Source organism: Desulfitispora alkaliphila (assembly GCF_050433185.1).
Classification (GTDB): domain Bacteria; phylum Bacillota; class Desulfitisporia; order Desulfitisporales; family Desulfitisporaceae; genus Desulfitispora; species Desulfitispora alkaliphila.
Window position 1 is genome coordinate 1 of record NZ_JBNPXS010000003.1, and the last position, 57,671, is coordinate 57,671.

62 protein-coding genes (1 of these 62 running past the window's edge) are annotated in these 57,671 nt (G+C 38.8%); 7 read left to right on the forward strand and 55 right to left on the reverse strand.

The features are described 5' to 3' along the window. Positions 1–907: 907 nt before the first annotated feature. From GGQ84_RS01605 to GGQ84_RS01695, 19 genes are all read right to left on the reverse strand, one after another. Entirely contained in the window at positions 908–1,618 is a 711-nt protein-coding gene (locus tag GGQ84_RS01605) for a copper amine oxidase N-terminal domain-containing protein (protein WP_429158244.1), read from the reverse strand. A gap of 28 nt (positions 1,619–1,646) precedes the next feature. Next, a complete protein-coding gene (rsiV, locus tag GGQ84_RS01610; protein ID WP_429158247.1) occupies positions 1,647–2,546 on the reverse strand; it encodes an anti-sigma-V factor RsiV in 900 nt (299 codons plus the stop codon). A gap of 2 nt (positions 2,547–2,548) precedes the next feature. Further along, entirely contained in the window at positions 2,549–3,052 is a 504-nt protein-coding gene (gene sigV / locus GGQ84_RS01615) for an RNA polymerase sigma factor SigV (protein WP_429158250.1), read from the reverse strand. Positions 3,053–3,179: 127 nt separating this feature from the next. Beyond that, a complete protein-coding gene (locus GGQ84_RS01620; RefSeq protein ID WP_429158253.1) occupies positions 3,180–4,061 on the reverse strand; it encodes a polysaccharide deacetylase family protein in 882 nt (293 codons plus the stop codon). Between the two features lie 770 nt (positions 4,062–4,831). Continuing rightward, positions 4,832–6,145 carry a diguanylate cyclase domain-containing protein gene (locus tag GGQ84_RS01625; RefSeq protein WP_429158256.1) on the reverse strand — a complete coding sequence of 438 codons (1,314 nt, stop codon included), beginning with the start codon at positions 6,143–6,145 and terminating at the stop codon, positions 4,832–4,834. Between the two features lie 208 nt (positions 6,146–6,353). Then, on the reverse strand, positions 6,354–7,532 hold the full coding sequence (gene rbr, locus GGQ84_RS01630; protein ID WP_429158259.1) for a rubrerythrin: 1,179 nt from the start codon (positions 7,530–7,532) through the stop codon (positions 6,354–6,356). Then, positions 7,519–8,181, reverse strand: a complete 663-nt coding sequence (locus tag GGQ84_RS01635) for a rubredoxin-like domain-containing protein (RefSeq protein ID WP_429158262.1) — start codon at positions 8,179–8,181, stop codon at positions 7,519–7,521. Before GGQ84_RS01635 ends, rbr begins: the two co-directional genes overlap by 14 nt. An 80-nt stretch (positions 8,182–8,261) precedes the next feature. Continuing rightward, the gene (locus tag GGQ84_RS01640) at positions 8,262–9,194 is read right to left on the reverse strand and encodes a TIGR01777 family oxidoreductase (protein ID WP_429158265.1); all 933 of its coding nucleotides are present in this window, start codon (positions 9,192–9,194) and stop codon (positions 8,262–8,264) included. Positions 9,195–9,382: 188 nt separating this feature from the next. Beyond that, positions 9,383–10,207 (reverse strand): hypothetical protein, encoded by an 825-nt coding sequence (locus GGQ84_RS01645; protein ID WP_429158267.1) that lies wholly within the window; start codon positions 10,205–10,207, stop codon positions 9,383–9,385. Between the two features lie 95 nt (positions 10,208–10,302). Beyond that, positions 10,303–10,764, reverse strand: a complete 462-nt coding sequence (locus GGQ84_RS01650) for a hypothetical protein (RefSeq protein WP_429158269.1) — start codon at positions 10,762–10,764, stop codon at positions 10,303–10,305. Between the two features lie 344 nt (positions 10,765–11,108). Continuing rightward, positions 11,109–11,456, reverse strand: coding sequence for a HepT-like ribonuclease domain-containing protein (locus GGQ84_RS01655; RefSeq protein ID WP_429158272.1), 348 nt, complete (start codon positions 11,454–11,456; stop codon positions 11,109–11,111). After that, positions 11,443–11,754 (reverse strand): nucleotidyltransferase family protein, encoded by a 312-nt coding sequence (locus tag GGQ84_RS01660; RefSeq protein ID WP_429158275.1) that lies wholly within the window; start codon positions 11,752–11,754, stop codon positions 11,443–11,445. The genes GGQ84_RS01655 and GGQ84_RS01660 overlap by 14 nt, the downstream gene beginning before the upstream one ends. Positions 11,755–11,809: 55 nt before the next feature. Next, positions 11,810–11,968, reverse strand: a complete 159-nt coding sequence (locus GGQ84_RS01665) for a hypothetical protein (protein WP_429158278.1) — start codon at positions 11,966–11,968, stop codon at positions 11,810–11,812. Between the two features lie 343 nt (positions 11,969–12,311). Beyond that, a complete protein-coding gene (groL, locus tag GGQ84_RS01670; RefSeq protein WP_429158281.1) occupies positions 12,312–13,946 on the reverse strand; it encodes a chaperonin GroEL in 1,635 nt (544 codons plus the stop codon). 61 nt (positions 13,947–14,007) lie between these two features. After that, a complete protein-coding gene (groES, locus tag GGQ84_RS01675) occupies positions 14,008–14,292 on the reverse strand; it encodes a co-chaperone GroES (protein ID WP_429158284.1) in 285 nt (94 codons plus the stop codon). 206 nt (positions 14,293–14,498) lie between these two features. After that, positions 14,499–14,990, reverse strand: a complete 492-nt coding sequence (mog, locus tag GGQ84_RS01680; protein ID WP_429158287.1) for a molybdopterin adenylyltransferase — start codon at positions 14,988–14,990, stop codon at positions 14,499–14,501. 3 nt (positions 14,991–14,993) lie between these two features. After that, positions 14,994–16,913 carry a molybdopterin biosynthesis protein gene (locus GGQ84_RS01685; RefSeq protein WP_429158290.1) on the reverse strand — a complete coding sequence of 640 codons (1,920 nt, stop codon included), beginning with the start codon at positions 16,911–16,913 and terminating at the stop codon, positions 14,994–14,996. A gap of 15 nt (positions 16,914–16,928) precedes the next feature. Continuing rightward, the gene (locus tag GGQ84_RS01690; RefSeq protein WP_429158293.1) at positions 16,929–18,173 is read right to left on the reverse strand and encodes a molybdopterin molybdotransferase MoeA; all 1,245 of its coding nucleotides are present in this window, start codon (positions 18,171–18,173) and stop codon (positions 16,929–16,931) included. Next, on the reverse strand, positions 18,173–18,352 hold the full coding sequence (locus GGQ84_RS01695) for a hypothetical protein (protein ID WP_429158296.1): 180 nt from the start codon (positions 18,350–18,352) through the stop codon (positions 18,173–18,175). The genes GGQ84_RS01690 and GGQ84_RS01695 overlap by 1 nt, the downstream gene beginning before the upstream one ends. A 155-nt stretch (positions 18,353–18,507) precedes the next feature. Here GGQ84_RS01695 and GGQ84_RS01700 point away from each other — a divergent pair, with 155 nt between their 5' ends. Then, positions 18,508–19,266, forward strand: a complete 759-nt coding sequence (locus tag GGQ84_RS01700) for a patatin-like phospholipase family protein (protein WP_429158299.1) — start codon at positions 18,508–18,510, stop codon at positions 19,264–19,266. A gap of 27 nt (positions 19,267–19,293) precedes the next feature. Here GGQ84_RS01700 and GGQ84_RS01705 read toward each other — a convergent pair whose 3' ends face one another. The 24 genes from GGQ84_RS01705 to GGQ84_RS01820 all read right to left on the reverse strand — a co-directional run bounded on the left by GGQ84_RS01705 (position 19,294) and on the right by GGQ84_RS01820 (position 42,738). Then, entirely contained in the window at positions 19,294–19,500 is a 207-nt protein-coding gene (locus GGQ84_RS01705; protein ID WP_429158301.1) for a hypothetical protein, read from the reverse strand. Positions 19,501–19,710: 210 nt separating this feature from the next. Then, positions 19,711–22,425 (reverse strand): formate dehydrogenase subunit alpha, encoded by a 2,715-nt coding sequence (gene fdhF / locus GGQ84_RS01710; RefSeq protein WP_429158304.1) that lies wholly within the window; start codon positions 22,423–22,425, stop codon positions 19,711–19,713. 26 nt (positions 22,426–22,451) lie between these two features. Beyond that, complete coding sequence (nuoF, locus tag GGQ84_RS01715; protein WP_429158306.1) at positions 22,452–24,236, reverse strand: NADH-quinone oxidoreductase subunit NuoF; 1,785 nt, start codon at positions 24,234–24,236, stop codon at positions 22,452–22,454. An 18-nt stretch (positions 24,237–24,254) separates the two neighbouring features. Then, positions 24,255–24,746 (reverse strand): NADH-quinone oxidoreductase subunit NuoE, encoded by a 492-nt coding sequence (gene nuoE / locus GGQ84_RS01720; RefSeq protein ID WP_429158308.1) that lies wholly within the window; start codon positions 24,744–24,746, stop codon positions 24,255–24,257. A 28-nt stretch (positions 24,747–24,774) separates the two neighbouring features. After that, positions 24,775–25,338 (reverse strand): 5-formyltetrahydrofolate cyclo-ligase, encoded by a 564-nt coding sequence (locus GGQ84_RS01725; protein WP_429158310.1) that lies wholly within the window; start codon positions 25,336–25,338, stop codon positions 24,775–24,777. A 126-nt stretch (positions 25,339–25,464) separates the two neighbouring features. After that, entirely contained in the window at positions 25,465–26,475 is a 1,011-nt protein-coding gene (gene tsaD / locus GGQ84_RS01730; protein ID WP_429158313.1) for a tRNA (adenosine(37)-N6)-threonylcarbamoyltransferase complex transferase subunit TsaD, read from the reverse strand. Between the two features lie 31 nt (positions 26,476–26,506). Then, a complete protein-coding gene (rimI, locus tag GGQ84_RS01735) occupies positions 26,507–26,953 on the reverse strand; it encodes a ribosomal protein S18-alanine N-acetyltransferase (protein ID WP_429158316.1) in 447 nt (148 codons plus the stop codon). Positions 26,954–26,992: 39 nt separating this feature from the next. Next, positions 26,993–27,700, reverse strand: coding sequence for a tRNA (adenosine(37)-N6)-threonylcarbamoyltransferase complex dimerization subunit type 1 TsaB (tsaB, locus tag GGQ84_RS01740; protein WP_429158318.1), 708 nt, complete (start codon positions 27,698–27,700; stop codon positions 26,993–26,995). After that, on the reverse strand, positions 27,681–28,166 hold the full coding sequence (gene tsaE, locus GGQ84_RS01745; RefSeq protein ID WP_429158321.1) for a tRNA (adenosine(37)-N6)-threonylcarbamoyltransferase complex ATPase subunit type 1 TsaE: 486 nt from the start codon (positions 28,164–28,166) through the stop codon (positions 27,681–27,683). The genes tsaB and tsaE overlap by 20 nt, the downstream gene beginning before the upstream one ends. Positions 28,167–28,195: 29 nt before the next feature. Then, positions 28,196–28,384, reverse strand: coding sequence for a PspC domain-containing protein (locus GGQ84_RS01750; protein WP_429158324.1), 189 nt, complete (start codon positions 28,382–28,384; stop codon positions 28,196–28,198). A 105-nt stretch (positions 28,385–28,489) separates the two neighbouring features. Continuing rightward, positions 28,490–28,891 carry a response regulator gene (locus GGQ84_RS01755; RefSeq protein ID WP_429158327.1) on the reverse strand — a complete coding sequence of 134 codons (402 nt, stop codon included), beginning with the start codon at positions 28,889–28,891 and terminating at the stop codon, positions 28,490–28,492. Between the two features lie 101 nt (positions 28,892–28,992). Continuing rightward, positions 28,993–30,144 carry an amidohydrolase gene (locus tag GGQ84_RS01760; RefSeq protein WP_429158329.1) on the reverse strand — a complete coding sequence of 384 codons (1,152 nt, stop codon included), beginning with the start codon at positions 30,142–30,144 and terminating at the stop codon, positions 28,993–28,995. A 1-nt stretch (position 30,145) separates the two neighbouring features. Continuing rightward, positions 30,146–30,970, reverse strand: a complete 825-nt coding sequence (locus GGQ84_RS01765; protein WP_429158640.1) for a Nif3-like dinuclear metal center hexameric protein — start codon at positions 30,968–30,970, stop codon at positions 30,146–30,148. After that, on the reverse strand, positions 30,970–33,126 hold the full coding sequence (locus GGQ84_RS01770; protein WP_429158332.1) for a Tex family protein: 2,157 nt from the start codon (positions 33,124–33,126) through the stop codon (positions 30,970–30,972). The genes GGQ84_RS01765 and GGQ84_RS01770 overlap by 1 nt, the downstream gene beginning before the upstream one ends. A 46-nt stretch (positions 33,127–33,172) precedes the next feature. Further along, positions 33,173–33,523, reverse strand: a complete 351-nt coding sequence (locus tag GGQ84_RS01775) for a type II toxin-antitoxin system PemK/MazF family toxin (RefSeq protein ID WP_429158642.1) — start codon at positions 33,521–33,523, stop codon at positions 33,173–33,175. Continuing rightward, positions 33,513–33,797: a CopG family ribbon-helix-helix protein gene (locus GGQ84_RS01780; protein WP_429158335.1), complete on the reverse strand. Its 285-nt coding sequence runs from the start codon at positions 33,795–33,797 to the stop codon at positions 33,513–33,515. The genes GGQ84_RS01775 and GGQ84_RS01780 overlap by 11 nt, the downstream gene beginning before the upstream one ends. Positions 33,798–33,881: 84 nt before the next feature. Continuing rightward, positions 33,882–34,994 (reverse strand): alanine racemase, encoded by a 1,113-nt coding sequence (gene alr, locus GGQ84_RS01785; protein ID WP_429158338.1) that lies wholly within the window; start codon positions 34,992–34,994, stop codon positions 33,882–33,884. Positions 34,995–34,997: 3 nt separating this feature from the next. After that, positions 34,998–36,551 (reverse strand): NAD(P)H-hydrate dehydratase, encoded by a 1,554-nt coding sequence (locus GGQ84_RS01790; RefSeq protein ID WP_429158341.1) that lies wholly within the window; start codon positions 36,549–36,551, stop codon positions 34,998–35,000. After that, positions 36,552–36,932, reverse strand: a complete 381-nt coding sequence (locus GGQ84_RS01795) for a holo-ACP synthase (RefSeq protein ID WP_429158344.1) — start codon at positions 36,930–36,932, stop codon at positions 36,552–36,554. 51 nt (positions 36,933–36,983) lie between these two features. Beyond that, a complete protein-coding gene (locus GGQ84_RS01800) occupies positions 36,984–37,478 on the reverse strand; it encodes a chemotaxis protein CheW (protein ID WP_429158347.1) in 495 nt (164 codons plus the stop codon). Positions 37,479–37,560: 82 nt separating this feature from the next. After that, positions 37,561–38,319 carry a LytR/AlgR family response regulator transcription factor gene (locus tag GGQ84_RS01805; RefSeq protein ID WP_429158350.1) on the reverse strand — a complete coding sequence of 253 codons (759 nt, stop codon included), beginning with the start codon at positions 38,317–38,319 and terminating at the stop codon, positions 37,561–37,563. Further along, on the reverse strand, positions 38,309–39,619 hold the full coding sequence (locus tag GGQ84_RS01810; RefSeq protein ID WP_429158353.1) for a histidine kinase: 1,311 nt from the start codon (positions 39,617–39,619) through the stop codon (positions 38,309–38,311). Before GGQ84_RS01810 ends, GGQ84_RS01805 begins: the two co-directional genes overlap by 11 nt. Positions 39,620–39,623: 4 nt before the next feature. Next, a complete protein-coding gene (locus tag GGQ84_RS01815) occupies positions 39,624–41,474 on the reverse strand; it encodes a hybrid sensor histidine kinase/response regulator (RefSeq protein WP_429158356.1) in 1,851 nt (616 codons plus the stop codon). Positions 41,475–41,568: 94 nt separating this feature from the next. After that, positions 41,569–42,738, reverse strand: coding sequence for an MFS transporter (locus GGQ84_RS01820; protein WP_429158358.1), 1,170 nt, complete (start codon positions 42,736–42,738; stop codon positions 41,569–41,571). Positions 42,739–42,891: 153 nt separating this feature from the next. On the opposite strand from GGQ84_RS01820, the gene GGQ84_RS01825 reads away from it, so the two are divergent. Continuing rightward, on the forward strand, positions 42,892–43,674 hold the full coding sequence (locus tag GGQ84_RS01825; RefSeq protein WP_429158361.1) for an enoyl-CoA hydratase/isomerase family protein: 783 nt from the start codon (positions 42,892–42,894) through the stop codon (positions 43,672–43,674). Between the two features lie 104 nt (positions 43,675–43,778). Here the strand turns inward: GGQ84_RS01825 and GGQ84_RS01830 are convergent, their stop codons facing one another. The 4 genes from GGQ84_RS01830 to GGQ84_RS01845 are packed head-to-tail and all read right to left on the reverse strand — an operon-like array spanning position 43,779 to position 46,242. Beyond that, the gene (locus GGQ84_RS01830; protein ID WP_429158364.1) at positions 43,779–44,138 is read right to left on the reverse strand and encodes a DUF134 domain-containing protein; all 360 of its coding nucleotides are present in this window, start codon (positions 44,136–44,138) and stop codon (positions 43,779–43,781) included. A gap of 38 nt (positions 44,139–44,176) precedes the next feature. Continuing rightward, positions 44,177–45,043: an ATP-binding protein gene (locus GGQ84_RS01835; protein WP_429158367.1), complete on the reverse strand. Its 867-nt coding sequence runs from the start codon at positions 45,041–45,043 to the stop codon at positions 44,177–44,179. Further along, entirely contained in the window at positions 45,040–45,867 is an 828-nt protein-coding gene (locus GGQ84_RS01840) for a P-loop NTPase (protein WP_429158369.1), read from the reverse strand. Before GGQ84_RS01840 ends, GGQ84_RS01835 begins: the two co-directional genes overlap by 4 nt. Continuing rightward, positions 45,868–46,242: a NifB/NifX family molybdenum-iron cluster-binding protein gene (locus GGQ84_RS01845; protein WP_429158371.1), complete on the reverse strand. Its 375-nt coding sequence runs from the start codon at positions 46,240–46,242 to the stop codon at positions 45,868–45,870. Between the two features lie 158 nt (positions 46,243–46,400). Between GGQ84_RS01845 and dsrJ the strand changes: the two genes are divergently transcribed. Beyond that, a complete protein-coding gene (dsrJ, locus tag GGQ84_RS01850) occupies positions 46,401–46,784 on the forward strand; it encodes a sulfate reduction electron transfer complex DsrMKJOP subunit DsrJ (RefSeq protein ID WP_429158373.1) in 384 nt (127 codons plus the stop codon). 12 nt (positions 46,785–46,796) lie between these two features. Here dsrJ and GGQ84_RS01855 read toward each other — a convergent pair whose 3' ends face one another. From GGQ84_RS01855 to GGQ84_RS01875, 5 genes are all read right to left on the reverse strand, one after another. Next, a complete protein-coding gene (locus GGQ84_RS01855) occupies positions 46,797–48,068 on the reverse strand; it encodes a PP2C family protein-serine/threonine phosphatase (RefSeq protein ID WP_429158375.1) in 1,272 nt (423 codons plus the stop codon). Next, entirely contained in the window at positions 48,068–48,742 is a 675-nt protein-coding gene (locus tag GGQ84_RS01860) for a cobalamin B12-binding domain-containing protein (RefSeq protein WP_429158378.1), read from the reverse strand. Before GGQ84_RS01860 ends, GGQ84_RS01855 begins: the two co-directional genes overlap by 1 nt. A gap of 92 nt (positions 48,743–48,834) precedes the next feature. Then, on the reverse strand, positions 48,835–49,101 hold the full coding sequence (locus GGQ84_RS01865; protein ID WP_429158380.1) for a rhodanese-like domain-containing protein: 267 nt from the start codon (positions 49,099–49,101) through the stop codon (positions 48,835–48,837). Between the two features lie 37 nt (positions 49,102–49,138). Further along, entirely contained in the window at positions 49,139–49,927 is a 789-nt protein-coding gene (locus GGQ84_RS01870; protein WP_429158383.1) for an ABC transporter permease, read from the reverse strand. Beyond that, a complete protein-coding gene (locus GGQ84_RS01875) occupies positions 49,924–50,553 on the reverse strand; it encodes an ABC transporter ATP-binding protein (protein WP_429158385.1) in 630 nt (209 codons plus the stop codon). Before GGQ84_RS01875 ends, GGQ84_RS01870 begins: the two co-directional genes overlap by 4 nt. Before the next feature lie 129 nt (positions 50,554–50,682). On the opposite strand from GGQ84_RS01875, the gene GGQ84_RS01880 reads away from it, so the two are divergent. Both GGQ84_RS01880 and GGQ84_RS01885 read left to right on the forward strand, forming a co-directional pair. Next, positions 50,683–50,970: a DUF2325 domain-containing protein gene (locus GGQ84_RS01880; RefSeq protein WP_429158387.1), complete on the forward strand. Its 288-nt coding sequence runs from the start codon at positions 50,683–50,685 to the stop codon at positions 50,968–50,970. Between the two features lie 237 nt (positions 50,971–51,207). Further along, positions 51,208–51,888, forward strand: coding sequence for a DUF2225 domain-containing protein (locus GGQ84_RS01885; protein WP_429158390.1), 681 nt, complete (start codon positions 51,208–51,210; stop codon positions 51,886–51,888). Position 51,889: 1 nt separating this feature from the next. Here GGQ84_RS01885 and GGQ84_RS01890 read toward each other — a convergent pair whose 3' ends face one another. Continuing rightward, complete coding sequence (locus GGQ84_RS01890; protein ID WP_429158392.1) at positions 51,890–52,741, reverse strand: radical SAM/SPASM domain-containing protein; 852 nt, start codon at positions 52,739–52,741, stop codon at positions 51,890–51,892. A 33-nt stretch (positions 52,742–52,774) separates the two neighbouring features. Then, the gene (locus GGQ84_RS01895; protein ID WP_429158395.1) at positions 52,775–53,242 is read right to left on the reverse strand and encodes a hypothetical protein; all 468 of its coding nucleotides are present in this window, start codon (positions 53,240–53,242) and stop codon (positions 52,775–52,777) included. A 191-nt stretch (positions 53,243–53,433) separates the two neighbouring features. Here GGQ84_RS01895 and GGQ84_RS01900 point away from each other — a divergent pair, with 191 nt between their 5' ends. After that, the gene (locus GGQ84_RS01900) at positions 53,434–54,444 is read left to right on the forward strand and encodes a diguanylate cyclase domain-containing protein (RefSeq protein ID WP_429158398.1); all 1,011 of its coding nucleotides are present in this window, start codon (positions 53,434–53,436) and stop codon (positions 54,442–54,444) included. 116 nt (positions 54,445–54,560) lie between these two features. Continuing rightward, positions 54,561–56,009: a catalase gene (locus GGQ84_RS01905; RefSeq protein ID WP_429158400.1), complete on the forward strand. Its 1,449-nt coding sequence runs from the start codon at positions 54,561–54,563 to the stop codon at positions 56,007–56,009. A 40-nt stretch (positions 56,010–56,049) separates the two neighbouring features. Here the strand turns inward: GGQ84_RS01905 and ade are convergent, their stop codons facing one another. Then, on the reverse strand, positions 56,050–57,671 hold the 3' portion of the coding sequence (ade, locus tag GGQ84_RS01910; RefSeq protein ID WP_429158403.1) for an adenine deaminase. Its footprint extends 181 nt past the window's final position; 1,622 of the gene's 1,803 nt are visible here — the last part of the coding sequence; the start codon falls outside the window, past its right edge — the gene reads right to left on this strand; it ends in the stop codon at positions 56,050–56,052.

The following is a 57,671-nucleotide window of genomic DNA, read 5'->3' on the forward strand; positions in this document are numbered from 1 at the left end:
GGCTCGGGACTGCTGTTTCTCTTTGTCCCAATACGAAACAGATTCATAGACGTATGTAATGCCGGTTCTCTTATCTGTCTGACGAATAATTGCAGACATGTTTACTCCCTCCTCGTTATGTTTATTATAACACATAACGAGAAAAAAGGAAAGAAAAATGGCCATTAAATCCTTAATTTATCGGCCTTTAGAGCATTTTCATCGTTACAGCTTTCCGGGAATGTAGGATGCATGCCTGGTATCTATATTTACTATTTTTGTCTTTAAATCCCTACCTATATATGCAGTAAACTACGTCTATTTACTCTAGGAGATTACTGGAGTCTTGAAAATGCAAGTTACCAGCAAGTTAAATTCATAAGTAAATTAGGCTATTTGGGTTTTTCAGAGCTCTAGTTTGCTATTTTTGTTTACTTGCAAGTTACCGGCAAGTTAAAACTATTTATGCCCAATAAGGTAAATACTTCATGTATCTCGGTGCTGTCTCATCATTAAACGGCAGTGCCCCGCACTGAAAAATCCTGTTGCTAATTAAGGAATGAGGAAGTGCAGTCTAGCCGCAGGAGTTGCTCGCTTGCCTGAAGGCTAGTCTGCACCAGGAAAGACCTAGCAGCTCTTTGGCAGCTGGAGGGCTAAAGGGAAAGCTTAGCCAGGCTGCCAAGGTGCTGCGGATGAGGATGACCCGGGAGAAGGACCACAAATGGCCACTATATCGCTCTAGTTATTCTGCTAGGCTTAGCAGCGATTTAGTGGCCGGCTGAGTTGGTTATAAAATAAAGTCAGGCATGGATAGTTGTTTTCTATGCATGCCTGACAACTAAATTACTCTATTTTTAGCTTTAAGTCCCTATCTATAAGTATGAAATAGGTAATGTCTATTTGCCCCACTATGAAGCAACTAAAGTTATTATTTCATTATTTTCGCATTATCTATAACAATTTGTGATTCAAAAATGTATGCATTATTCATATTTACTACTTTTCTAAAAAAGTTCAAAGGGACATATGTTTTCCCGTCCTTTAGTTCAGGTGCAGTCCCTAATTGGATTGGAGCCATTTTCATACAGATATAATTATCTTCACCTATCTTTACAGAGATACCTTTACCAACTGTAACACTATTTAACTTTTGATTCCAATTCACCTCATAACCTATAGCTTCAGAAATTGCACGAAGTGGAACCATAATAGTACCTTGATCATTTTCATATGCATCAGGAGCTTGTATTCTTTTCTCATTAACAATAATTTCTATTTCAGAAAATTCTATCTCCAGTGCCTCTTTTTCATCTTCCGCTAGTTTATACACCGGAACACTTGCTTTTTCAAATAATACTACTATTTCTGTAGGGGTAGTTTTCGCTGGAATACTTCTTGTAGAGGCTTCATAGGTTACAACTAGTTTTCTGTTCGCTAATTCACCCTCAAAAGCTGTTCCATCTTCCAAAATGATGTCAGTCTCATCGGTAATGTTCAGTTTTAACATATTATCGGAACTTACCAAATTTGAATCAAATCTGTCAGTTTTAATATTTTGGTTTTCACCACCAGCAAAAGCTACATTACCAAAAAACATAAGCACTATAAAAATTAAACCAATTACTCTTTTACTATTCATAATAACATCTCCTATCTTTATAATTTATCTATTCTATATATTCATTGCTAACTAAAACATCTGATAGAATATCAGTTGGTATGACAAACTCTACAACACCCATATACCCTGGAGCTACTTCATACTTGTCAAATGAAATCACTAGTTTATTTTCTTCATTTATATAAAAAGATTGTTCTTTTGATATTTTCTTAAATAATTCCATCGGACCTGTATCATTTATTCCTTCAACCCAATAAATATTATTTTCATCAATTTTATTCTGTTTTATCATTTGTTTTTTAATGTTTTCACTAATGATATTAACATAAGTGTCATCTTTAAACAAGCTTGGCAATGTAATTAAAATCTCTTTTTCCTTGTCTATAGTGTCATACTTAAATGTTGTGGAAGAAGATCCTGCTGTATTTACTACATAACGCCCTATTGAAAGAATTCTATCAGTATCTGTTTTTACTTCATACCCGCTATCAATGCCTAAATGGCCTCCTCCATTTTCTTTTAAGTCTTCCATATCAATAATAAATTCATCGTATAACTTTTTACTATCCTCAATGTATTTAGCATTTAGACTATTTTGTAAATCTTCATTTTCTAATCCTTTTATTTCTGGAGTTTTTATGTCAGCATTATACCCACCCTCATCAATAATATGCTCATTAATACTCAACACCTTTACAATATTACTAACAATTGGCACACTTGACAACGTATTTGCAAAGACTGGACTAGTATTGACAGCTATTGTAAAAATCATTGTAGCAACAGCTGCTGAAGTCGCTATTGCTCCAAACATCTTATTATATTGCTTTCTCCTAGAATCCTTTTTGCCTTGCTTTAGAGCTTTTTTCACAACAAGATCTAATTCCCCAGGAATAGATGCATCCATATATTCTTTTTTTAGCTTCTCAATTTTTTTATCTTTCATAATTAATCCTCCTCGTAGTAATAATCATTCATTCTAATTCGTAACTTCTCCAATGCTTTATATAATCGCCCTTTGATTGTGTTAATGTTTTCATCTAGAATTTCAGCAACTTCTTTTATTTTAAAATCCTCAAAGTATCTTAATATGATTATGCTACGATAATTATCAGGCAACTCTTCTAGTGCTTTTTTTAGATCTATATCCTCATAATTATCAAGTAAACCAGAATCAAATGTAGCTAAAAATTCTTCATCCCCAATAATCAACCTCTTCCTTTTTCTAAGAAAATCTATTGAGGTATTTACTATAATCTTATAAAACCAAGTTTTTATAGAAGTGGGATCTTTTAAAGATCCCACTGATGAAATAGCTTTGCAGATAGATTCTTGGACAATATCTAATGCATCTTCTTTATTTTTTACATAACTATAGGCTAGCCTGTAATGCATTTCTTTGTTTTCAAGAATATACTGTTCAATTTCTTTTTCTATATCACTTCTACCCATTAGCGCTAATTTCCCCTTTCTTCCACTTTGGTGCACACCTTATTGCCTTACACTTAATAGACGGTTGTATATTTAAAAAAGTTGTATAATCTAATTTTTTTAGAAAATTGCTCTTAAATATGATGAATTAGTAGCCTTCTTCTATCTGAGATAAAGGTTTAAAACTATATCCCTCATCTTTTAGATATTGAATTATGTCTGGAAGAGCTTCAGCTGTAGTAGCTTTAGTTGCACTATCATGCATCAATATAACTAACTTCTCCTTTCCTTGAGAGGTTTTCTTAAGTGTTTCTATCAATCTATCAGTAGGGGCGCTTATTACCTCTCCATCACCAGTTATGCAATTCCAGTCTATGTAGCTATATCCAGCTTCATTTACAGCTTTTCTAAAAGGTGCTAGCTTATCTCCAAATGACCCTCCTGGAAATCTCATTACATTAAAGTGATATCTTTCCCCCAAAACTGCCTGTAAAATTTCATCACTTTTTTTAAGACTATTGATAAGACTCTCCGGACTGGAGTAAATTTCTTTGTAAATATGGCAATATGTATGATTGCCTATATCATGACCTTCCTCATAGATGCGTTTGGTTATATCACTATATTTCTTCACATTCTCTCCTATAGGAAAAAATGTTGCTTTAATTTCTTCCCTATTTAATATATCTAATATCTCCGGAGTAACCCCAGGAGCTGGCCCATCATCAAATGTCAGGTATGCTACCTTTTCCCCATTCTGTTCATAAATTTTATTTAATGTCTCCTGACTTATTATGTGACCTGAAGAAATCTCTGAATCTAGATGCTCTTTTTTAGAATCACCCATATTGTTAGGATCTGTAATTTTATTTTCTTTACCTTCCTTATCTGGAAGATAGCTTGCACTATCTTCTATAGGTGTAGTTTCTGCCTCGGTTGTTATAGACGATATTACAGCATCACCATTAACCATCGCACAAAAAACATATATTAGGCCAATTAACCATATAATTTTTTTAACCTTTTTCACAATTTTCCCTCCTGGTGCTTATACATAGTTATCTTATTTCACTCATTTTGGTTAGACGATTAACTATAACTCCATCAATATTCCATGATTAATTTAACATACAGTCCCTCCCTTCTGCTTTGCATTACATCTTATAGACGCTCATCTACCTATATAAAGTTGTATATTTTTTTATTTTCTCTAAATTTTCTTCTATGAAACTAAATATATGTATAATTCAACTGTTTGACCTCGTAATTCCCCTGCTTCAATAGTCCCCGTTTACCTCCATGGGGTGTGGGTGAGGATGACCCGAGAGGAAGGACCACAAAAATGGCCACTATATCGCTCTGGTTATTGGTGCTGAATTTAACAGCGATTTAGTGGCCGGCTGGAATTTATTATTAAAATAAAAGCAGGCATGGCTAGGTGGTTTCTATGCATGCCTGCTTCCTTATAGTTGCTATAATAATCCTACTTAAACAATCTCCCAATTCCTTTGCCTGTAGCTCTACCAACCGTTCTTCTGCCGGCTCTTTTCGCTATTTTTTTGGGGTTGCCTGATGATATTGCAGATATGTCACCGAGTAACTTTGCTAACTTATACAGGAAGCCTCTAGTTTTGCCAAAAGACATATAACATCACCTCATCATTTATTTCCCTAAGTCTAACTTTCGCTAAGAAATACTCTTTATCGCTGACAGTGTTTGCGAACTGGTAATATTTTTTTACCACAAGATGTGGTCACTGTGTGGTTTATTTGAACAGGGTTTTATTTCTACTGCTATGCTTAAGAAAATTCAATCCCACCTTTCCCATTTCTTTTTACTTTATACATTGTAGAATCTGCATTTCTTAATAATGTTTCACTGTCTCTACCATTGTCTGGGTATATTGCAATACCAATAGAAGAACTGACATAGCAAGTATGATCACCGATATGCATGACTTCTTCTAATGCTTTATGGATTTTCTTAGCAAGTGTATCTATCACTTTTCTGTTTTCTATGTTACGAAGAATAACTGTGAATTCATCCCCACCCATTCTTGCAGCTGTATCTGGTTTTCGAATGCACTTTTGTATTCTTTTCGCGACAGTGATCAAAACCTCATCTCCAGCTTCATGACCGTAATTATCATTGATATCTTTAAACCCATCTAAATCAATAAAAAGTAGTGCAAAATGGGCATTATCTCTTTCATTTTCAATAATTAGTCTTTCTAATCGTTCAAAAAATAATTTTCTATTGGGTAATCCGGTTAGCCTGTCGTAGTTAGCGTGCTTTTCCAACTCTATTTCTAATTTTTTACGTTCCGTAATATCTGTTGCTGATCCTACAATGTGAGACACTTTATTATCTTCAACAACTGGAGTTAATGCTGTTAACCAAATACGATTTCCACCAGGTAAACTTAGTTCTTCTTCATAAGTGATGCCCTTTTTGTTTACTAGACATTTTCTATAATTGTTAACAACGACATCTCCCATTTCTTTGCCAAGTAGTTCTTGCGGAGATTTATCTATTATTTGTTCAAGAAGAATACCGGTCTTGTTTTGATGAGCAAGATTGTTTCGAACATACCGGAATTCACCATTATCTAAGACTTTTATTAGAAAAATAGCATCCTGGGTATTATTAAATACTTTCTCATATTCTTTAGTTAATCTTGAAATCTTCTTTTCTGCTTCCTTTAAATCTGTAATATCAGTATGCGCTCCCAACATACGTATTGCTTTTCCATTATCATCTCTGATAGCTAACCCCCTACATCTTATCCATACTGTAGAACCACCTTTGTGTTTGTAGCGTACAATTTGATCATATGGATGATTTGGGTCTATACAGTGTTTTTCTAAGTTTTCTATGGCTAGTATCAAATCTTCTTGAAAAATAATATCTTGCCATTCACTGGCCAGATGCTTTTTTTCATCGTGATTGTACCCTAGTGTTTCCCAGAATTTAGGGCTCATCCATTCTATTTCAGGATTCTCTAAATCCCAATACCAAATGCCATCTAAAGACCCTGATTGTATAAATTCAAAAATACTTGTATCACTATTAACCATTTCATATAATTCATTTTTTAAGTAATGATCTTTCATTAGGACCAGTCCTCTTTTCTGCATTTTATTCTGCTTAATTGTAAAATTAAATTGAACTAAATAAAAAAATCCATAGTGGACCCAACTGTAATATAATTGAATCACCACAAAGCAACCAAATTACAGGATCATGCCCACTATGAATTTTACTCTAATGATATACCATCAAGTAGTAAAAACTAACACCTAAACGCTTAGGGAGAGCTTTTTAATAGTTTTCTTTTCTCACTTCAAAATAGCTCTGAGAGTACTTACAAACAGGGCAAAATTCTGGTGCCTTCTTATCAACTAAAAGGTGTCCGCAGACTCGACATTCCCAATTGGTGTCTTCGCTTTTTTCAAAGGCCTTTTGCTTTTTCACATTTTCTAATAAAGTACGATAGCGCTCTTCATGGGCTTTCTCAATAGCAGCAACTTTGCGAAATCTTTCAGCTAATTCACCAAAGCCTTCTTCTTCTGCTTCTTTGGCAAAGCGATCATACATATCAGTCCATTCATAGTTTTCGCCTTCAGCAGCCTGCAATAGATTTTCAGCTGTATTCCCTAGCTTGCCAAGTTCTTCAAACCAAATGCGGGCGTGTTCTTGTTCGTTTCGCGCTGTTAATAGGAAAATTTCAGCCAGTTGCTCATATCCTTCTCTTTGAGCAATAGCTGCGAAATATGTGTACTTGTTTCTCGCTTGGCTCTCTCCTGAGAAAGCTTCCATTAAGTTCTTTTCTGTTTTACTACCAGCATATACATTTTTGCTTGTACTTTCTTCCTCCATTTTTTCAAAAACTGAAGCTGGTTGTTTGCACCTTGGGCATTTAAAATCTTCCGTCAATTCTCCTTCGTGGATATAACCACATACTGTACAGCGATATTTAACCATCTTATTCTCCCCCTGCGATTTTGTATTATTTTTTTCAAGAAGTTCTAGCAGTCTACTAACTGCCTCTTTTGGAAAATCATCTGGTTGTTGGTTTTCAAGCATAGAGCGAAGTAGATCCTGAACATTTTGACTCTGAGGAAGCATATAACCGGATTCGCGAAGATTATCTTCAGCCATGATGCGATTAGATTTGGTGAATGCTTCAGCAAGCTGCTTTAGCACTAGATTATCAGAACTTTTCAAAATATTTTCAGAAATTTTTTCCTGCTTCACCTTGCTTTCTACCAAGGGCAGCAAAGCTCTTTTAACACTATCTGTTTTTTCTTGTTGAGGAGGATACTTATCTGGTACTAGAGATATAGCGTTAGATGGACAGGCATCCACACATGCACGGCATTCATCTAGGCACTTCGAAGCATCAATTTGTCCTGTTTCTGTGTTAGTAGCCCCAGTAGGACATACATAAAGACAAAGGCAATCCTTTGTACATAACCTTATATTTCTAACTGCGCGCATTTTCCTGCCCCCTTTGTACTTGTGTTATTTTTAGCTTGGGAACTTTGCATACTGGACATATATCTGGAGCTTCATCTCCCGTATAAATAAAACCGCACATCTCACATATGTAAAGGTTCGTATTCTCTAAAAAAGTATCTCCTTGCTGTTTATAACGGCTAAGTAGTGAATTTAATATTTTTGTCACATTTTCTCCCCATTTGAGTGACCTTAGTGCACCTCTATCCGCTTCTTGCGCAGCCACACTATTGGCACGTAAATAATTTGAACTTAAATCCTGTTGAACTAGTGCCAGTAAATCTTCTATGCTTCTTTGAGTAGGTGATTCGGTTTTGCTTTTATAGTATCCTGAAAGGGTGTTAAACAAATCCGCTTCTTCTTCCCGATATTGTTGCTTACATCCCCTTGATAGATTAGACCATAATGCGCTTAGCTCTCCAAAGGATAATTCTCGCAGCTCACCAAGGTTATCCATGCCTACAGCTAAATCCTGTTCACTATCCTGATTATCATCTTGATGCTCTACAAATTCTTGCTTAGTAGCTCCACATAAAGGGCAGACCCAGTCGCCAGGCAAATTATCCCATTTTATGCCTGTAGTTGCTTCATCATATACATAGCCGCATACAGAGCAGATATATTTTTTCATTATACAGCCCTCCTCCTATTTTGTTTTAATCCATTGTACTTCTTATATTTTCCAAGTACAATAATATGTTTTAAATTAGATTAATCTTGATGATTTTTCAGACTTACTTTTAAAGCATGTTGGATATCTGAGTATTTAAATTTAAAGCCCGCAGCCAAGAGCTTTTGCGGGATAACCCTTTGTCCAGTGACTACAACCTGAGCGCTTTCTCCCATAAGCATTTTGGCCATAAAAGCTGGAACCGGTAGCCATGATGGCCTGTTTAAGACTCTGCCTAAAGTAAGGCTTACTTCGCCCATAGTAACCGGATTAGGAGAGGTCGCATTAACTGCCCCGGAGAGGTTAGGATTTTCAACTGCTTGTACATATAAATCCACCATATCTTCTCTGTGTATCCAAGAAAAATACTGTTTTCCACCTCCGATGGGCCCCCCAACAAAATACTTAAAAGGGGGAACCATTTGCGCTAAAGCCCCACCACCCTTGTCAAGTACTATTCCTGTACGCAAGGTCACTGTCCGAGTGCCAGATGCTGTTGCTTTCATCGCTTCCTCTTCCCACCTTCTGCAAACTTGAGCTAAAAAGTCACTTCCAGGAGGTGCACTCTCATCGAGAATGCTATCATCGCTTGGACCATAATAGCCTACTGCTGAAGCACTTACTAAAACCTCAGGTCTTTTATCAGGAAGGGAGGCAATGCTATCTACCAACTGTTTAGTTATGTTAACTCTACTATCTAAAATTCTCTGTTTTTTAGGTTCGGTCCAGCGACCAGAAAAAATTGGTTCTCCAGCCATATTTATTATTCCTTCAATATCTGCCATAAGTTCTGAGGGAATTATGCTGTCTGGTGCATATGGATACTCAACAAACGAAATTTTAGATAAGTTCAGATTAGCCCTTGGCTTTTCGTTGATTCTAGTTAAGACAACCACATGATGCCCTCTTGCAACTAATTTTTTGCATACTTCACTGCCGATAAAGCCAGTTCCACCTGTAATTAGTATTTTCACTAACACATCTCCTTTAGAGTAAAGTAACAGCGTACTCTCTAGCATATTTCGGCAATTAATTCCAAAACCCTTTAAATGGTTTCGGGTCAAGCACGTCACTCAAGACAAAAGAAAAAATAGTTATCAGGGCAGGGGTAGCCGGATTTCTCCGGCTAATTAATGTATACATATTTTGCGAAATTTTATCCTTAGCTCCTATCATATATTGCTTTTACAGTAGCATCGTAAATATTAAAGCTATCATCACTTTTTTCTAAAATAAATGTTTCCCTTTTTCCTTTAGTTAGTTCTAATTCATCAGCTACCTGTAGAGTAATAAGTTCATTTCCAACTTTAAATTCAGCAAAATTGCTGTCTGCCAGTCCTATTAACTCCCCACTAAAAGTAATTTCATTCGTTTTTTTAATATCCTCTAGTATTGTTTCTCTTCCTTCCTCTTTAATGTAAGTGCTATTATAAGTATATTGTATCATAGAGTTTTTTTCTGGAAGGTCATAGCTTTTTTCAGAATCTAATTCTAATGTCGTAAATCCTTCATGTAGTCCATCGGTAATAGCAAAAACCTCTATTGAACTATCATCTATTTGCTTTTTATAAAATCCTACTGCTTCTGTAGTCATGGGAAGTGGATAACTCTTTGACCCCCCAACCAATTTCAACTCTGTAATTCCACTAAGCCAGTTACCCATTTCTCTTTTAGAAGCAATTGCCTGTGTTTCCTCCTCATGTAGATCTCTTGATAGTGGTGTCATTGGTATATATAGATTATATTCAACAATTAATTTGCTATCTGTTCTTTTTAATGATCCTATACGAACATTATATCCTTCAGGTCTATCTACCCAGGATACAACTAAAGTATCGCTGTCTTTGATTTCTGCTTTTACTACATCATCTTTTGCATGAACACTTTTCTCTTTTTCACCATCTGTATTAACATCACTACATCCTAACACCCCTAAACTAAAAATAAGTAACAGGAGTATGATTACTGTCATTTTTTTTAAAGCCATATAGATCTCCTCTCTTTAATTCTATATTTTCTTTTTTCTGCCATCAAGTAAAAAGGGTTACAATTATGAGTGCTGCTACAAAGACATTCAAAGTGTCATTCATTTTTATGTAATCCTTGGATTATTATAACTCCTGACAGAGCACTTAACATTGGTTGAATTGAACCATGAATTAATGGACCTAGTAACATATCAATGCCTACATTTCCCCTAGGAAACGGAAGAAACGTTGAGGCAAAACCAATTTGACTTGGTATAGACAAAATATATATTGGAGGTATTGAACTTATCAACAATAAAATAATTCCAGGAATGAGGAGCGAATTAAGCTTCAACTTAATTTTTCTTGTAACAAGTTTCAAAACAGTTCGCCATTTTACTAATATACCTAACATAAAAATATAAAGAACTCCTAAAAGATGCAATTTAAATATTTTTTCGTGCATTAATCTGTCTATAGCTTCTCTCAATTCTAATGAATTAGCAGAATATAGATTTAGAAGTAATATACCAATTAATCCAATAATTATATAGCTTATTAGCTCTTTAAATTTCATAATAAAAAACATTGCCCCCTTTTCTGAGTATAATTCTCATATTAACCCTTTCGACACATTTACTGATATGCCTACTATATTTTGGTATTAATTCTACACTTTTACTGTTCTCTTTGCATAAATAAAATGGGCCTACTCATTAGAGCACAGCCCACTTGCTTCGCTAAATTTTAAATTCCTTGATAATATCCTCCGGCCTGGGATCAGTACATTGGCCAATTGTAACTTGATTAACATAAATTAATGCTTTTTACATGCTTGCGTTACTTTTTTGTTACTCTTATTATAACCTTAGACAATAAGTTAGGCCTATTCTAATATTTAACTCCTTAGCATATTTAAAATTATTGACATTCTTCATATTTTATTATGTTTTTTAGCTCTGATAATAAAGGCTCAATGTCTGATGATACAGTTTTCCATACTATATTTAGGTCAATATCATAGTACCCATGAATAAGGCGGTTCCGCATTCCAATAATACCTCGCCAAGGTATCTTATTATATTTAGATTGGAATTCAGGGGATACTTTATTAGCTGCCTCACCTATTATTTCTAATAAATGCACTACAGACAAACTGAGCATCCGATTATCCTCTAAGTCTGCTCTAGTTTTGCCCTTAGTGAACTCTATAGCTTCCTCAGCTGCATCAACCATATGCTTAACCCTTACCAAATCAGGATTCAACATGCAGCACCTCCGCTTCCGCAATAACATTATTTCGGAAGTATCGACTTAAGTCATTAGCTGTTCTTAAATCAACCTTGCGACCGCCAAAATAATGAGAAAGCTCTTCTTCCATGTCACTCAGTTGGAAAAAACCAGGACTGCAGCCTTCTTCAAATTCTACTAGCAAGTCAATATCACTATTTTCTTTCAACTTCCCTTTCAAGGCAGAGCCATATAAAGATATTTTTTTTATATTATATTTTCGACAAAATGCACTCAAGTCAAGTTTTGAAATATCAATTTTATTATAGTCACCCAATAAAACTCTCTCCCTTCTTATTTATATGTTAGCCAACAATTAAACCGTCAATCTATCAAATAACCTTTGCTTCTGCCACCTTCCGGTTAAAATGAGCTTCGTTTTTAATATTGCTTCGCATCTGCTCTATCTCCCTATCTGTTTTCGCAATCTCTGCTGTGATTTCCTTTAATATCTGCCCATCTATTTTTGCAACCATAAGTTTACTTCGCACATTAAAAACTGATAATATTTTCCTAAATAATTATTTCTTCAATATATCAAAGCACTTCCCTTTAATTGTGATAGGATAAGAGAAAAAAAGACAAAATAACCGGGTTTCTCCGGTTAATTATTATATGCCATATTTTGCAATAGATATCCATAAGTTTTATGTAAATTTTATTATGCAGCGTAATGATATTTTCATACATAACTTTTAGCAGCTGCTGGTGTGGGGTTTGAGGAGATATTGGAACGCATGTGACACAAGGCAAAAAGAAAGAGGCCCCTCAAAAGTTTGTTGAACTCATGAGAGGCCCCAATCAGTAAATTGGCCAATTTACATTTTTACTTTCTTACATCATGCCTGGCATTCCGCCTGGCATTCCACCTGGCATTCCGCCACCCATTGCACCTTCTTCTTCTGGCTCGTCAGCTATTAGTGTTTCAGTTGTCAACACCATGCTAGCGATACTAGCAGCATTTTGAAGAGCTGATCTTGTTACTTTTGCTGGGTCTACGATACCAGCTTCAATCATGTTAACATAGTCTTCAGTTATTGCATTGAAGCCTACGCCTGTACCAGCGCTCTTAACCTTTTCAACTACTACTGAACCTTCAAGTCCAGCGTTGTTGGCAATAAGCTTAACCGGTTCTGTTAGCGACTTTTTAACTAGGTTGATGCCAACTTGCTGGTCTCCCTCTAGTTCCACTCCATCAAGCGCAGCAAGAACGTCGATTAGGGCTGTACCACCACCAGCAACGATACCCTCTTCTACGGCAGCTCTTGTAGCAGCTAGTGCGTCTTCAATTCTGTGCTTTCTTTCTTTCATTTCAGTTTCAGTAGCTGCACCAACACCGATTACCGCTACACCACCAGCTAATTTAGCAAGTCTTTCTTGAAGCTTTTCTCTATCGAAATCAGAAGTAGTTTCTTCAACCTGACGACGGATTGAAGCTATTCTGTTTTCAATTTCAGTAGCGTCTCCTTGACCGTCAACGATTACTGTTTCTTCTTTGCCGATCTTAATTTGTCTTGCCTGACCTAGCATGTCAAGAGTTGCAGCGTCTAGCTTAAGTCCAACCTCTTCGCTGATTACCTGACCACCTGTTAGGATAGCGATATCCTGTAGCATTGCCTTTCTTCTGTCACCAAATCCAGGTGCTTTCACTGCCACGCAGTTAAATGTTCCTCTTAGCTTGTTAACTACTAGAGTAGCTAAAGCTTCGCCTTCTACATCTTCAGCAATAATAACTAGCTTCTTGCCTGATTGTACAACTTTCTCAAGAACTGGAAGTACATCACTTACTGCTGAAATCTTTTTGTCAGTAATTAGGATGTATGCGTCATCCATTACAGCTTCCATCTTGTCTGGGTCAGTTACCATGTATGGAGAAATGTATCCTCTGTCAAACTGCATACCTTCTACTACGTCTAAAGTTGTACCAATACCTTGAGATTCTTCAACAGTGATTACACCGTCTTTACCAACCTTATCCATAGCTTCAGCGATCAAGTTACCAATTTCTTCGTCTGCAGCTGAAATTGAAGCAACTTGTGCAATAGCTTCTTTGCTCTCAATTGGCTTAGAAATACTTCTAATCTCTTCTACAGAAACCTCTACTGCCTTTTGAATACCTCTGCGTACGATCATTGGGTTAGCACCAGCAGCTACGTTTTTAAGACCTTCTCTAATCATAGCTTGAGCTAATACTGTTGCTGTCGTTGTCCCGTCACCTGCAACATCGTTAGTCTTTGTAGCAACTTCTTTAACAAGTTGAGCTCCCATGTTTTCAAAAGCGTCTTCTAGTTCTATTTCTCTAGCGATTGTTACACCATCATTAGTGATAGTAGGTGAACCAAACTTCTTATCTAACACAACGTTTCTACCTTTTGGTCCTAAGGTTACTTTTACTGCGTCAGCAAGCTTGTTTACACCTCTTTCAAGAGCGTGTCTGGCATTTTCGCCAAAAATGATATCCTTTGCCATTTAATATTCCCTCCTCAGATTATCTGTTCTAAAATATATGTAATAGTTATTTTTGAGAGTCTTACTCTACAACTGCTAAAATATCTCTCTCGTTAAGGATTAGGTATTCTTGACCACCATGCTTGACTTCTGTACCAGCAAACTTGGAGTAGATTACTTTGTCTCCTACTTTAACTTCCATTTCAATCTTCTTTCCGTCCTCTACTCTGCCAGCCCCTACCGCTACAACTTCTCCTTCTTGCGGCTTCTCCTGAGCAGTATCTGGAAGTACAATTCCACTTGCTGTTTTTGCCTCTGCCTCTAATGCTTTGATGACAACTCTGTCACCTAATGGTTTAATGTTCATGTAGATACCTCCTTTAATTTTTGTTAATTTATTGTTAGCACTCACCTAAAGTGAGTGCTAACATCTACTACTAAATATAATAGCAAATATTTCTCAAAAATCAAGTGCTTTTAAAAGATTTCCCTAAAAAAATTTTTTTATTCATATTTTTCCAGATAAATTTCAAAAAAAAAGAAAACCCTAGGTTATAGGGCTTTTCGTAAATTTTACTTCCTAGCACATTCACCAGTTTTACCCTGTAATATATCCACGCCGTGAGGAAGCGCAGGCAATATTATGTCCAAGCACTCTGCTACTGCCTTAGGACTACCTGGCAAGTTGACAATTATGGTTTTTCCCCTGAGGCCAGCTGTAGCTCTTGATAGCATGGCCTTTGGTGTGATTTTCATACTCTCATGGCGCATAGCCTCAGCTATACCCGGAGCCTTCCTATCTATCACAGCTTCCGTTGCCTCAGGAGTGACATCCCTGGGACTAAACCCTGTACCTCCCGTAGTAAACACTACATCAGCTTTCTTTTGGTCTGACATTTCACATAAAGCTACTTTAATGTCCTCTATTTCGTCAGGAACTATGGAGTAGGCTATTACTTTTCCACCGATTTTTTCTACCTTTTCCTCTATAGTGGGACCACTTTTATCCTGTCGCTGACCCACAGCTCCCTTATCACTAACTGTTAAGATTGCAATAGATAACATTTATCACACCTCCCACATAACTTTACCGCTGTCCTTCATATCATATCCACCCAGACCTACAATAGCATTCTTAAAATCATCCCTTGAAATTAGGTTTAGTAACTCTTGCACCCTTTCCTTTTGCCAAGAGTTTTCAGGTATACAGATGTCGTATCTCTCTTCAAAGATAGGAATAAAGTCCAAGTCAAAGGCCTTTGCCGCAGCTAAAATCCCCAGCCCTGCTGTAGCTGTACCATTTTCCACCGCAGCTCCTACTGCTAAATGAGTGTATTCTTCTCTTTGGTACCCATCAATATCTCCTGGAGCAATCTCTTCTTTGTTCAGCATATAGTCTAGTAGCACTCTGGTTCCAGAGCCCTTTTGTCTGTTGACAAAACTAATGCCTCTTTTGGTCAGGTCACTAATTCCCTCAATACCTAGAGGATTACCCTTTGGTACAATAATTCCCTGTTGTCTATATGCTAAATTGACCACCTTTACTTTTTGATTACCTAGCATCTTCTTAACATATGTAATATTGTACTCACCTGTTTCTGGGTCTAAAAGGTGAATACCAGCACAGTCAGCCTCACCGCGCTTAAGGGCCATTAATCCCCCTAAACTCCCCGAGTGAGATGAGCTCAAGTGATAGTTTGTCTGCTTACTTAAGAAATCCTTTAAAATATCAAGGCTGATATCGTGACTACCGTTAACAACCACAGTATTTTCAACCTGAGCTAAATCCTTTAACAGCTCAACCTGAACTGACTCACCTGCATTTAAACCCTCACTGTTATCGGGAATTACCACTACTCCATCTGCTTCTATCATAGATGAGATAACTCCCGCCCCTTTAGAGATGGGCATGGCTACCAGTTTCTCATCGATCTTGCCCAGCTTCACTCGCAGGTACTCATCACTTCCTAAGGGCGATACATATTTTCGCGACATATTGGCTTCCACTGTTTTGGCGGCAGGTTCTAGACCATTGGAAAACTTATACATGAGTGGGCGTACAAATAGTCTGCATCCTAAAGCCGCAGAAACAGGGTAGCCAGGCATACCCAATACAGGCTTACCCTGAACTACTCCTAAGATAGTTGGTTTTCCTGGTTTAATAGCTACTCCATGGGTCAAAACTTGCCCTAGCTCTTCGATTACACTAGAGGTATAGTCTTCTCTCCCTGCGGAAGAACCAGCGTTAACTATTACCAAATCTGAATCCTTAACAGCTTGAGCTACCGCTTCCTTAATTAGATTGTAATCGTCTATAACTATGGGGTGTCGCTTTGCTACCCCACCCCATTCTTCTACCATGCCACCTAGGACAAGTGTGTTGTATTCAACAATGTCCCCTGGCTTTAAGTCAGATCCTGGTGTTACTAGCTCTGTGCCTGTGGGTATTATTGTAACCACAGGCTTTTTGTATACCTTTACCTTTGTAATTCCCGCTGCTGCAATGCCGCCAATGTCGTAATAGTTAATCTCATGTCTAGCAGGCAGCACCATCTCTGTTGCCACAATGTCTTCACCGATTTGCCGGACATGCTGCCAAGGGTATACCGACTTGATTATCTCAATTTCCTTATCATTGATAAAGTGAACGTCTTCTATCATTATAACTGCATCAAAGCCTGCGGGAACTGGATCACCAGTGTCCACAATCTTTCCCTGCTCTCCCAATTGTAATATCTTTGGCTTTGTATCCTGAGCTCCATAAGTATCCCTTGCCCGAACTGCCACTCCATCCATAGCCGATGCAGGGTAATGGGGCGATGATGTTTTTGCAAAAATAGGCTCTGCCGTCACTCTCCCCCGGGCATTTTGCAAGTCAACTTCTTCGGTCAAATCCCCAAAATACTCCGCTTCATTAAGGGCTGCTAGCAATTCCTCTAAGGCCAGCTCCTTTGGTTTATTGTGTAGATAGCGTTTCTGCTTTGTCATTAGGCCACTCCTCTCTCAAAAAAGGGTCACAACAACTTCTGTTCCCACGTCTATTCCCTCTGCCATCAGTGGGATTACACACATTCCATCTGCCCTAACCATAGGACTTATAAGCCCTGATTTTCCTAATACAGGATGGGCTAACCATTGGCCACTACTGTCTAATTCTAACTTTACTCTAACATAGTCTTTTCTCCCAGGGGTAGAAGCAAGGGCTTTTGTAAGTTTTGCATTTACAGTTCTCTCTACAGGGAAATAGTCTTCACTGTAGCCTCCCTTTCTAATCAATGGCTCAACAAGTAGCTGGAAGCCAATCATAGCTGATGCAGGGTGCCCAGGCAATCCAAAGACAAGCTTACCACCCCCACATTGGGCTGCTAAGATAGGTTTTCCCGGCTTAATAGATACCCCGTGAAATAATATTCCACTCTGCTCTGCTGAAATTTCCTCTAATACCCGCCAAGTCAAATCCCTAGTTCCCACCGAAGAACCCCCTGAAATTAGCGTCAAGTGGTTGTTGGCAACAGATAACTCCACAGCCTTCTTAAGCTCACTGTAATCATCAGCTATAATTCCATAGCTATGAGCCTCGCCTCCGGCAGCCATAACAGATCCCATCAGCGTATAGGTATTAATATCCTTTACTTGACCAGGCTTAACTTGTTGCTCTGGGGGCACTACTTCATCTCCTGTAGAGATAATTCCCACCGGCATCTTTTCTTGCACCTTTATTTTATGGTGGCCAACCCCAGCTAAAAGCCCCAAATCTTGAGGACGAAGTACATGACCAACATCTATTACTAAATCCCCTTCAGCTATATCCTCACCCCTACTAATAACATTTTCTCCTGGGGCTACCGCCTTATTGATAGCTACTGTAGTATCATCAAGCATTTCTGTTTGCTCAACCATCACAACAGCATCAGCTCCTGGTGGAAGCATTCCCCCAGTGGCCACTTTAACTGACTCACCTACCTTAATTTCTTCTGAGTAGGAAGTCCCCATTTCAACCTGACCTACCACATTGAGACATGCTGGCAGGCTCTCAGATGCACCAAAAGTATCCTGGGATTTTACTGCAAAACCGTCTACGGTTGATTTATCGAAGCAAGGTACTACTTCTTTAGAATAAATATTTTCAGAAGTTTTTCTTCCCACCGCCTCTGCAACTGGTAGCTCTTCTGTGCCTGAATCATTTTTCCATACCTTTGCTATAATATCTTTGGCTTCTCCCGGTGATACCACGCGAAAAAATTCCATTAAAAGCACCCCAACTGACATTTACTTATTTTAATCCCCAGTTCATCTGCTTTTTCTCCAATCTCTCTTAAAGGGATGTTTAGCTTATCTGATATCATATGTGCTTGGGCACATGTCAATTTATTATTCACTATTACTTTTTCCAATTCTTCTTTAAGTAAGTCACTCTTTTCATTCATAGTCCATACCCCTCCTAATTATTTTACTATTTTTATATTTCTATATTTTTTTCGCTATTTCCTGCTCAGCATAACGATTTTTTAGTATTACCGTTCTATTCTGCGTTACATATATTATATACAAACGCAACATTTCATAAAAGGTGGTGTTTTATGTGAAATTAGGAGTTGCTTTTAGCGGTGGAGGCTTAAAAGGAGTCGCACACCTAGGGGTACTAGAAGCACTGGCAGATAATCGGTGGCTTTTTATACTCTGGAATATAAGACAGCGATATATAGATAGATTTTCTTCTCAATTTTTCTTTAACTATAGTCCTTTGGGCATATTAACTGGTAATCGCTTCGAAAGCTGGCTAAAAGGTACTTTTGGAGATGTACATATGAGTGAAATCACAACACCCTTAGCCATAACTGCAGTAGATATAAAAAGCGGTAAGTTAATCCTCTTTTGTTCTAAATCCATGAAGCAATTACTACCAAACCAAATTCCCTACAGTGAAATTTACAGTAATGTTGATTTGGCCACCGCTCTCCGCGCCAGCACATCTCTCCCTGCTGTGTTTGCACCAAAGAAATGGGGATCCATGGACTTAATTGATGGCGGTGTTATAAACAATTTACCCGTAAACCTGTTGCATAAATTGAACACTAAAACCATTTTAGCAGTAGACTTAAGTACTCAGGAAGGGTATGTAAACCCGGAGAATATTCTTGAAGTAGCCGCAAGCTCAATTGATTTAATGCTACAGGCTAACACTAGAAGCCTAGCATCAAAATATGCAACCATAGTACTTAAGCCACAAACGGGAAAAATCCCCTTGTGGGATTTTGCAAAGGCCGATTATCTTTATCAAGTCGGTTATGATACTACAATGGAGAATATTAAACGGATAAAAGCTTCTCTAAAAAAATAACTCTGGCAATTTGCCAGAGTTATAAACCTACACCACCATTTTAGTGGGCCACACTATAATAATCATTAATATAAATGTAACAACTGATAGCACACTTCCCGTTGCAAGAAACACAACTTTATGCCAAATCCAACTCCTTCTTTCTCTCTTTTTTTCAGTCAACATGCCACTCAGGCCAAAACCCAGCATAATCGTAAAAATCACACCTAATCCTAGTAGTAATTCCACCGTCATATTGCACCTCTCCTCAGCACATAGAATTAGGGTATCTTCAGTCTGTTCTTGTCTTAATTTAATTTTAACAATAATTATTCTAAATTTATATAGATATTTGTGACCATCATCACAGATATTATATTTAGTACTAATGTACTACCCCGAAACAGGAAGGCTTTGACTACAAAAAAAGAGATGATATGATTTAACATATCATCTCCTAAAATCCTACCCTGCTGTATCTTGCTCTACCGCTTCAGCAGATAGAATGTTTACTGCACAAACCTTTAATTCAGGTTCTTTGGCTATTGGATCTTTTGCTGTATTAGTTAGCTTGTTAATTGCCGCTTCACTAAAGTGGAAGGAAGTAAATACCATTCCAACAGGAACAACATCTGTCACCTTCACATTGATATCTATTTCCCCTCTTCTAGATATCAACTTGACTCTTTGCCCAGATACTAGCTTCAGTCTTGTCGCATCTTCTGGATTCACTTCTAGGTATTCCTCACTAAAGTGATTATTAAGTCCTTCTGCCCGCCTAGTCATAGTACTAGTGTGATAATGGAAGAGACGTCTACCTGTATTTAGCACAAATGGATATTCAGCACAAACCTGCTCAGCTGGATGCAAGTGCTCTACTGGCACAAACTTGCCCTTACCCCTGGTGAATTTCTCTTCATGCAACCGAGGTGTTCCCGGATGGGTTTGATCGGGACAAGGCCAGTGTAGTCCACCCTGCTCAAGACGCTCATAGGTAATTCCTCCATAACTAGGCGTCAGTGAGTTAATTTCACCCATGATGTCTTTTGCTGTTGCGTAGTTCATATCATAGCCCATCCTATTGGCTATTAGCTGAATAATCTCCCAGTCAGCTTTGGCTGCACCTACAGGTTCTACCGCTTTGCGCACTCGCTGAACTCGGCGCTCTGTATTTACAAAAGTTCCATCTTTTTCGGCAAAGCTAGCCGCAGGTAATACTACATCTGCGTATCTACCGGTCTCTGTTAGGAAAATATCCTGAACTACTAATAAGTCTAGTTTATCCAAGGCCTTCTCCACGTGGTTAGCGTCTGGGTCACTGAGCACTGGGTTTTCACCCATGATGTACATAGCCTTGACCTGGCCCTCTAGTGCCTTTTCAATCATTTCGCCAACAGTGAGGCCCACTGTTTCGGGCATCTGGCTTCCCCATGCCTGAGAGAACTTTTCCCTTACTGATGCATCTTCAACCTTCTGATAGCCTGTATATACATTTGGAAGCGCACCCATATCACAGGCTCCCTGAACGTTATTCTGTCCTCTAAGAGGGTTAACACCAGCGTAAGGCTTTCCTATGTGACCAGTGAGCATAGACAGATTGGCAATTGCCATTACTGTACTAGTTCCAGTTATATGTTGAGTTATACCCATGGTATAATAAATACCTGCATTCTCCACTGTGGCAAAGCTTCTGGCAACCTCACGGATTACTTCAGCATCTATTCCAGTAATCTCAGCAGCCATTTCCGGTGTATACTTTTCTACCATTTGCCTCAGTTCTTCAAAGCCTTCAGTTCGCTCCTGAACAAATTCGCTATCCCATAGCTCTTCTTTAATAATAACGTGAGCCATAGCATTTAATAGTGCTAAATCAGACCCAGAGTTCAACTGGAGGTGATAGTCCGCCTTTTCCGCCAACTCTACTCTCCTAGGGTCAACTACCACCAGCTTAGCCCCCCGCTCGCGCTTTGCCCTTAACATTCTATAAGAAATTACAGGGTGAGCTTCTGTTGTATTAGACCCTATCACTAGCATAAAATCAGTATTATCTATATCCCCAATTGGGTTTGTCATTGCTCCACTGCCAAACGTCGTCGCTAGACCAGCGACAGTAACGCCGTGTCAAAGCCGAGCACAGTGATCTAAATTGTTGGTTCCTATCACTGCCCTCATAAACTTATTCATTAGGAAATTTTCCTCGTTTGTACAGCGCGCAGAACTCAGCGCTGCTATTGCATCGGGCCCTGACTCTTCCTTAATTGCTCCTAACTTTTCTGCAACGTAGTCAACAGCCTCTTCCCATGTGGCTGGCTTCAATTCTCCCTCTTTTCTAACCAGCGGTGTTTGGAGACGGTCAGGATGATGAATAAAGTTATAGCCAAATCTGCCCTTAACACAGAGAGCGTTGCCATTAACTTCCGCCTCTGGAGTGGATTCAACTCCTATTACCTTGTGATCCTTCACCACTAACTCCAGATTACAGCCTGTTCCACAATATGGACAAGTAGTTAGCACTTTTTCAGTTTCCCAAGGCCTTCCTTGCCCCTTCATCATCTTGGGCACTAGAGCACCTACAGGGCAAACAGCTACACAGGTTCCACAGAAAACACAGTCAGTTTCCTCCATGGCCACATCTAATGCAGTGGTAACCTTTGTATTAAACCCTCTCTCAGTAAAGTCCAGGACATTCCGCTCGGGCACCTCCGCACATGCTCTAACGCACTTGCCACATAAAATACATTTCGAATTATCTCTTTCCATAAACTGGTTACTGTTGTCCAATGGGTATTCCGTCTGCTCCCCTGATACAGAGAGTTCTCTTACACCGTATTGGTAGGCATAATCTTGCAGCTTACAATTCCCCGTTCTTTCACAGGTCATGCAGTCTTGGGGATGGTTTGCTAATAGCAACTCTAAAATTACTTTGCGAGCTTCCAAAACATCTTCACTTTTAGTTTTAACTATCATACCCTCATTTACAGTAGTCACACATGATGCGGGCAGGTTTCTCATTCCCTCAATTTCCACAACACAGAGCCTACATGCTCCAGGATTGGAAAGACTGGGGTCATGACATAAGGTGGGTATATCAAAGCCAGCAGCTTTAGCTGCTTCTAGGACCGTAGTACCTTGAGGCACTGTTACATTTACTCCATCTATTGATAAAGTTATTTTACTCACGTCACTCATCCTCCTTCGAGACGTATTTATCCCTTGCTAATAGCGTTAAACTTACACTTTTCCACACATGCACCACACTTGATACAGGTTACGGGATCTATTGTATGAGGCTTTTTCACTTCTCCCGAGATAGCTTCAACTGGACACGCTTTTTTACACACTGTACAGCCTTTACAGTTGTCTTCTACAATTGAAAAGCTGAGTAGCTCCGGGCATACACCTGCTGGACACCTTTTGTGTTCAATATGGGCTTCATATTCATCGTAAAAGTAATTGAGAGTACTTAGGACTGGATTTGGTGCAGTCTGACCTAGACCGCATAAACTGGTAGATTTTATTGTTTTAGCTAAGCTTTTTAGGGTATCTATATCGGTAGGTTTGCCTTCACCTTCTGTAATCCTGTTCAATATCTCAAGCATCCGCTTTGTACCCTCTCTACAAGGAGTACATTTACCACAGGATTCCTTTTGGGTAAAGCTTAAGAAGAAACGAGCTAAGTCAACCATACAAGTATCTTGATCCATGACAACCAATCCGCCTGAACCCATCATGGCACCAGCTTCTATTAGCGAATCATAGTCGATAGATAAGTCTAATTTTTCTGGTGGCAAACATCCTCCCGATGGTCCTCCAATTTGAACTGCTTTAAATTCTTTACCATCTTTAATGCCACCGGCAATATCGAATATTATCTCCCTCATGGTTATCCCCATGGGAACTTCGGCAAGACCAGTATTATTCACCTTACCGGTTAAGGCAAATACTTTAGTGCCTTTACTCTTTTCTGTTCCTATTTTGGAATACCATTTTGCTCCTTCTCGGAAGATTACGGGGATATTAGCGAAGGTCTCCACATTATTAATGTTTGTAGGCTTATCCCATAATCCTTTCACAGCTGGAAATGGGGGTCTAACTCGGGGCATTCCTCTGTTTCCTTCGATAGAAGTCAACAGTGCCGTTTCCTCTCCGCAAACAAAGGCACCTGCTCCCGCTTTAATTTTTAGCTTGAAGCTAAAGTCTGTACCCAAAATGTTGTCTCCCAAATAGCCTCGCTCTTCAGCTTGGGCAATTGCTATTTCCAATCTATTAATAGCTAGTGGGTATTCAGCTCGCACATAGACATATCCTTCGTCTGCACCTATGGCATATCCACAAATCAACATCCCTTCAATTAATGCGTGGGGATCTCCCTCTAAGATACTTCTATCCATAAATGCTCCTGGGTCACCCTCGTCTGCATTACAAACCACGTATTTCTTATCACTTTGAGATTTATAGGTGAACTCCCATTTGAGTCCTGTGGGGAATCCCCCTCCACCCCTACCTCGTAAACCAGAAGCTTTCACTTCCTCTATAGTCTTTACTTGGCTAAAATCTTTAAGCACTTTTTCTAAGGCAGAATAACCTTTATTCTCTAGGTATTCATCAATATTTTCCGGATTCATATGACCACAATTTTTTAGGGATAAACGCATTTGCTTTTTATAGAATGGAATATCGTGAAATGTATTAAAGGCTTCTTTAGTATTGGGATCTTTAAAGAGGAGTCTCTCCACAATTTGACCTTTTTCAAGAGTGGAGTCTAGGATTTCGTCTATATCACCTTCTTCAACCCTACAATAGAATATCTCTTCGGGCTCTACAATTACAATGGGCCCCTGCTCACAGAAGCCGTGACAACCGGTTTTTATTATTTCAAACTTTTCACTCATGCCTTTAGCCTGCAGTTTTTCTGCCAGTACGTGGCTAACCGCCTTCGCTCCCGAGGAAACGCAACCTGTCCCTGAACATATCAGTATTCGACGTGTCATCTCATAACCCCCCCCCTACTACTCATATTTCTCCAGAATTTCCGGTATCTGCTCTGGTTCTAACCTGCCATGGGTATCATCTCCTACCATTATTACAGGTGCAAGCCCACAGGCTCCAATGCAGGCAACAGATTCTAGAGTATAGCGCAAGTCTTCCGTAGTGCTCCCATCTGAAATTCCCAGCTCTTTCTCAATACGCTCCAAAACTTTGGCTCCACCCCTAACATGACAGGCAGTCCCTAAGCATACGCGGATAATGTGTCTCCCTCGCGGCTTTAAGTGGAATTGAGCATAAAAAGTCACTACTCCATACACCTTACTCAAAGGAAGATTTAGATCCTCACTAATCTTGATTAACACTTCCTTTGGTAAATATCCATAAATATCCTGAGCAGCTTGTAGGACTGGTATTAAAGCCCCTCTCTGATTGCAGAACTTTCCGATAACTTCCTTTAACTTTAATTCCTTTTCTGTTTCAACTTGCTGGTCTTGTTGACAGCAATTACACATACAAATACCTCCCTCCTGTTCTTCCCCCCTACTTTGGGATAATTAACCTCTCCTCTGTGATAACCATGTCCATTGGTACATCGTGCTCAGCGGGATAAGTATCGTCTACTATCTGTAACTCAAATGCTAATGCAATACGATGTGTATCAAGCACTCTTTCAAAAAAGCGGTCATAATACCCTGCGCCGTACCCTAGTCTATTTCCCCTTTGATCAAAAGCTACCCCTGGGACAATTACCACATCAATTTCCTCTGGTTCAAGTGGACGCATAAATTCACTCTTAGGCTCTAAAATCCCCCATGTTCCTTCTGTCAACTCAGAAAGACTCTTCAGTTCCGATGGTATTATTGTTGTAGTTTCTTTCTTAGAAACAGGAATTGCTACTTTTTTTCCGTCCGTTAGCGCTCTCTGGATAACAGGTTTAGTGGTCACCTCATTTCTAAAATCCACATAGATCATAACAACTTTAGCCTGCTTGTAGCCATCTAATTCAAATAGATGATTATGAATTTTATGACTTTTGCTCAGTATTTCTTCATCCCCCACAGAATTCCTTTTTCTAATTATCTCCTTTCTTAGTTCCTTTTTCACAGCAGATCCGCTCCCCCCTTTTTTATTTAACGTTTCTTTTATATTTAACCATAAAAAGTAAAAATCCTCCTTCTGAATTATACATAAGATTCAGAAAAGGAGGTTTTTTTGCTTTTCATTCTCATCCTATAGTCTCAAGTTGGGTATGGCATTTAATTTTAAGTCAGACCAATCCTGTTTCACATATTTGTAATGAGCTGCGGTACCAATCATGGCTCCATTGTCAGTACATAGTTTCAGGGATGGATAGTAAAGGTTTATTCCCTCTTCCCTTGACTTATTCATCAACTCTTCCCTAAGGGAACTATTAGCCGCCACTCCACCAGCTAACAATAAGTTCTTCACGCCTTTTCGCTTTGAAGCTTCAATTGCTTTTTCTGTAAGCACATCTACTACTGCTTGCTGAAAACTCGCTGCCAAGTCTTCTTGTTTTATATCTTCGCCTTTCATTTTAGCTTGATTTATAATATTTAAACTAGCAGATTTCAGACCGCTAAAGCTAAAATCCAGGGTATCTTTTTCTAAGCGCACTCGAGGCAACTGAAAGGCTTGCTCATTTCCCTCTTTAGATAATTTATCAACTATGGGTCCACCAGGATACCCTAACCCCATAGCTCTAGCCACTTTATCAAAGGCCTCTCCTGCTGCATCATCTCTGGTTTGACCTATTATTTCATATTTTAAGTGCTCTGTCAGATATACTAAATGAGTATGTCCTCCTGACACTATTAAACAAACTGCAGGTAAGGATATGTCTTGGTGCTCCAAAAAGTTGGCGTATATGTGACCAACAATATGATTAACTCCGATCAATGGCTTTCCCAACCCGTAAGCATATGCCTTTGCATAGTTCACACCTACCAAGAGAGCTCCTACTAATCCAGGGCCATTGGTAACCGCTACAGCGTCAATATCCCCTTTATTTATTTTAGCTTCTAAAATAGCCTGCTCTACTAGAAAAGAGATGGCCTCAATATGCTTGCGCGAGGCAATTTCTGGGACAACTCCCCCAAAGACTTTATGAGTTTCAATCTGGGATGATATTATATTGCTGAGAATTTCCTTGCCGCCTTTTACCAGTGCAACAGAGGTCTCATCGCAGGATGTTTCCAGCGCCAGTATAATTTCTTCTTTCATTGTATCCCTCTTTCAAACTATATTTGATATTTTAAACTAATTCTTTCCACATAATAATAGCATCTTCTCCATTATCCGAATAGTATCTGTGTCTTATACCCTTAGGTTCAAAGCCCAATTTTTTATATAGAGAAAGGGCCGCACTGTTAGACGGCCTCACTTCAAGTGTCATTTTTTTTATCCCTAGAGAAATAGCCTCTCTAAAAATATTAATTAGCATAAATTGACCCACACCAGCACTCCTAGCTCCCGGGTCCACAGCTATTGTAGTTATATGCGCTTCGTCTATTACCAACCACATGCCCACATAACCTATTACCTTATCCGTTCCCCCTTCTAACCCAGCTGCTTGAACGCACACATAATAACGGGCAAAATCATTGTCTTTTAATTCTCCCTTGAATGCTTTTTCGCTCCAAGGTGTGGGAAAGGATTCTTGTTCAATAGCCAGTACTTGTTGCACATGGTCTAATTTCATTTCTTTAAATACAATATCCACTAATTCACCTACCCCCGTCTATTCTTTACTTGCCTGCTCTAATTTAACTTGAGCTTCTGATTCCCGCAAGTACATTGGGGTTAATTTATGTAGGTCGTCAACTTCCTCTTTTAAAATTAAGTTTTTCCCCAACCAAGCTATTTGCCCTCCACTAGGCATACTGTTTGGCTGTGGCGAAAAATAAATTTCTTTATGGTTCAATAAAGCTAATATCTTTTCTTTAAATTCAGGGATTGCGTCACCTAAAAAATAAATAGGCTTGTCTATAGGTTCCATCATATTAGCTAGTTCCTCTATGGAAACAGCCATATAGGAGGATGTTTTTTCAAGAGTATCTGTAGTCCCACTATAAAGACAAGTATATACCTCACCTTTTCTGGCATCTAAAATTGGACATATGACCCCATTAAAGCCCATCATCTTGTGGGCTAGTCCATCTAAAGTAGGAATGCCCACAATAGGTATTTCTAGTGTTTGAGCAAGGCCCTTTGCTATACTCATGGCTATGCGTAAACCAGTAAAAGAACCTGGTCCTGTAGATACGGCTACACCAGTTATATCTTCCTTAGCAACTCCACAGCTGCTAATTAGCTGGTCAATTAAGGGCATCAAATTTTCAGAGTGGTTACTTTCCACATGTAAATAGTTCTCACCAATGAGCTTGTCCTCACTTGATAGTCCAACGGTTGCCACCTTTGTAGCAGCATCAATTCCCAATACTAACACTTTTTTTCAACTCCCCAATTAGTTCTTCGTATTTTTCTCCAATGGCACTTATTTCAATAACTCTACTGCTACCATTATCAACTAAATCTATCTTTACTCGCAAATGTTCATCTGGTATTAGCTCTTTTACTCGCTCAGGCCACTCAATTAACGTCACTGCCTGAGAAGAATAAAAGTACTCTTCATACCCTATTTCCTCAAGCTCACTGGCATCATCGAGGCGGTATACGTCAAAATGATATAGAGCAAAGTATTTTCCCTCATACTCATTCACAATAGTAAAGGTGGGACTAGTTACTACATCCTCTACCCCCATGCCCCGTGCAAATCCCTTGGCAAAAGTGGTTTTCCCAGCGCCCAGGTCTCCAGACAATGTTATGACAAAACCTGCCTTCACTATTTTTCCCATGAATTTCGCAAGCTTTCCAGTATCTTCTTCTGTTTTCGTTTCAATTTTGTAGTTCATTTTTTCACCTCTAACCTATTATAACCACATTACCCCCTTGGAATAATTGCCCATGCCACAATGTAAAACACGGCGCCGGGAATAAATCCAGTGATAATTATTAAAAAAGCTACAATTAACCTAATCAGAGTAGGATCAACTTCAAAATATTCTGCAATACCACTACATACTCCGCCCAACATTCGATTGTAAGTTGCCCTATAAAGTTTTTTTCGCACTGAGAACCACCCCTTTAGCTAAAAGTCTCTATTGTCTAATAATAACTTTCTCCTAATATATATTTTATTCCTGCTGACAAAAAAAGAAACCCTTTTTTTAAGGGTTTAGGCTAAATTTGCACATTCATCCATATCTTTTTTATATAATTCTTCCACAAAATCTTTTATATCATTCAAATCAAAGGGTTTATAAAAGAAGCCAACGGCTCCTTTTTTTAAGGCGTAACTCTCAATTTCCTTTTCACCAAAGGCAGTCATCATTACCACTTTACTATCAGTGCTTATCTTCCTAACTTGCACCAAGGCTTCCATTCCACCCATACCTGGCATCCGCAAATCCATTAAAATCACATCAGGATAGTGTTTTTGCACCAATTCAATTGCATTGCTACCATCTGAAGCAGTATAAGTTATATAACCTTCTTCCTTAAACATAACTTCTAACATAGATCTTATTCCTACATGGTCGTCCACAATAAGTATAGACTTTTCTTTTGAAGCAGACACAAAAACACCTCCTCTTTCATATTTTCCAATTTATAGATATATTTCGACCCATAGTAGCTATTTCCTGCTTTCAACACATGAAAAAAATGTGAAGATTAGTCTTATTTTGTACTAATTTGTAGCTTTTTACCATCTTGATACACACTTAGTACTTTTGTTCTGATATCTAATGGCTCTCCAGCCGCAACAACTAGGTCAGCTTTTTTGCCAACTTCTAAGGATCCCCTTTCATCACTTATGCCAATTATTTCTGCAGGATTTATGGTAATAGCCTGCAAGGCGTCCCATTGATCCATACCAGCTTTTACAGCTAAGGCTGCACAAAGAGGCAAGTAGTTGATTGGAACTACTGGGTGATCTGTAGTCAGGGCTACTTTTATCCCATTGGAAGCCAGGATACCAGCTGTCTTAAAGCTTCTGTCCCCTAGTTCTACTTTAGCCCTGCCCATAAGCGATGGTCCTATTACAACAGGTACATTGTGCTTTTTAAGCTGTTCCACTATTTCGTGCCCTTCTGTACAGTGCTCTATGATTAAATCCACCGAAAATTCCCCAGCGATTCTTATAGCGGTCATAATATCATCTGCTCGATGAGCATGAGCTCTTAGGGGTATTTTTCGCTCTAAGACTAGCGCTAATGCCTCTAACTTCAAGTCCCTATCTACTTTTTCACCTACTCTTAGCTTTTTTAAGTATGTATCTGCCTTAACCAGGTTTTCTCGCAATATAGCAGCAGTACCCATTCTTGTAAAAGGAGTCTTTTTTTGACCTTGTCCGTAGACGTTTTTAGGATTTTCTCCAAAAGCCACCTTTAACCCTACTGGGTCAACCAAAACCATGTCATCTATTACATCACCGCTAGTCTTCATAACTAGATTTTGTCCACCAATTACATTGGCACTACCCGGTCCAGATACTACCACTGTAATTCCAGCACTGCGGGCATCAGCTAAGCTCACATCCTTAGGATTAATGGCATCAATAGCTCTTAAATGTGGGGTTGCAGGGTCAGAAACCTCATTCACATCATCCCCTTCAATCCGATATATCTCTTCTAGAATTCCCACATGGGTATGAGCATCTATCATTCCAGGCATCAGGTAATTCCCAGTCATATCCTCAACTTCTGCACCTTGGGGAACATTATCTCCCTCAATAACTGATGCTATTCTGTCCCCATCTATAACTATAGTTCCGCGAAACTCTCTTCTCCCAACTACATCTATAATAGTTCCATTAACTAGCGCTTTCATCTTATACCTCCACTATGCCGCTGGCTCTTCCCACTTCTATCCCCATTTTATTGAAGTGTTCAATAATCTGATTTAGACCTACTGAATCACTGGCCATATGCCCAGCAATGATTACGTTTCCGATATTTTGTTTTTTTACTGCTGAAATCACCTTCTCTGGCATGTGCATGGCGATAAGTGTTCCCACCCCAGCGTCAAAATAGGCTTCAGCTACCTTTTCTCCTCCACCAGTTCCTCCAGCCATTGTCACAAACACCTTACCAGCATAGCTCTTCTCGCTACCCACTCTTATCTTGGGTTCAGTAAGGGCATTGTTGTATTCGGGAATTTCCTTTAAGGCTTTCACTACATCACTCAGTTTAGCTTCAGGCTTTTTTTCTAGCCTTTGATCCAGGTGGTTTTGTACTAGCCTTTCAGCTAAAACATCTGCCGGAGAGTGAATTGCAATAAAGGGCATTTCCAGTAGCTTAGCGGCAGAGACCGCTCTATCGTAATTGGCCACGTGAAGACCTCTATCCACTTCATCAATGCGCTTAGATAATACTTTTTGTGCCTTGTTTATTGGTACGCCCGCTTCTACCATGCGCTGGATTTGACCTTCCATTACTTGGTGTAGGTTAAGCATGGGGGCTCCACCTTTGGGATGATGGGTAATCACTGCATCATAGCCTAATTGCTTAGCTATTAATATTTCTGCTGCTTCCATATCCACACCCATTAGTACCCTTTTGATGTTTTCTCCAGGCACTAGTACTCCTGAATCCTCTGGGATCTTATCCATCCCCGCAAGCTCTATAGCCTCTTGCAATAGTTGCTCAGTATTCATCAATTAACATCCTCCTCTCGCATAGACAACCCGATCCTCTCGCGTTCATAATCTATGCTAATTATTTTTACTTTAACAATATCTCCAACTGATACAATTTCCATTGGATGCTTAACAAATTTTTTGCTGGAAAGATTTGAAATGTGAACCAATCCATCCTGCTTTACTCCTATATCTACAAATGCCCCAAAGTCAACCACATTTCTAACTGTCCCTTGTAATACCATGCCCTCTTTTAAGTCCTCCATAGATACCACGTCACTGCGAAGCATTGGGCGCGGCAAATCTTCCCGAGGGTCTCTGCCCGGTCGCAACAGCGCTGCAATAATATCCCTGACAGTAGGCTCTCCTGCATCTAATTGACGTGCTATTTCTGCTGCATCTGCATTTGCTAGTTTTTCCCTGGCACTATCAGACCTATTCTTTACATCTTCTTCATTACAGTCAAGTGTTTGTAGCAGCTTCAGTGCTAAGTCATAGGACTCTGGGTGAACCGGTGTATTATCTAACCAGTTGTCTCCCTCAGGCACTCGGATAAAACCTGCACATTGGGTAAAGGCCTTATCGCCTAGACGCGGGACCTTCTTTAGCTGCTTTCTATCCTTAATTTCTCCTACTTCATTTCTCAACTCCACCAGTTTTTGTGCAACTCCAAAGCTCAATCCCGCAACATACTTTAACAGAGAGGGGGAAGCGGTATTCACATCTACTCCCACCTGGTTAACGCAATCCTCTACTACTCCACTTAAGGAATCAGAAAGCTTTTTCGGTGCTATATCGTGCTGATATTGCCCTACTCCTATGGACTTAGGATCAATCTTTACTAGCTCAGCTAATGGGTCTTGAATTCTTCTGGCAATAGATACGGCACTGCGCATGGATAAATCAAAATCGGGAAATTCCTGCCGCGCAATTTCAGAAGCTGAGTACACAGATGCCCCCGCCTCACTGATGATTATGTACTGAACATCTAAATCTTGCTCTCTAATTATTTCAGCAATCAGCGTCTCAGTTTCTCTAGAAGCAGTTCCGTTACCAATGGCTATTAGATGAACATTGTCTTCTTTAATAATGCGAGCCAATACTTCTTTACTCTGATCCCACTTTCCAGCACCCTGATGGGGATAGACAACATCGGTTTTCAGGAGTTTTCCTGTTACATCTACAACAGCTAACTTGCACCCTGTGCGATAAGCAGGGTCCACACCTAATACTGTTTTCCCCTTTATTGGTGGTTGCAAAAGGAGCTGCCTCAGGTTCTTTTTGAAAACCATTATGGCTTGTTCTTCCCCTTTACTAGTCAACTCATTTCTAATTTCTCTTTCAATTGCTGGAAGTAGCAGACGCTTATAGCCATCTAGGATACCCTCTTTGAGAAATGTAGTAAAAATACTCTTAGTATTCTTAATGAAACGCTTATGTATATTTTCTAATATCTGCTCCTCTGGAGCGTCTAGCTTTACTTTTAGTACTTCCTCCTTCTCACCCCTGTTAATGGCCAGGATTCTGTGAGGAGGTAGCTTTTCTATTTGCTCTGTGTAATTGTAATACATCTCATAGGGAGTTCTTTCGTCTGTTTCACCTCGTACAGTCATAACTCCCTTTTTCCACAACAGTCGCCTCGCAGCTGTCCTGTTATCTGGATCATCTGCTATAATTTCTGCCACGATATAGCAGGCGTTTTCAATGGCTTCCTCTGGGCTATTAACTTCTTTTTCTGGATTGACAAACTCTTTAGCTATCTCCTCAGGCTTCCCTTGGAAAACTTGCTGTCCCAAGATTATATCCGCTAATGGCTCCAGCCCCTTTTCTTTGGCAATAGTAGCCTTAGTTCTGCGCTTTTGTTTAAATGGGCGATAAAGGTCTTCAACCTGCTGCAATTTTTCAGCTTTGTTTATAGCACCTTCCAGTTCATCAGTAAGCTTCCCCTGCTCACCAATGGCTTTTATAACTTCTTTTTTCCGCTCCTCTAGGTTGCGCAAATAAACTAGTCTATCTTCTAATTGACGCAATACTACCTCATCTAGTTCCCCAGTAGCTTCTTTCCGATATCTTGCGATAAAGGGGATGGTGTTACCTTCATCTAGCAGTTTTATGACACTATTTACTTGTCCTATACCTAGATTAAGTTCTCTTGCTATTATTTTTTCTATCATGTTCTCCCTCCCTCAAAATAAAATAAAACAGGTGCATCTACACCTGTTATATTTCCACGACACCCAGACTAATTTCCAAGGCCTTGTCCACCCTCTTAATAGTCTCTTCATTTAAGGTAGTTATTTTTTCTGTCAGCCTGCTCTTATCGATTGTCCGAATCTGCTCAGTAAGTATAACAGAATCTTTTTCCAGTCCCGATTCATGGGCTTTTAATTCTATATGGGTGGGTAGCTTAGCCTTACTAATCTGCGAAGTAATAGCTGACACAATTGTTGTAGGACTATATTGGTTGCCAATATTGTTTTGAACAATTAGTACTGGTCTCAGCCCCCCCTGCTCTGACCCGACGACGGGGTTTAATTGAGCGTAAAAAACGTCTCCCCGCTTAATTAGCATCATTGCACTCCAATAACTTTTTTTCGAAGTATCGATGCACTTCATTTTCTAATTCCATGTAGTCCCCTGCTAGTGCCAGATTAATCCCTGCCATCTCTTGGTAACCTTTTTTCATTTCGTCTCTCATTTTGCGCCGTTTTTTTTCTTCAATGTATAGCTTCATAGCCTCCCTGATAAACTCACTTCGATTGCACTGTTCACTTTTAGCAATAACGTCTACTTCTTCTAACAAATTTTCAGGAAGACTAATCATAATCCTCTTTGAACTGGGCACAAAAGCACCTCCTACTCAGAGCCATATATATTACAAGTATATACTTTATTATATGCTTGTTGATAGATACTTTCAATCAAAATTTTATTCCAAGTATATCCGGGGAACCCTATTACTAACTTTGCAGATAATTTCGTAATTCACCGTACCCATTGTACTAGCCACTTCTTCCACTGGTAGTATTTCACTATTATTATGCCCAAAAAGTAAAACTTCATCACCAACTTTTACATCTTTCAGGTTAGTTACATCTATCATTGTCTGATCCATGCATATTCTTCCAACTACTGGCGCTTTGCCTCCATTCACAACGGCATAACCTGCATTGGAAAGCAACCTTGAGTAACCATGAGCATAACCGATAGGTATGGTTGCTATCAGGGAAGTGTTCTCTGCTACAAAAGTTCCTCCGTAGCTTATTTTAGTGCCAGGAGGCACTTGCTTCAGATGCACAATTCTAGTTTTTAAACTCATGGCAGGTGTTAACTTTATTCTACTTTTGTCTACACCTTCATCAGGATACAGTCCATAAATTATTAATCCTGGTCGCACCATGTTATAATAACTTTCCGGATGCTGAATAATGCCCGCACTGTTGGCAGCATGCACTTTAGGAATCTCAATTCCATCTTTTTTCAACTGAAATAGTATCTTATCAAAACGCTCTTGTTGCAATCTAGTGTATTCAGGGTCGCAGTCAGCTACCGCAAAGTGAGTAAAAATACCCTCTATTTCTAGATTGCGAAGCTTAGCAATCGCATAAATATCCTTCCAGTTACCCTCTGTAAATCCCAGCCTTCCCATGCCCGTGTCAACTTTCAGATGGATTTTAGCTTTTTTTCCGATCCTGCTTGCAAGTTCTGATAAGGACCGAGCTTGGTCTAAAGTATAAATTGTCTGAGTTACATTCATTTCAATAGCTATTTGAGCTTTGTGTATAGGTGTATGTCCCAGCACTAAAATAGGTTTAGTTATTCCTATGTTCCTCAGATCCACAGCCTCTTCTATAATGGCTACCCCCAAGTTATCTGCCCCAGCTTCAAGACAAGTCCTGCTCACCTTGTTAGCCCCATGGCCATAAGCATTTGCCTTTACAACTGCCATTATTTCCACTCCAGGGCTGATTAGCTCCCTTATTAATTGCATATTGCTTTTAATTGCTTTCAAATCAATATCTGCCCACACAGACAGTTCCATAAACTACACCTCTAGTTCTTGTAAAACTTTCGGCAGATATGAGATTATATCTCCCGCTAATAATGCCATAACCCTTTTTTCTTTAACCCCCATATCACCAGCTGCTCCGTGTAGGTAGGTTCCTAAAACGCTAGCCTCCACAGAGTCTAAGCCTTGGGCAATCAATCCTGCTATGAATCCAGTTAAAACATCACCACTGCCAGCTGTGGCCATTCCGTTATTACCTGAAATATTCAGGTACACCCTTCCATCTGCAGCAGCAACAATTGAATGATTCCCCTTTAAGACAACTGTTACACCCCACTTCGCTGCAAATTTACTTGCAACGCCTACTCGATCTTCCTCTACTTTTGCCACTGTGGTTTTTAGCAATCGAGCCATTTCACCGGGATGAGGAGTTATTACTACAGGTTCATTAATTAGGCCTAATATATCAATATTCTCAGCTAAGGCATTAATGCCATCTGCATCTAAGACTATTGGTTTTTTTAGTTGTGGCAACAAGGTCCTAACCAAAGACATTGTTTCTGAGTGACTTGATAATCCCGGTCCTAGTGCCAAAACAGAAGAACTTTCCACCATACTATTTATGGGTTCAAGGGCTTCCCTACTCAATGATTTGCTCTGGGTTTCGGGCAAAGGCTTGCTCATTACTTCAGTAAGCTTTTGTTCCACGATTGGATTCAAGCTGGCCGGAACACCTACATTCACTATTCCTGCTCCAATAGATAAGGCAGCTTGACCTGTAAGACAAGCAGCACCAGTCATTCCCTCTGATCCTCCAACTACTGCTACGTGACCAAAGGTACCTTTATGACTTCGCTCATTCCTTTTGGGGAACATAGAAATAACTTCATCTGCAGTTACTAGTTTTCGCTTTATCCCTAACTGTTCTGGAAGCCAATAGGGGATGGAAATATCTACAACTGTTAACTGGCCAAGAAAGTCAGCTGCATTATGCATAAAGAACCCAAGTTTTGGAAAACCGAATGTAATAGTATAGTCTGCTTTAATGCAGCTTCCATGCACTTTTCCCGTGCTAGACTCCACTCCCGAGGGAACGTCTACAGCTATTACTTTAGCTTCCGACCTATTTATTATATCAATTGCCTGCTCAGTTACGCCCATGGATGCTCCTTTAAAACCAGTGCCAAAAATAGCATCCACCACAAAATGGGCTTTTACTAGACCAATTTTAAGTTTATTCAAATCTTTTTCTTCAGTCAAGTAATATAGAGGTATTCCCATATTTTTTAAAATTTTAAGGTTGTTAGCGCTATCTCCCCTTATATCCTTTAGTTTACTCAATATAAAAACTTTTGTGTCAACACCTTTATTGATTAAGTGTCTGGCAACAACTAAGCCATCACCACCATTATTACCCTTTCCCACTACAACTATTACGGTTTTTTGAGTCATGCTTTCTTCAAAGTTATGAATCAAGGTTTGAACTACTTTCGCCCCAGCATTCTCCATTAATACTTGCCCAGGTATTTGATAGCGATTTATGGCTTCTTGATCAATGCGATGCATTTCTTCTCCTGTAACTAAATACACCTACTCACCCCCAAGGGCTATTGCATAAGCCACAGCATGATTTTCACTGTGGGATAGGGAAATCAATACTTTTGATACCCCTTTTTCTTGAGCAATTTCTTTTGCTTTGCCCGTTAAAGTTACATAGGGGGCTCCAGCTAAATCATTACTTATCTCTATTTCATTCCACTCTAGTCCTCTTAAGCCCGTGCCCAGTGCTTTAACAACAGCCTCTTTTGCCGCGAACCTGGCCGCTAGCGACTGGTAATTCTTTTCTGATTTACCACTACAGTACTCCAGTTCATGGTCAGTATAGATGCGCCCTCCAAATCCAGGCCAACGCTCACAGGCGCTCTTAACTCTCTCTATCTCTACAATATCTGTTCCTATCCCAATTACCAATTATATCACCTTCCTTGAAAATACTTTTCCCCATGGTGTAAGAAAACCCTGCTATTGGGCAACAGGGTTTTCTTTACTATCTGATACTTTTCGCAGTTCATCCTTTTCTCCTGAACTGAAAATTTCATCTAAATCTAATAGGATTAATAACCTATTATCCAGCTTACCTACTCCCGTTAGGTATTCAGAACCTATTCCTGCAATAAATGCCGGCGGTGGCTCAATAGCATCATCAGAAATGCGAAGCACTTCTGAAACAGCATCCACTATTATGCCAACAGTCTGTCCTACTACTTCAATTACAATAACACGAGTATCGTCGCTGTAATCTGATACCGCCATATTAAACCTCTTTTTTATGTCTATTATAGGTATTACTTTATCTCGAAGATTTATTACACCTTCAACGAAATCTGGCACATTAGGAATCTTTGTCGGTGTTGTCAGACGATTGATTTCGTGAACTTGAGTAATAGGAACTCCGAATTCCTGCGTAGTTGTCTCACTAGACTTTAATTGAAAGACTACCAGCTGTGTTTCAGCCATTTATATCCCACCTTTTGAGCTTTTTTCAGATGCTTATTTACATATTCGTTTTATACTTTTTAATTCCTTCTATTAATAGAAATCAAATGCCCAAAATTTTCTTTAGTTTCTTTCCTTGGGTCCTACTGACTGGAACCTGGCTATTATTGCTATCGCTAACTTGAAGCTTATATGTTCCATTAAATAAAGGTATTATTTCTCGAACATAGTCTAGGTTTACTAAGTAAGCACGATGAGTTCTAAAAAACTTTTCACCACTTAACCTCATTTCTAACTGCTTCAAGGTAAACTTTGTTTCGTAATCTTGATCATTGGTTTTTACTCTCACAATATCTTGTTCAGTATAAAAGTAGACTATTTCCTCTTCTGGTATCAATAGCTTCTTTTCGTTTAACTCTACAGGTATCCTTTTAATATGGTGAGAAGTGCCTTCATAATCCATATTCTCTTTAGGTATGGGCATACTTCCATTCTTGTTGAAGTGTTTTTTTATTTTTTCTACTGTCTGATAAACTCTCTTTTCCGTAAATGGCTTTAAGATATAATCCACAGCATTTACTTCAAATGCCTGTACAGCATAGTCTTCATGTGCAGTTATAAATACTATAGCAGGTGGTCTGTCCATTCTTTGTACTATCGCTCCCAGTTCTATCCCTGTCATCTCCGGCATTTGTACATCTAGAAACAATACGTGGTAGCTAAGAGCACCTATTAGTTGCTGGGCTTCCTTAGCGTTGGTCGCCTCACCAACAACCTCAATTTCAGTTACCTCTTCTAAGATATAGCGCAATTCTCTACGCGCAGGGTACTCGTCATCTACAATTAAAGCTTTATATTTCATACACTTCATCTCCCAACTGATCTGATTCCTCTACCTGCTCTTCATAGGGAATCCTAAGCATAACTGTTGTTCCTTGATTTTTCCCACTAATGATTTTTATAGAGTATTCATCCCCGTATATCCCTTTATACCTTTCATTTACGTTACTTAAACCCACTCCATTACCAGAACCGTATCCTGGCTCCAGTATTTTTTCTATTTTATCTGGTTCAATGCCAACCCCATCATCAATTACTTTTAACACTAAATGGTTTTGTTCTACATTTCCTATTATTTTCACAGTACCGTTTTCAATTTTTGGAGTAACACCGTGCTTTACAGCATTCTCAACCAATGGCTGCAGGCTCAAGACCGGTATGGGATAGCCATGTATTTCGGGGTCAATTCTCTGTAAAATTCTGAGCTTAGGTCCAAACCTAGCTTTCTCCAGTACTAAATATGTATTTACATACTCTAATTCTTCTCTTAAGGGATTAAATTGACCTTTTTTTCTAAGTGATTGTCGAAAAAATTCGGATAAGTGGATTAGTAACTTGCGAGTTTTTGTTGGATTTGTTCTGCTGAAAGTTATGATCGTATTAAGAGTGTTAAACAAAAAGTGAGGGTTAATCTGGGCGTGAAGTGCATCTAATTTGGCTACTGTCAACAATTGAGTTTGGCGATCTAATTCTGCCAGTTCTATCTGCATGCTCAAAAGCTGAGCTATTCCATGGGCTAGCTTTACTGTACTTTGGAGCATTTTTCCCTCTTTGGTCTGATAGAGCTTCAAGGAGCCAATTACTTTGTCTTTAAATTGCAGTGGTACAATAATGGCACCAGTTAGTGGACAGTCACAGTTTTCTACTGGGCAGCTGTTCCTGAGAGTGCTATTTATCGTATTGGCAATTCCTGTATTAATAACTTCCTTTGTTGCTTCTGTTAAGATTTTATCCCCGGGTTGATGCTTATCGCATCCTACACCTAAATAAGCCAAAACCTTTTCTGTGTCAGTTATAGCTACCGCCTGAACATCTCCAATTTTCTTGATAATTTCGGCAGTCTTTTTAGCTGTATCTTGATTTAGCCCTCTTCGCAGATAGGGCATAGTTTCAGTAGCAATCTGCCATGTGGGGTCTAGTAGCTGTTTCTTGGCACTGGTTTTAGGTTTTCTTGTTTGTAAGCATAATAGCGCTCCAATCATGGAGCAGCTAGTAGCTACAACTAATATATAAGTCAATATCTCTGTTATACCTAAGATCCACATTCCCAATACCTGAAACCCAATTCCGACAATTAATATTATTCCTTTAAAGGTCCCCATATCATCAGCCCCTAGACCTATTTAATACTTGCCCTAGACGTCTTATATCATATGGCTTTTTAATAAAGTACTTAAAACCGTAATCCTCATAATTAAACATAACTAAATCATTGGTGTACCCACTAGCCACTATAGCTTTGACCGATGGATTTATTACTTTTAATTTTTCTATTGTATCTTTGCCCCCCATGCCCCCTGGCACAGTTAAATCCAATAGGACAAGGTCATAGGGCATGTTCATCTCCATAGCTCGTAGATACTCAGATATGGCCTCCTCGCCCTTAGATACTGTAACCGCTTTATAACCTAGCTGCTGCAACATATCAGTAGCCATATCCCTAATAGCCTCTTCATCATCCATAACTAAAACTTTGCCTTTACCCTTATGCAAGGATAAATCCTGTTGCGTTAGTACCGCGTTCTTATTTTGCTTAACTGCTGGTAGGTAAATATCAACTATAGTACCCTGCCCTAGCTGAGAACTAACATTAATATATCCATTATGCTTTCTTATGATTGAATAGGTAACTGCAAGACCTAGACCGTTTCCATTCTCTTTTGTAGTATAATATGGGTCAAATACTTTTTGCAGCTTGTCTTCCGAAATACCACAACCCTCATCTATAACTGAAATTCTGTTGTATTCCCACCGAGGATCTTCATGTATGTATTCAGGCAAATTAGTTTTTGTGGCTTCTATCCGAATTACTCCGCCTTCTGCCATGGCATGAATTGCATTTATAATTATATTGTTAACCACTTGATTAAATTGACCTTTGTCTACTTCTGAGTAAAGCTTTTCATTGATATTAGACACAACTTTTACATTTGAACCACACAACATTAAGGTTATAGCCTCTTTAAGCAACTCCCCTATATTGTACACCTCTTTTATAGGCGCTCCCCCTTTAGAAAAGGTCAACAAATGCTGTGTCAATTCCTGAGACTGAATAGCTGCCTTTTCGATTTCAGCAATATTGATACTGGCCTTGTGGTTATTTAATTTTATTTTAGCTAAAGAGGCATTTCCCTTTATTACTGTCAGTAAATTATTAAAGTCATGTGCAATCCCTCCCGCTAGTACTCCAAGGGACTCTAATTTACTAGCTTGAAAGTACTCTTCTTCTAACCGCTTCCGTTCGGTTAAATCCGTTATTATACACTGCCACGACTTATCTCCCCGATTGCTAAAAAGCATAATTGTAGCTTCCACAAATACTTGACTGCCATCGCCCCTAACTACTATCTCTTCATCGAGTGTGAGTACATCTCGCTCACCCTTTAAATCCTCTAACCTATTGAAAAAATCCAAACTCTTGTCAGGGTGAAAGTGACTAAGTACCTTGTCGAATACTAACTCCTCAGCTTCTTCAATTCCAAATAATTGCTTTGCTGCCCTATTTGCGTATAATATTTCTTTGCGCTTAAAAATAATAGTTGCATTAGGAGACATCTCCACTACTCTGCGATAGCGCTTCTCACTGACTTTAAGCGCCTCGATCACCTCTTTTTTCTTAGTGATGTCTCTGCCCAGACTATATATTGCTTTATTCTCTCCGGGTACCGAGTTCCAAGAAAGCCACCTATAAGATCCACCCTTGTGTAGGTACCTATTCTCAAAAAATCTAGTGCCCTTACCAGTACTGGTAATGCGTTCTAACTCAGCCATTGTTTTTTCCCGATCCTCAGGGTGAATCAAGTCTAGTATATTTTTTCCGATTAATTCCTCAGGGTTATATCCCAAGACAAATCGAACTGAAGCATTTATTTTTTTCACTCTACCCTTTAGGTCTAATATGCATATTATTTCATGGGAATAATTAGATATCTTCTCCAATTCCTCTAGCGTAAACACATTCCTTCACCCACACATTTAGAATATTTTACCTAGTTATTCCATAAAACAACAAGCTATTCCTGCTCATTTTTGCAAATTTTAAAAATAATCACTATCTGAATTTATAGGATAATTGCGTAGATGCTGCAAGGTAATAAAGAGCTGGAATCAGGGCAATTAATCCCATGAGTAAAAATGATAGGGATAAACCAATCCATACGCTTACTGCACCCACTGCAAATGTGACTGTGGCCACGGATATATCAATTGTACTCTCCTGCAAAGCTAAAGCAGTAGCTCGTGCCTTTGGGTCAGCTGTTTCTACAAGCCATGAAATAAATGCCAGTAAGCCCCCAGCAAAGCCAGCACCAGCTAATGCACTACTCACAAAGAACATCAATGGCTGCATAGGCAAAACATATAGTGAAATAGTTCCCAAACCAATTAGAACAGCACAGGGCCAGGCTGCTTTTTTACTTCCCCAGCGATCGGATACGTAGCCAACTGCTAAATTAGCGGCTATGCCCGTCAAAGCAAAATAAGTAAAATATATACCCGGATTACCTATATCAGTGGTCTGGCTTACATAAATTGTACAAAACGTCATGATAACACCATAGCAGGATGCCACAATAGCAATCCCTAGATAAATGGGCCACACTTCTTTATTTTTGATAATTAATTCTAGCCTGCTTTTTCCAGTATTAATATTACTTTTATCATTTTTGACTGGAAGGCCAGGGGTTTTTACAGAGTACATTAAGCCAAATGCTAAAGCCCCTATCCCTAAGCTAGTTAAAAACCAAACCTCATAACTAGCCTGATTGATCAAAAACATGGCAACCATGGGCCCAATTAAAAGAGCTGAAGTATTTACAATTCTGTAATATCCCATGTAAGTTCCAATCTTACCCTCAGGTGCCATATCAGCCACAAGGGAGCCTCCTGAAGTAAAAAAAGAAGCCAATCCAATGGCTTGATAAATCCTAGCAATAGCAAGCCCCCAGACACTTTCAACAAAATAAAATAGTAATGGCGCAGTGGCAAAGGCAAAAACACCTATTAGCAAAGGAAGTCTGCGACCATATTTATCTGTCATTGGTCCAAAATAAAATCTCATCAAAACAGCAGCTATGAAAAAAAGTGTAGTTTGAAACCCAGAATCAAATTCAGTCCCCCCGAGCTCAATAGCATACATGGGTAGTATGGTTAAGTATGCAAAAAAAAGAGTAAAAGTACACAATGCACCTAAATAGAATCTGGTCCAATTATATTTAGTCAAAATCATCACCTCTTCAGTTGGCTTCCAAACCAATATTATCCGCAATGCTATTTAGTGTCAATAACTAAATAGCTTCTAATTTATTCGAGCAGGAAATTTATAGGAAATTAGAGAATAGATTGATTCGTATCAAAAAATAGGGAGGGGTTAGGTATGAGTTTTGTAAAACTAGAGGAGCTTGAGAGCGGGGTTGCAATTATAAGATTAGAAAATCCAAAAGCCCTAAACGCTATGGGCGAAGAAGTGTGTGATGGTATAATCAAAGCCGCTAATACTGTAAAAGAAAAAGACAATATTAGAGTGGTAATTATAACTGGCAGTGGCCCAGCATTTTCTGCTGGCGGAGACATATCATTGCTGGCAAACGTAAAGAGGCCTAGCGATGCTAAAAAAACATTCGACCATGCCTTTAATGTAGTGAAATCAATTTACGAGCTAGAAAAACCTGTTATTACTGCAGTAAACGGTGTAGCTGCTGGTGCTGCCACGTCTTTAGTAATGGCTTCCGACTTAATCTTAGCTAACCAAAAGGCTTCTATGTTCTTTAGCTTTGGGCAGATAGGTTTCTGTCCTGACAGCGCTTGCTCTTACTTTTTAGCAGAAAAAGTGGGCTATCACAAAGCTGCTGAACTCATCTTCTTCTCGCGCCACTTAAAAGCCCAAGAGTGCCTGGACTTAGGTTTCTTTAATAAAATTGTTGATGATAGCGAGAACCTCATGTCAACAGCAATTGCATGGGCAGAAGAACTAGCCCAAGGACCTTATTATTCTATAAAACTAAACAAAGGACTCCTCAGACAGACCAAGACCAATAGCTTTTACGACCAGGCAGAAGCAGAGAGCTTAAACCAGGTTCTTGCTTGGTCTTCTGAGGATTTTAGAGAAGGGGCAAAGGCATTCTTGGAGAAGCGAAAGCCTAACTTCAAGGGTAAATAATAATAAGATGTAAAGAAAATTAAGGCTTTTGCCAATCCTGTAGCGTGGCAAAGGCCTTAATTGCACTTATAAGAACGTTATGCTTTTTGATAATGTTATTTCTTTTAATCATTAAGCTTACACGATTTATCACATTTTTTCTCACACTTCTTGCATTTAGCCACAGTGTAATGTCCGCCTCCTATGGCTAAGGCCTTACCCTCTACTAGGGCTGTAGCCACTTTTTTTCTTGCTACTTCTAGAATGTTTTGAAAAGTTTGCCGCGATACACTCATTTTCTCAGCTGCTTCACTTTGGGATAACCCTTCAATATCTTTAAGCCGAATCGCCTCAAGCTCTTCAATCTTAATTTCAACATCTACGATATCCTCTACTTTTGGGCACCTACCCTTGGGACATGGGGCAAAATACAGATGATTCTCGGGAATAAATTCTACTCTTCTCCACTTCATTGGTCTGGGCAAAATAATCTACTCCTTGTACATGGATAATATATTATCTATTATACTCTATTGCCCTGCTTTTGTAACAAATTCTTTATAGTTGTCCACATTTTTCTAATGGCTTTATTCGCTTCACTTTGCTCATAATAAATTATTGGTTTTAGCTCATTGATAGATTTAAGAACAGTGTCATCATAACCTATTTTTCCCACTATGGGTATATCTCTCTCCTTGCAATAACCTTCAATTTGCCAAGTAATTTCTTTATTAATGTCGTATTTATTGATACAAACTAGAGCAGGAATAGAGAAGTGATCACATAATTGTTTTACTCTAATAAAATCATCCATTCCCGATTTAGTTGGCTCAGTAACTATAATTACAGCATTATTTCCAGTAATCGAAGCAATTACAGAACATCCTATGCCCGGTGACCCATCTACAATTGTAATTCGGGAGTCCCAGGAGAATTCTTCTGCATTTTTCCTTAGCTGTGTAACAAGTTTCCCAGAACCTTCACTGCCAACTTCCATTTCTGCTCGGGATATTAATCCATTATCAACCTCTGTTATGTAAGCCTCTGCACTTTTTTCCTTCTCTAATTTAATTGCTTCCTGGGGACACACCAAAGTACAGGCTCCACAGCCTTCGCAACTCCAAGTATCCACAACACCCTCAGCAATGGCCTCAAAGCGACAAACCAACTTGCATTCTCCACATTGATTGCAGAGATCATAATCTACTACGGCTAGCTCACTACCGATAAAATCCTGTTTGTTTATATCATTGCCTTTATAGTAAAGGTACATATTAGGAGCGTCCACATCACAATCCACCCTAATTGGGTTCTTCTCTAATTCCGCAAAGGACGCAGCAATAGTAGTTTTACCTGTTCCCCCTTTTCCACTTACTACAGCTATTTTCACAAAAGCACCTCCTCAATATTCTTATAAATATCTGAAAAAGCTTCTCTGTAATTTGGAATATCAATAAGCATCTTGCCTTCGGAGTAGCTTTTAGCTGCATTGCGATCATAGGGAATATTACCCAATATTCTGATTCCCTCCTGTTGTACGTATGCTTCTAAAGCTGGATTACTTTCATAAAAGTATTTGTTTAAAATCAGGCCAAAGGGTATTTCTAACTTTTTCACCAACTCTACTGCCATTCTAAGGTCGTGCAAGCCAAATGCTGTAGGCTCTGTCACAAGAATAGCCCTATCTGCATACTTCAATGTGGTTACCACATTACAGGATGTCCCTGGAGGACAATCTAGAAGATTAAAGCCCTTTGGCAGTGCACTTAATAATTCCCTTAGAATGGGAACGGCCATGGGCTCACCAATATTCAAAATCCCCCTCTTACACATCATATCCTCCTTAATACCTTCTTCCACATTGCCAATCACTCTCTCCTTATATTTAAGAGCGCCAGTAGAGCAAACAATATTACATGCTCCACAGTTGTGGCACAGCTTTTCAAAGGTTATGATTTTAGACTTAGACTTTGCCAAAGCGTTAAACTTGCATGTTTTCACACATATGCCACATAACTTACACTTTTCTTGATCTATTAAAGGGACCTCTACTTTTACTCGATTAGCTTTCATTTCTTTAGGTTTTAAAAAAATAAATCCATTTGGTTCTTCAACGTCGCAATCAATATAATTAGCCCGTCGCAAAAGAGCTAAGTTTGTAGTTATAGTTGTTTTACCTGTACCACCCTTACCACTCAACACTGCTATATTCATTTAATTACCTCCTTGTTTCATTCCCATATGAGGTAATCCTGCTTCAGTGATTTTCTCCAATTCTCCATTCTTAAGTTTTTCTAATAAAGTTCCACAGGAAAGTTCTTCTCCTTTATACACCCTGATGTCTGAGTTCTCAATTAACTCAAAAGCATTTGGCCCCAAACTACCTGTAATCAGCACATCAACACCTTCGTCCATTACCTGCTGAGCTGCAGCTATTCCAGCACCTTTCTCTGATTGCTGCCCACTGTTTTCCAATGCTTTTGTTGTACCACTTTCTGTATCGCAGATTAAGAAGTAACTGCATCTTCCAAACCTGGGATTCATAATACTTTCAATACTTTTTCCCTCTGTCGAGATTGCAATCTTCATTTGAATTCCTCCCTTATATGGCATATGCCATTTATTCTTGCTTTTAGTTTACCTCCAAGTAAAGTTTTTGTCAAATGCCATTTATGTTTATTAATAACATATTGAAAACTAGGGAATACTTTTGGCAAAAGCTAAAAAAAGGGAAGGATTGAAACAAAATGTCTCGCAAGATTATATTTGCCTTAGTGGCACTGGCCGTCATAATTTTAGTCCCCTTTTGGTATAACATGGGGCACCAAAATGTAAGTCCTGAAATCAGTTTAAATACACCCCAGATTCAAGCCTTAGAAGAAAAGGAGTGTATCGAGCCTACTGACTACATGAGAGCAAATCACAGCCAACTTTTAACTGAGTGGAGGGATTCTGTAGTGCGGGAGGGCAACCGTGTTTACCAAGCCAGCGATGGACAGGAGTATGAAATGTGTATGCAAACAACTTGTTTATACTGTCACTCTAATAAGAGCGAATTCTGTGATGCCTGCCACGATTATGTAGGTGCTGAACTAGGATGTTGGGAGTGCCATATTGAAATGCAAACGTAAAAAAACTTGTGCCTATTCATGGGCACAAGTTTTTTTGTGGTCTACTTGCATTAATAAAATTGTAATATCATCACTTACTTCTCTTCCACCTGTGAAATCTTCAAAATCTCTCCTTATCACTTCCATTAAATCGCTCCCAGGCGAAGACATCTCTCTCCTAAACAACTCTTTTAAGCGCTCTTCATACTGCACTCCCTTGTTAAACTGTTCTGTTAATCCGTCTGTTGCTAGGAGTAAAGTTGCAGGAGCCTCAAGGGAAACCGACCACTCTTCGAACTGGAACATATCAAATTCAATTGCTTTAGAAAGGGGGAGATTCCCACTGCTTAGCTCACAAGCTCCAGTTTTACCTGAAAACATCAACGGCGGAACCTGCATCCCCATGCTACTATAGACAAATTCATTTGTATTCTGATAGTAAACCCCTAGCAGGATACAAATGAAATAATCATCTGGAAAGTTCTCGTTCCGAGCGCGTACAGCTAGGTGTCTAAGAATGCGGCCAGGAGTTAAGAGCTCCTCTTGATCATGAGATAAAGCTAAGTAGCTATTAATTGCTTCCTTGATAAATACAGTTAGCATTGCGCTGTCAATCCCATGTCCCGATACATCTGAAATGTAAATAATATATTTATCTCCCAGGTTAATTACATTATAAAAGTCTCCACCTAAGTTCTCTGCAGGCTGATAGTGGGCTGTAAATTTAACACCATCTTTTTCTGGAAGCTGTTTTGGCAAGGAGCGCTGGTGTAAAATCCGCGCTTTCTCTAGCTCACCATTAAGTTTACTGTACAGCCTGTTGAGCTCCATGTTTTTCTTGCTTATTTCCCGCTGCATGGTAGCCAATTCATTATTTAACACATTTAGGTCATCGCAGACTTTTTTATTATAACTAGATTCGAGCATGTATTTTGAAGTTTCTTTAAATGCGGCTCTCACAGAAACTATATGTTCACTGTTTATATTCATTAAGTCCTCATAAAACTGATAGGCATCCTCCTGAGTCTCTACAAATACCAAAATATAATCACTGTCTATAATACTACCTGACAGGTATAAGGCCTTGATTCCTAAACCCAACTTAAAGTTAACTTCCCAGTTAAAGGCTGCCCGCTTTTGTTTAAGTTCTCCAATAAAGTTTGTAGCCTTTTCCAAACTCCCCTGATCTAACAGCTTAAAAAAATGCAACCCTGTTTCAATTTTTAGCACATTTTCCATCCCATTGTACACAACAGACCTTATCTGCATATTACTATCGCAGATTAACGCAACTCCTGAAACCATTACTTAGGCACCACCAATCCATTGGCTAATTCAACCGCCCCTTTTGCATCTTGCGCACAACCATCGGCTCCAGTCTGCTGCCACAAGTTTTTATTAATATAAAAGGGCAAGCCGCCAACAACAATTTTTAAGGATTTAAACTCTTCTATTGAACGCACTTTCTCAATCACAGCGGCTACTTTATCTACATGATAACTCATGGTAGCCGATAATCCTAATCTATCAGCTCTTTGCTTTTGAACAGTCTCTAATATTTTTTCAACAGGAATATTCCCACCCAAATAGTAGGTATCCCACCCGTCCATTTCTAAAAAATCTACTACCATGCGCAGGCCGATTACATGAAGTTCGTCTGCAACACTAGCAGCCACAAAGCAATAGCCATTCCTCTCCATGGAGAAAATCCTGCTATACAATTGGGCCATTATAAGCTGGGTAGCTGCACTAAAGTAGTGCTCTTGTGCAATAGTCACTTTGTTTAACTCCCACAAACGCCCTATTTCGTATTGACAGGGCTGAAAAACATTCATATATATATCTCTAATGTCAACTCCAGCTTCCACAGCATTAAGGATTAGTTTGCTGGCTAGTTCTCTATTTTCACTAAGTAATGCATCAAAATATTCAGATGCTAGTTTCCCCAGAGGGTTATTGTTATTGATATAACTTTCCATTTAAAACCACATCCCCTCTGCTAGATTGATAATTCAATATTATATTCAATAGATAGTGCTATAATTCCTTCCAAGAAACAAGAGAAACCACCTCATTGTCGAGGTGGTTTCTCAGAATCTAATTCATCAATCCTACCGTCAAGCTTACCTAAAGGAATTAGCACAGATCCACTTATGTGGCCACTATCGTATTCCCACTGCTCCCTTACATCAATTACTTGTAGCTGGGGGTTGTTATTAATTAGATCTTTTGCTTCATCGGCAGACAAATTTTGATAAGAGACACTAGCACAACCTGCTATGGCTATTGTTATTATAATTAGGATAATTAGAAACAACTTTCTAGTTCTACTTCTCATCAATCTCCCCCCTGGTATTGGTTATAATGAAATGATACTAATTCTTAAAAATATTATTATTAATTATACCACACCTATCAAAGCTTGTTTTCACTGTAAAGAAAATTGTCAGACTCACACTTAAGGTTGTTGCAGTAAAGATAGCAATCATAATTGCAATCTGATATTTTATAGCTATCAGGGGACTAAGCCCACTGAGAATTTGTCCAGTCATTAAACCGGGCAAAAAAACTATCCCCATTGTAGCCATACTGGCAATACTGGGCTTGAGTGCTGCAGTGATACTATTTTTAAAATAGGGCAACAAGGCCTCAAATTGATTAGCTCCTACAGATAATCTATACAGGTAGCGACTTTCATCCCTTTTTATAGATTGATAAAAATTACCCAAACCAACTATATTCCAGTTTAGCGAATTACCTAGGAGCATACCCCCTATGGCTATTAAATACTTAGCATCTAGCAGATTGGATAAATTAATTACAACTCCATTAAAATAAAGTAAAATAACCCCATTGGCCAATGCTAGTGCACTAAATGTTGGCACTACAAACAACTTTAAGTTCATTTTGCTTTCCCGGACTACCGAGTAGGTAGCAAATATTACCATTACCATAAACCAGAGTAAGTTGATAGGAGTACTATTCCACTCAAAAAGATACGTCAAAAATATACCCACCAAAAATAACTGGGCTGACATCCTAAAAATAGATATGAAAACTGATTTAAGTATACCTAAACGCAAATAAACGCTTATTATAATAGGTATGACTAGGAGTAAAAAGGCTAATGCCATGGAAGTTACTGAAATGTCTGGTATATTCATATCCCTTCCTCCAGATTAAATATTTTCACATTCTCGTTTTCACGCCAACCTATATCATGAGAAATAATCAGTGCAGTCAAATTAGGCTTTTCTGAAAAGTATCTAATAACTTTATTTTTTAACTCTCCATCTAAGGCAGCTGTGATTTCATCTAATAAAAAAATGCTTCGCTCAAGTAAGATAGCAATTATAATTGCTATGCGCTGCTTTTCTCCTCCTGATAAATGGGTTATATCTTTTGCCAGTATCTCTTCTTTTAACTCAAATTCTTTTGATAGTTCTAACAGCTTACTGCGGGATAAAGACAAGTGGGCATTGGCCTTTAACGAAAAAATATCTTCTATAATATCCCACACTATACCAGCACCGATGTCTACATCTTGACTAACATAAGCTATTTGTTTTCTAGCTTCCCATATATCAACGCTACTAAGAGGCTTATGGTTCAAATACACAGTTCCTTGGTCCGGCTGGACAAAACCCATTAACATCTTAAATAAGACCGACTTGCCGATCCCCGATCTGCCAGATATTAAGACCTTTTCACCCTTGCTCACCGTTAAGTTAACCCCTTTAAATAAATACTGATTATTAAATTTAACTGAAATACCTTCATATTTGATCATTTTGCAATTCTCCTTAGTTAGAAAGAAAATAATTTTTGCATTGGTATTGCTAATTGAGAATTAATATCATATAATATAGTTGTATTGTAAATGAAAATCATTATCATGACAACAGGAGGGAACTAACTTATGTGTTTTCTAGTAATTGGTGCTGATAAGTTGGGGAATATTGATAAAAACTTGTATGAAATGGGCGTAACTGAAATAGTACATATTGATGGAAGAAAAAAATCACTGTGTCGAAAGCTTACAATTCCCCTAAAAACTGATGCTATTATAGTAATGACTGACTTTGTAAATCATAATACTTCTAACCTTATAAAAAAGCAAGCAAAAGAGCGCTCCATTCCTGTCCTGTACTCAAAGCGCTCATGGTCATGTATCTTATGCAAAATCAAGTCAATTACTACTAACTAATAATAACGCAAGTCTATATGTGAACTCATTATTTCTAGCCCAGTAATCACCCCACTCAGTCCCACCACAACCTATTACTTTACCTGCTTCTTGTCATGGTGACTCTATTTTCTAATATTGATCTAATTCACCTCTATCGATATTATGTTTTTTTCGCCATATAAATGCAAATATTGATAGGAATTTTGCCGTGCCTATAGAAGTCCTCTAATGGATACTGCACAGAGGAGGTAAATTATGTCGGAGATTAAGTCACCCTTATTTCAGCGAACTGTAAACTGTCCTTCATGCAAAGGTATTTACAAGACAACTGCAGTTCTTTCCAGTAAAATTAGAAAAATTAAGACGTACAGTGACTTTTATGTAGAGTACAAAGGCGCTAATCCAAATTATTATTTAGTTCACGTCTGCCCTGTGTGTGGGTACGCATACTTTAAGAAATCAAAACAGCTATCTGCAGAACATAAAAGAATAATTAAAGAGAAAATAACTAAAAACTTTAACTCTCGCGATTTTACGGGAGCAAGAGATGCCAATGCTGCAATTGATGCCTACAAGCTAGCACTTCTATGTGGTCAACTGGTAGGAGAAGAAGATAATATAATAGCTGCTATTTTAATGCAAATTGTTTGGCTCTACAGGGAACTAGGCGATTATGAAAATGAGCTTCGTTTTATGCAGTTGACATATAATACTTATAAAAATATTTATGATAACGCTACATTCGAAGTTAACGTTCCCAGAGTTCTATACATTCTAGGCGAGTTATGCCGACAACTGAAAGATTATAAAGGAGCACTGAAGTGGTATAGTCGTATCATAGAAGATAAGAAAATTAGGGATCCCTCTATCATTAAAATGGCTAGAGAGCAATTTGCAGAAGTACGTCACTTGCAAAAAATACCCGCTAGCCGTTAGCTTATATATCTAGTTTTTCATATAGCTTTACACATCCACTGCACTCTTTTGGTGCAGTGTTTTTTTTGAAAATCTCTCTGTATTCCTGCTTTTCCTTATTAATTACAGTTAGACTGGGTTCAAATTCCATGTATTTTATCATGAACTCCTTGTACTTTTGGATTCTCTGTCGAAACTGTTCCCGAAAATCCACATAGTTCTGCTTATTCCAAATAGCATCAAGATCTTCTTCAAAAATGTTTCCAAACACCTTTTTGCGCAAACCAGAGTTGCCACCTAAACACATACAAGGGGCTACATTACCTGTAGCAGTTAAAAAGAAAATAGTAGTAGGATCTACTTCACACACTGCTTTTTCTTCTTCAAATTCAATGCGATTATTCTGCATGGATATCTCTTTATCAGAGGCCAACTTCTTTGCTTCCTCTAATACAGCTACATATTCCTGTTCTAGTTGGCCTTTAGAGTTAACTATACTAGTCAGGTTAGCCGTATCGGCTACACGGCAATTGGGGTGATTTAACTCAATTTTCTTTATACCAATTTCATGAGCTTTGATTATTGCTTTGGGTAGCTGTATAATACTTTCTTTAGTTAACGCATATGATAAGAGCAACTCAACTTCAATTTCTTTAGCCTTAATCCTCTTTGCTGCTTCTTCAATGAGAGAAGCTTCTAACAGCTCTTCACGGACATGTAATTGTATTTGCTCAATTTGAGCATAGTATGGCTCTAATTTTTTAATAATGGCCAGGTTGGCATACTGGTTGGATTCTAATTCCAAACTAATTATCCATAGCTTACTTTTCCCTCTTTTTTTTATCTTCTTGGTAAGTAAATTTAAAAAACCCATTTTTCATGTCCCTCCTAACAGGTAACCCCTATTCTACAGGTCTTCTCTTCTGGCCAACATTCTCTGAAAATACATGAATATTGGCAAGGGAATTACTATCCAACCAAGACTCTTTACAAGGGAATTTTGCGCTCTAGCAATTTGTCTCTCTCTGTGAGACATCTCTGCCCTCTCATACATCTCTCTTATTTCTTCTTCGGGTATCTTTTCTTGATCTACTTCTTCTCCGCCAACTCTTTGATTATGAACACCGTGACGCTTAAAGTCATCATAGGTTTGATGGTAAGGAGTGGGAGCAACTATATCTGCTAAAGCCATAAAGGAACCCACACTCCCCCCAATTGTCATCATTAATGTAGCAAACAATACTAGGTATATATATACGTTCTTTATCAAATCTTCACCACCTTTTTGGTTACCAGCCTTTATCCCGACTACTATAAAAACAATTAATACAATAAATGATACTAATAATATGGGAATAAATAGTGATGCAATCATTTTTCACCTCACTCAATATAATCTTCACCTATACATTTCTACGATTTAATACCATTTTCCTTTTCCCATAAAATTACTTACAAAAGTTATTCTTGTGGTTTTATTACATGGACAATAAAGTAACGGTTATATTATAATCTATAATTGACATATAATAATTTAAGCAACTTAGGGAATGAGGTTATCTTTAAATGCAAACTGATACTCAAAATAAATTTTTGCATACAATTAGAATACTGTTTTTTCTTGCCAGTATCATTACGCTTATTGTCACCTATACTTGGAAAGCAATTTATCCACATTTAGATAATAGTATTTTGCTGGGATGGATTTTTAGTATTGCATTTTTGTCAACGGCTATTTCTACATATACTAGCAGCTTCGTTAGAAAAAATGTTGTTTCCTTTGCTTATGTCCTGTTTTACCTATCAGTTTTGTCAGGTCTGTATTTTGCCTATGTTAACAACTTTGATTTTGCCTACACCCTTTTAGCTATTATAGTGTTTTTTGTTGGAACTTTAATCTATTCTACTCCTAAAAGTCTGTTTATCTATAACACTAGCCTGCTGACTATATTTTCTGGTTCACTTTATCTTAAAAGATCTGAGGCCCTTATTAGCCCAATTATATTGCTTATAATTATTGTAATCTTTTCTATTGTTTCATTCTTGATAATGAAATACAAGTACGAAGCGCAACAGGAATTAATACTTAGCAAAGAGCAAATCAAGTATATGGCTTATCACGATTATCTGACAAACATACCAAATCGCAATCTGCTAGAAGATAAGTTAGAAGCAGCACTAATATACTCGCAAAAAAACCATACTAAGTTCGGTCTTCTCTTTATAGATCTAGACAAATTTAAGGATATCAATGATAACTATGGTCACTTTGTCGGAGATCAAGTTCTAATAGAAGCAGCCAATAGATTAAAAGAAGTTACAAGAAGTGGTGATACTGTAGCGCGACTTGGCGGGGATGAATTCATTATCTTATTACCTTCTATAAAAGCAACGGATAATTTATTAGAAATAAAAGAGCGTATTAATGATTTATTTAAAGAGCCTTTCATAATCGATACTGAAAATTTTAACATCTCACCTAGTATAGGCATGAGTATTTACCCCGATGATGGAACCACCCTAGAAGAAATCATGAATACAGCTGATGAAATTATGTATCAAAAGAAAAGAACATAACGCCCTCTATATGGGAAAGACAGGGGAATCGCAAAAAATTCATATTTTAAGTAGGAATATTGGTAATAAGTACCGAATATTGGTGTAAGTACAATAAAAAGGGGGAGTAATGTTACATGAATGATAAAAAGCCTAAGTTAACTCGAACAAATGGAGCTCCTGTTGTGGATAATCAGAATGCTATGACAGCTGGCCCAAGAGGACCTATGTTATTGCAAGATGTTTGGTTTTTGGAAAAACTAGCGCACTTCGATCGAGAGGTTATTCCTGAAAGAAGAATGCATGCAAAAGGGTCCGGGGCCTATGGTACATTCACAGTAACTAATGATATCACCCAGTATACGAAAGCAAGTATCTTTTCTGAAGTAGGAAAAAAGACTGATTTATTCATGCGCTTTTCCACTGTGGCTGGCGAACGCGGTGCTGCAGATGCAGAGCGCGATATCCGCGGCTTTGCAATTAAGTTTTACACTGATGAAGGAAATTGGGACTTAGTAGGCAATAACACTCCTGTATTTTTCCTACGGGACCCACTTAAATTTCCAGACTTAAATCATGCCGTAAAAAGAGATCCTCGCACAAACATGAGAAGCGCTCAAAACAATTGGGATTTCTGGACATCACTCCCAGAAGCACTGCATCAGGTTACCATCGTCATGAGTGACCGCGGCATCCCAGCTACATATCGACATATGCACGGATTTGGTAGCCATACATTTAGCATGATTAATGCTGATAATGAGAGAGTATGGGTTAAGTTTCACTTCCGCACTGAACAGGGAATTAAAAACTTAACTGACCAAGAGGCTGAAGAACTGGTTGGCAAGGATCGTGAGAGTCACCAGAAAGACCTATACGAGAGTATAGAAAAAGGAGACTTCCCACGATGGAAACTGTATATTCAAGTGATGACTGAAGAGCAGGCAATTAATTCACCTTACAATCCTTTTGATCTGACTAAGGTCTGGTATACAAAGGACTATCCACTAATTGAAGTAGGTGTTCTAGAGCTCAATCGCAACCCAGAAAACTACTTTGCCGAAGTGGAGCAAGCTGCCTTCAATCCTGCTAACGTGGTTAGTGGAATAGGGTTCTCCCCAGATAAAATGCTACAGGGCCGCTTATTCTCCTATGGTGATGCCCAGAGATATAGGCTAGGAGTGAATCATCATTTGATCCCAGTAAACGCATCGCGCTGTCCTGTTCACAGCTACCACAGAGATGGTGCCATGAGAGTGGACGGCAATTATGGCTCTACACTGGGATATGAACCAAACAGCTATGGAGAGTGGCAAGACCAACCGGAATATAAAGAACCACCATTAGCTCTTGACGGCGCTGCCGATCATTGGAACCACAGAGAAGACGACGATTATTATACTCAACCTGGATTATTGTTTAATCTTATGAGCCAAGAGCAAAAAGAAGTGCTTTTTGCAAATACAGCTAGAAATATAGCAGATGCTTCTGATGAGGTTAAGCAAAGACATATTAAAAACTGCGCCAAAGCTGACCCTGCCTACGGAGAGGGTATAGCAAAAGCCTTGGGAATGTCAATAGAATAGTAATTAGAGTAAAACAGCGGCTCACAGCCGCTGTTTTACTCTATTTAAACAAATCTATAATTTTAAAATTAATTGTATCCACCAAACCCTTATTAGTTAACCTCAGCTCAGGTAACACTGGTAGGCTTATTAGAGCCATGGTCATAAATGGTGAAACCAGCTGACAACCTAACTCCTTCCAGGCTTTATCCACTCCATCAACCAAATCTCTCACTTCTTCTACGGGCTTTTGCGACATAAGTCCAGCTATTTCAAGGGGCAATAAGGCTAGTACTTTACCATCCTTGACGGCTACCATGCCTCCACCATGCTCTGCTAAAACATTTCCTGCATAGGCCATATCCTCATCATTTGTTCCCATTATAAGCAGGTTGTGGCTATCATGAGCTACCGTAGAAGCCACGGCTCCCTCTTTAAGTCCAAATCCTTTTACCAAACCTAAGCCATAGGTTCCATTAACTCCATGTCTCTCCATCACCATTATTTTTAGCACATCTTCATCCTTCGGCAATTGAAGCAAGCCATCTTTAACTGGCAATTCCATATTCCTATGCTTAGTGCCCACATGAGCCTCAATAATCTCCATAACATTTACTTCTGCCAAACCATTATCAATTGGTGCTTTTATTTCAAAGTGCTTTTGCTCCAGCTTCTCTTTCAAGTGAACTGATTGAGTTGCACTGCCTGGATATTCGTACCTCTCCAGCTCAACTTGAAGCTTCTTATCTTGAGCTACTACCTTTCCGTTAACCATCACTTTCTCCACATCTACTGCTGCCAAATCTTTTATGAATAAAATATCAGCGTATCTCCCTGGAGCAATACTACCCATAAACCTGTCCACTTCAAAGCATTGGGCAGTATTAATTGTCACCATTTGAATCGCCGTAATCGGGTTAACTCCCTCTTGAATAGCTCTCCTCACTACATGGTCCAAATGACCTGTATCCAATAAAGTATGAGGGTGAGTGTCATCTGATACTAGTATTGCATAGCGAGTATCAATGTTGTTTTCAGTAACTGCTTTTACAGTTTCTTTTACATCATGCCAAGCAGATCCTTCTCGCATTTTTACATACATACCTAAACGCATTCTAGCCAGTGCTTCTTCTTTAGTTGTAGCTTCATGGCAGGAGGCAATGCCTGCTGCAACATAAGCTTGAAGTCCAATTTCCAGGTCTGGTATAGAGTAATGACCTGTTATTACCTTACCGCTCTTTATTGTGGCACCTAATTCGCCGTGAACATTTTCATCACTATAAATTACTCCTGGGAAATTCATCATTTCTCCCAGCCCAATAATCTCATCCCACTCCATTGCCTCCTCTACTTCTTTGGGGCCAAAAACAGCTCCCGCATCCTCAAAACCCGGAGCCGCTGGAACACAGGATGGCATAGTAGCATAAACCCTTAAAGGAAGGTCTTTTCCTTCTTCTATCATTAATTTTACTCCATCCATGCCTAATACATTGGCAATCTCATGAGGATCCATAAATACAGTTGTGGTGCCGTTAGGCAATACAGCTTTAGCAAATTCAGTTGCAGTGACCATACTGCTTTCTATGTGCACATGTCCATCCATAAATCCCGGTGCTAGATAGTAGCCTGAGGCATCAATTATTTCTGTATTCTCGCCCCTAGCATGATCCGACTTTCCAACTA

What these genes read in the sequence shown, in the direction of transcription:
- GGQ84_RS01605 (WP_429158244.1), bottom strand. Translation starts at nt 1,618, where the DNA reads ATGAATAGTAAAAGAGTAATTGGTTTAATTTTTATAGTGCTTATGTTT.
- rsiV (WP_429158247.1), bottom strand. Translation starts at nt 2,546, where the DNA reads ATGAAAGATAAAAAAATTGAGAAGCTAAAAAAAGAATATATGGATGCA.
- sigV (WP_429158250.1), bottom strand. Translation starts at nt 3,052, where the DNA reads ATGGGTAGAAGTGATATAGAAAAAGAAATTGAACAGTATATTCTTGAA.
- GGQ84_RS01625 (WP_429158256.1), bottom strand. Translation starts at nt 6,145, where the DNA reads ATGAAAGATCATTACTTAAAAAATGAATTATATGAAATGGTTAATAGT.
- rbr (WP_429158259.1), bottom strand. Translation starts at nt 7,532, where the DNA reads ATGCGCGCAGTTAGAAATATAAGGTTATGTACAAAGGATTGCCTTTGT.
- GGQ84_RS01635 (WP_429158262.1), bottom strand. Translation starts at nt 8,181, where the DNA reads ATGAAAAAATATATCTGCTCTGTATGCGGCTATGTATATGATGAAGCA.
- GGQ84_RS01645 (WP_429158267.1), bottom strand. Translation starts at nt 10,207, where the DNA reads ATGGCTTTAAAAAAAATGACAGTAATCATACTCCTGTTACTTATTTTT.
- GGQ84_RS01650 (WP_429158269.1), bottom strand. Translation starts at nt 10,764, where the DNA reads ATGAAATTTAAAGAGCTAATAAGCTATATAATTATTGGATTAATTGGT.
- GGQ84_RS01655 (WP_429158272.1), bottom strand. Translation starts at nt 11,456, where the DNA reads ATGTTGAATCCTGATTTGGTAAGGGTTAAGCATATGGTTGATGCAGCT.
- groL (WP_429158281.1), bottom strand. Translation starts at nt 13,946, where the DNA reads ATGGCAAAGGATATCATTTTTGGCGAAAATGCCAGACACGCTCTTGAA.
- groES (WP_429158284.1), bottom strand. Translation starts at nt 14,292, where the DNA reads ATGAACATTAAACCATTAGGTGACAGAGTTGTCATCAAAGCATTAGAG.
- mog (WP_429158287.1), bottom strand. Translation starts at nt 14,990, where the DNA reads ATGTTATCTATTGCAATCTTAACAGTTAGTGATAAGGGAGCTGTGGGT.
- GGQ84_RS01685 (WP_429158290.1), bottom strand. Translation starts at nt 16,913, where the DNA reads ATGACAAAGCAGAAACGCTATCTACACAATAAACCAAAGGAGCTGGCC.
- GGQ84_RS01690 (WP_429158293.1), bottom strand. Translation starts at nt 18,173, where the DNA reads ATGGAATTTTTTCGCGTGGTATCACCGGGAGAAGCCAAAGATATTATA.
- GGQ84_RS01695 (WP_429158296.1), bottom strand. Translation starts at nt 18,352, where the DNA reads ATGAATGAAAAGAGTGACTTACTTAAAGAAGAATTGGAAAAAGTAATA.
- GGQ84_RS01705 (WP_429158301.1), bottom strand. Translation starts at nt 19,500, where the DNA reads ATGACGGTGGAATTACTACTAGGATTAGGTGTGATTTTTACGATTATG.
- nuoF (WP_429158306.1), bottom strand. Translation starts at nt 24,236, where the DNA reads ATGACACGTCGAATACTGATATGTTCAGGGACAGGTTGCGTTTCCTCG.
- nuoE (WP_429158308.1), bottom strand. Translation starts at nt 24,746, where the DNA reads ATGTGTAATTGCTGTCAACAAGACCAGCAAGTTGAAACAGAAAAGGAA.
- tsaD (WP_429158313.1), bottom strand. Translation starts at nt 26,475, where the DNA reads ATGAAAGAAGAAATTATACTGGCGCTGGAAACATCCTGCGATGAGACC.
- rimI (WP_429158316.1), bottom strand. Translation starts at nt 26,953, where the DNA reads ATGAAATTAGACCATGTGCAACAAGTACTGGCTATTGAACAAGAATCC.
- tsaE (WP_429158321.1), bottom strand. Translation starts at nt 28,166, where the DNA reads ATGAACTACAAAATTGAAACGAAAACAGAAGAAGATACTGGAAAGCTT.
- GGQ84_RS01760 (WP_429158329.1), bottom strand. Translation starts at nt 30,144, where the DNA reads ATGAAAGCGCTAGTTAATGGAACTATTATAGATGTAGTTGGGAGAAGA.
- GGQ84_RS01765 (WP_429158640.1), bottom strand. Translation starts at nt 30,970, where the DNA reads ATGAATACTGAGCAACTATTGCAAGAGGCTATAGAGCTTGCGGGGATG.
- GGQ84_RS01770 (WP_429158332.1), bottom strand. Translation starts at nt 33,126, where the DNA reads ATGATAGAAAAAATAATAGCAAGAGAACTTAATCTAGGTATAGGACAA.
- GGQ84_RS01775 (WP_429158642.1), bottom strand. Translation starts at nt 33,523, where the DNA reads ATGCTAATTAAGCGGGGAGACGTTTTTTACGCTCAATTAAACCCCGTC.
- alr (WP_429158338.1), bottom strand. Translation starts at nt 34,994, where the DNA reads ATGGAACTGTCTGTGTGGGCAGATATTGATTTGAAAGCAATTAAAAGC.
- GGQ84_RS01800 (WP_429158347.1), bottom strand. Translation starts at nt 37,478, where the DNA reads ATGGCTGAAACACAGCTGGTAGTCTTTCAATTAAAGTCTAGTGAGACA.
- GGQ84_RS01805 (WP_429158350.1), bottom strand. Translation starts at nt 38,319, where the DNA reads ATGAAATATAAAGCTTTAATTGTAGATGACGAGTACCCTGCGCGTAGA.
- GGQ84_RS01810 (WP_429158353.1), bottom strand. Translation starts at nt 39,619, where the DNA reads ATGGGGACCTTTAAAGGAATAATATTAATTGTCGGAATTGGGTTTCAG.
- GGQ84_RS01825 (WP_429158361.1), top strand. Translation starts at nt 42,892, where the DNA reads ATGAGTTTTGTAAAACTAGAGGAGCTTGAGAGCGGGGTTGCAATTATA.
- GGQ84_RS01840 (WP_429158369.1), bottom strand. Translation starts at nt 45,867, where the DNA reads ATGAATATAGCAGTGTTGAGTGGTAAGGGTGGTACAGGTAAAACAACT.
- GGQ84_RS01845 (WP_429158371.1), bottom strand. Translation starts at nt 46,242, where the DNA reads ATGAAGATTGCAATCTCGACAGAGGGAAAAAGTATTGAAAGTATTATG.
- dsrJ (WP_429158373.1), top strand. Translation starts at nt 46,401, where the DNA reads ATGTCTCGCAAGATTATATTTGCCTTAGTGGCACTGGCCGTCATAATT.
- GGQ84_RS01855 (WP_429158375.1), bottom strand. Translation starts at nt 48,068, where the DNA reads ATGGTTTCAGGAGTTGCGTTAATCTGCGATAGTAATATGCAGATAAGG.
- GGQ84_RS01860 (WP_429158378.1), bottom strand. Translation starts at nt 48,742, where the DNA reads ATGGAAAGTTATATCAATAACAATAACCCTCTGGGGAAACTAGCATCT.
- GGQ84_RS01865 (WP_429158380.1), bottom strand. Translation starts at nt 49,101, where the DNA reads ATGAGAAGTAGAACTAGAAAGTTGTTTCTAATTATCCTAATTATAATA.
- GGQ84_RS01870 (WP_429158383.1), bottom strand. Translation starts at nt 49,927, where the DNA reads ATGAATATACCAGACATTTCAGTAACTTCCATGGCATTAGCCTTTTTA.
- GGQ84_RS01875 (WP_429158385.1), bottom strand. Translation starts at nt 50,553, where the DNA reads ATGATCAAATATGAAGGTATTTCAGTTAAATTTAATAATCAGTATTTA.
- GGQ84_RS01880 (WP_429158387.1), top strand. Translation starts at nt 50,683, where the DNA reads ATGTGTTTTCTAGTAATTGGTGCTGATAAGTTGGGGAATATTGATAAA.
- GGQ84_RS01885 (WP_429158390.1), top strand. Translation starts at nt 51,208, where the DNA reads ATGTCGGAGATTAAGTCACCCTTATTTCAGCGAACTGTAAACTGTCCT.
- GGQ84_RS01890 (WP_429158392.1), bottom strand. Translation starts at nt 52,741, where the DNA reads ATGGGTTTTTTAAATTTACTTACCAAGAAGATAAAAAAAAGAGGGAAA.
- GGQ84_RS01895 (WP_429158395.1), bottom strand. Translation starts at nt 53,242, where the DNA reads ATGATTGCATCACTATTTATTCCCATATTATTAGTATCATTTATTGTA.
- GGQ84_RS01900 (WP_429158398.1), top strand. Translation starts at nt 53,434, where the DNA reads ATGCAAACTGATACTCAAAATAAATTTTTGCATACAATTAGAATACTG.
- GGQ84_RS01905 (WP_429158400.1), top strand. Translation starts at nt 54,561, where the DNA reads ATGAATGATAAAAAGCCTAAGTTAACTCGAACAAATGGAGCTCCTGTT.